Origin of the sequence: Kitasatospora sp. NPDC048194, assembly GCF_043202455.1 — a bacterium.
GTDB lineage: Bacteria > Actinomycetota > Actinomycetes > Streptomycetales > Streptomycetaceae > Kitasatospora.
Genome location: NZ_JBIDAK010000005.1, coordinates 1 through 56328 on the forward strand (window position 1 = coordinate 1; position 56328 = coordinate 56328).

Annotated in this window: 51 protein-coding genes and 1 pseudogene (1 of these 52 only partly in view); 19 read left to right on the forward strand and 33 right to left on the reverse strand. The window is 74.0% G+C overall.

Going from position 1 to position 56328, the window contains the following annotated elements:
- The 3 genes and pseudogenes from ACGF07_RS08580 to ACGF07_RS08590 all read left to right on the forward strand — a co-directional run.
- Positions 1-181: pseudogene (locus tag ACGF07_RS08580) on the forward strand (hypothetical protein); the annotation flags it as partial.
- A gap of 278 nt (positions 182-459) precedes the next feature.
- The gene (locus ACGF07_RS08585; RefSeq protein WP_392896676.1) at positions 460-2223 is read left to right on the forward strand and encodes a carbohydrate-binding module family 20 domain-containing protein; all 1764 of its coding nucleotides are present in this window, start codon (positions 460-462) and stop codon (positions 2221-2223) included.
- Positions 2224-2335: 112 nt separating this feature from the next.
- Complete coding sequence (locus ACGF07_RS08590) at positions 2336-2557, forward strand: hypothetical protein (RefSeq protein ID WP_392896678.1); 222 nt, start codon at positions 2336-2338, stop codon at positions 2555-2557.
- Between the two features lie 11 nt (positions 2558-2568).
- Here ACGF07_RS08590 and ACGF07_RS08595 read toward each other — a convergent pair whose 3' ends face one another.
- Complete coding sequence (locus tag ACGF07_RS08595; RefSeq protein WP_392896679.1) at positions 2569-3363, reverse strand: SDR family oxidoreductase; 795 nt, start codon at positions 3361-3363, stop codon at positions 2569-2571.
- Positions 3364-3835: 472 nt separating this feature from the next.
- On the opposite strand from ACGF07_RS08595, the gene ACGF07_RS08600 reads away from it, so the two are divergent.
- Both ACGF07_RS08600 and ACGF07_RS08605 read left to right on the forward strand, forming a co-directional pair.
- Positions 3836-4891, forward strand: coding sequence for an alpha/beta hydrolase-fold protein (locus ACGF07_RS08600; protein ID WP_350745990.1), 1056 nt, complete (start codon positions 3836-3838; stop codon positions 4889-4891).
- Positions 4892-5063: 172 nt separating this feature from the next.
- Positions 5064-5921, forward strand: a complete 858-nt coding sequence (locus ACGF07_RS08605) for a hemerythrin domain-containing protein (protein ID WP_350745988.1) — start codon at positions 5064-5066, stop codon at positions 5919-5921.
- A gap of 210 nt (positions 5922-6131) precedes the next feature.
- On the opposite strand, the gene ACGF07_RS08610 is transcribed toward ACGF07_RS08605, so the two are convergent.
- The 3 genes from ACGF07_RS08610 to ACGF07_RS08620 all read right to left on the reverse strand — a co-directional run bounded on the left by ACGF07_RS08610 (position 6132) and on the right by ACGF07_RS08620 (position 8047).
- Positions 6132-6725: a DUF6891 domain-containing protein gene (locus tag ACGF07_RS08610; protein WP_392896682.1), complete on the reverse strand. Its 594-nt coding sequence runs from the start codon at positions 6723-6725 to the stop codon at positions 6132-6134.
- Positions 6726-6781: 56 nt separating this feature from the next.
- On the reverse strand, positions 6782-7327 hold the full coding sequence (locus ACGF07_RS08615) for an FHA domain-containing protein (protein ID WP_392896684.1): 546 nt from the start codon (positions 7325-7327) through the stop codon (positions 6782-6784).
- Between the two features lie 171 nt (positions 7328-7498).
- The gene (locus ACGF07_RS08620) at positions 7499-8047 is read right to left on the reverse strand and encodes a DUF1697 domain-containing protein (RefSeq protein ID WP_350745983.1); all 549 of its coding nucleotides are present in this window, start codon (positions 8045-8047) and stop codon (positions 7499-7501) included.
- A 170-nt stretch (positions 8048-8217) separates the two neighbouring features.
- Here ACGF07_RS08620 and ACGF07_RS08625 point away from each other — a divergent pair, with 170 nt between their 5' ends.
- Positions 8218-8688, forward strand: a complete 471-nt coding sequence (locus ACGF07_RS08625; RefSeq protein ID WP_392896686.1) for a pyridoxamine 5'-phosphate oxidase family protein — start codon at positions 8218-8220, stop codon at positions 8686-8688.
- A 26-nt stretch (positions 8689-8714) separates the two neighbouring features.
- Here the strand turns inward: ACGF07_RS08625 and ACGF07_RS08630 are convergent, their stop codons facing one another.
- A complete protein-coding gene (locus tag ACGF07_RS08630) occupies positions 8715-9071 on the reverse strand; it encodes an arsenate reductase family protein (RefSeq protein WP_392896688.1) in 357 nt (118 codons plus the stop codon).
- Between the two features lie 211 nt (positions 9072-9282).
- Between ACGF07_RS08630 and ACGF07_RS08635 the strand changes: the two genes are divergently transcribed.
- On the forward strand, positions 9283-10500 hold the full coding sequence (locus tag ACGF07_RS08635) for a cytochrome P450 (protein WP_392896690.1): 1218 nt from the start codon (positions 9283-9285) through the stop codon (positions 10498-10500).
- A gap of 278 nt (positions 10501-10778) precedes the next feature.
- The gene (locus ACGF07_RS08640; RefSeq protein ID WP_392896692.1) at positions 10779-11870 is read left to right on the forward strand and encodes a PP2C family protein-serine/threonine phosphatase; all 1092 of its coding nucleotides are present in this window, start codon (positions 10779-10781) and stop codon (positions 11868-11870) included.
- A gap of 52 nt (positions 11871-11922) precedes the next feature.
- On the opposite strand, the gene ACGF07_RS08645 is transcribed toward ACGF07_RS08640, so the two are convergent.
- The 8 genes from ACGF07_RS08645 to ACGF07_RS08680 form a co-directional block, all read right to left on the reverse strand.
- Positions 11923-12546 (reverse strand): exonuclease, encoded by a 624-nt coding sequence (locus tag ACGF07_RS08645; protein ID WP_392896694.1) that lies wholly within the window; start codon positions 12544-12546, stop codon positions 11923-11925.
- Between the two features lie 126 nt (positions 12547-12672).
- Positions 12673-14172, reverse strand: coding sequence for an MFS transporter (locus tag ACGF07_RS08650; RefSeq protein WP_392896696.1), 1500 nt, complete (start codon positions 14170-14172; stop codon positions 12673-12675).
- Positions 14169-15962, reverse strand: coding sequence for an IucA/IucC family protein (locus ACGF07_RS08655; RefSeq protein ID WP_392896698.1), 1794 nt, complete (start codon positions 15960-15962; stop codon positions 14169-14171). The genes ACGF07_RS08650 and ACGF07_RS08655 overlap by 4 nt, the downstream gene beginning before the upstream one ends.
- Positions 15959-16537 carry a GNAT family N-acetyltransferase gene (locus tag ACGF07_RS08660; protein ID WP_392896700.1) on the reverse strand — a complete coding sequence of 193 codons (579 nt, stop codon included), beginning with the start codon at positions 16535-16537 and terminating at the stop codon, positions 15959-15961. Before ACGF07_RS08660 ends, ACGF07_RS08655 begins: the two co-directional genes overlap by 4 nt.
- Positions 16534-17826 (reverse strand): lysine N(6)-hydroxylase/L-ornithine N(5)-oxygenase family protein, encoded by a 1293-nt coding sequence (locus ACGF07_RS08665; protein WP_392896702.1) that lies wholly within the window; start codon positions 17824-17826, stop codon positions 16534-16536. Before ACGF07_RS08665 ends, ACGF07_RS08660 begins: the two co-directional genes overlap by 4 nt.
- A 53-nt stretch (positions 17827-17879) precedes the next feature.
- A complete protein-coding gene (locus tag ACGF07_RS08670) occupies positions 17880-19397 on the reverse strand; it encodes a pyridoxal phosphate-dependent decarboxylase family protein (protein WP_392896704.1) in 1518 nt (505 codons plus the stop codon).
- 170 nt (positions 19398-19567) lie between these two features.
- Positions 19568-20470, reverse strand: a complete 903-nt coding sequence (locus tag ACGF07_RS08675) for a siderophore-interacting protein (RefSeq protein WP_392896706.1) — start codon at positions 20468-20470, stop codon at positions 19568-19570.
- Between the two features lie 5 nt (positions 20471-20475).
- Positions 20476-21531: an ABC transporter substrate-binding protein gene (locus ACGF07_RS08680; RefSeq protein ID WP_392896708.1), complete on the reverse strand. Its 1056-nt coding sequence runs from the start codon at positions 21529-21531 to the stop codon at positions 20476-20478.
- Positions 21532-21747: 216 nt separating this feature from the next.
- Between ACGF07_RS08680 and ACGF07_RS08685 the strand changes: the two genes are divergently transcribed.
- The 5 genes from ACGF07_RS08685 to ACGF07_RS08705 all read left to right on the forward strand — a co-directional run bounded on the left by ACGF07_RS08685 (position 21748) and on the right by ACGF07_RS08705 (position 27463).
- Entirely contained in the window at positions 21748-22803 is a 1056-nt protein-coding gene (locus ACGF07_RS08685) for a FecCD family ABC transporter permease (RefSeq protein ID WP_392897054.1), read from the forward strand.
- Positions 22800-23831 (forward strand): FecCD family ABC transporter permease, encoded by a 1032-nt coding sequence (locus ACGF07_RS08690; RefSeq protein ID WP_392896709.1) that lies wholly within the window; start codon positions 22800-22802, stop codon positions 23829-23831. Before ACGF07_RS08685 ends, ACGF07_RS08690 begins: the two co-directional genes overlap by 4 nt.
- 62 nt (positions 23832-23893) lie before the next feature.
- Entirely contained in the window at positions 23894-24718 is an 825-nt protein-coding gene (locus ACGF07_RS08695) for an ABC transporter ATP-binding protein (protein ID WP_392896711.1), read from the forward strand.
- Positions 24715-26769 carry a penicillin acylase family protein gene (locus tag ACGF07_RS08700; RefSeq protein ID WP_392896713.1) on the forward strand — a complete coding sequence of 685 codons (2055 nt, stop codon included), beginning with the start codon at positions 24715-24717 and terminating at the stop codon, positions 26767-26769. Before ACGF07_RS08695 ends, ACGF07_RS08700 begins: the two co-directional genes overlap by 4 nt.
- The gene (locus ACGF07_RS08705; protein ID WP_392896715.1) at positions 26759-27463 is read left to right on the forward strand and encodes a GNAT family N-acetyltransferase; all 705 of its coding nucleotides are present in this window, start codon (positions 26759-26761) and stop codon (positions 27461-27463) included. The genes ACGF07_RS08700 and ACGF07_RS08705 overlap by 11 nt, the downstream gene beginning before the upstream one ends.
- Positions 27464-27696: 233 nt before the next feature.
- Here ACGF07_RS08705 and ACGF07_RS08710 read toward each other — a convergent pair whose 3' ends face one another.
- Together ACGF07_RS08710 and glnA are read right to left on the reverse strand one after the other, a co-directional pair.
- Positions 27697-27987 (reverse strand): hypothetical protein, encoded by a 291-nt coding sequence (locus ACGF07_RS08710; protein WP_392896717.1) that lies wholly within the window; start codon positions 27985-27987, stop codon positions 27697-27699.
- Between the two features lie 275 nt (positions 27988-28262).
- Entirely contained in the window at positions 28263-29675 is a 1413-nt protein-coding gene (gene glnA / locus ACGF07_RS08715) for a type I glutamate--ammonia ligase (protein ID WP_350738931.1), read from the reverse strand.
- A 286-nt stretch (positions 29676-29961) separates the two neighbouring features.
- On the opposite strand from glnA, the gene ACGF07_RS08720 reads away from it, so the two are divergent.
- Positions 29962-30429, forward strand: coding sequence for an RDD family protein (locus ACGF07_RS08720; protein WP_350738934.1), 468 nt, complete (start codon positions 29962-29964; stop codon positions 30427-30429).
- Between the two features lie 183 nt (positions 30430-30612).
- On the opposite strand, the gene ACGF07_RS08725 is transcribed toward ACGF07_RS08720, so the two are convergent.
- The 7 genes from ACGF07_RS08725 to ACGF07_RS08755 form a co-directional block, all read right to left on the reverse strand.
- The gene (locus ACGF07_RS08725) at positions 30613-31311 is read right to left on the reverse strand and encodes a DUF4191 domain-containing protein (RefSeq protein ID WP_392897055.1); all 699 of its coding nucleotides are present in this window, start codon (positions 31309-31311) and stop codon (positions 30613-30615) included.
- 100 nt (positions 31312-31411) lie between these two features.
- The gene (locus ACGF07_RS08730; protein ID WP_392896719.1) at positions 31412-31609 is read right to left on the reverse strand and encodes a hypothetical protein; all 198 of its coding nucleotides are present in this window, start codon (positions 31607-31609) and stop codon (positions 31412-31414) included.
- Positions 31610-31888: 279 nt separating this feature from the next.
- On the reverse strand, positions 31889-32842 hold the full coding sequence (gene lipA, locus ACGF07_RS08735) for a lipoyl synthase (RefSeq protein WP_392896721.1): 954 nt from the start codon (positions 32840-32842) through the stop codon (positions 31889-31891).
- Positions 32843-32983: 141 nt separating this feature from the next.
- Positions 32984-33781 (reverse strand): lipoyl(octanoyl) transferase LipB, encoded by a 798-nt coding sequence (gene lipB, locus ACGF07_RS08740; protein ID WP_392896722.1) that lies wholly within the window; start codon positions 33779-33781, stop codon positions 32984-32986.
- A gap of 72 nt (positions 33782-33853) precedes the next feature.
- Positions 33854-35953, reverse strand: coding sequence for a helix-turn-helix domain-containing protein (locus ACGF07_RS08745; protein WP_392896724.1), 2100 nt, complete (start codon positions 35951-35953; stop codon positions 33854-33856).
- 52 nt (positions 35954-36005) lie between these two features.
- Positions 36006-37373: an MFS transporter gene (locus ACGF07_RS08750; RefSeq protein WP_392896726.1), complete on the reverse strand. Its 1368-nt coding sequence runs from the start codon at positions 37371-37373 to the stop codon at positions 36006-36008.
- A 125-nt stretch (positions 37374-37498) separates the two neighbouring features.
- Positions 37499-38260, reverse strand: a complete 762-nt coding sequence (locus ACGF07_RS08755; RefSeq protein ID WP_392896728.1) for a 3-hydroxybutyrate dehydrogenase — start codon at positions 38258-38260, stop codon at positions 37499-37501.
- A 309-nt stretch (positions 38261-38569) separates the two neighbouring features.
- Between ACGF07_RS08755 and ACGF07_RS08760 the strand changes: the two genes are divergently transcribed.
- Positions 38570-40453 carry a regulator gene (locus tag ACGF07_RS08760; RefSeq protein ID WP_392896732.1) on the forward strand — a complete coding sequence of 628 codons (1884 nt, stop codon included), beginning with the start codon at positions 38570-38572 and terminating at the stop codon, positions 40451-40453.
- Positions 40454-40940: 487 nt separating this feature from the next.
- Here ACGF07_RS08760 and ACGF07_RS08765 read toward each other — a convergent pair whose 3' ends face one another.
- On the reverse strand, positions 40941-42272 hold the full coding sequence (locus tag ACGF07_RS08765) for an NAD(P)/FAD-dependent oxidoreductase (protein WP_350738956.1): 1332 nt from the start codon (positions 42270-42272) through the stop codon (positions 40941-40943).
- A 549-nt stretch (positions 42273-42821) separates the two neighbouring features.
- Positions 42822-43727 carry a TIGR01777 family oxidoreductase gene (locus ACGF07_RS08770; RefSeq protein ID WP_350738958.1) on the reverse strand — a complete coding sequence of 302 codons (906 nt, stop codon included), beginning with the start codon at positions 43725-43727 and terminating at the stop codon, positions 42822-42824.
- Positions 43728-43791: 64 nt separating this feature from the next.
- Here ACGF07_RS08770 and ACGF07_RS08775 point away from each other — a divergent pair, with 64 nt between their 5' ends.
- Both ACGF07_RS08775 and ACGF07_RS08780 read left to right on the forward strand, forming a co-directional pair.
- Entirely contained in the window at positions 43792-44298 is a 507-nt protein-coding gene (locus tag ACGF07_RS08775; protein ID WP_392896735.1) for a GNAT family N-acetyltransferase, read from the forward strand.
- A 97-nt stretch (positions 44299-44395) separates the two neighbouring features.
- The gene (locus ACGF07_RS08780) at positions 44396-45490 is read left to right on the forward strand and encodes a DUF2510 domain-containing protein (RefSeq protein WP_392896736.1); all 1095 of its coding nucleotides are present in this window, start codon (positions 44396-44398) and stop codon (positions 45488-45490) included.
- Between the two features lie 40 nt (positions 45491-45530).
- On the opposite strand, the gene ACGF07_RS08785 is transcribed toward ACGF07_RS08780, so the two are convergent.
- The 7 genes from ACGF07_RS08785 to cobU all read right to left on the reverse strand — a co-directional run bounded on the left by ACGF07_RS08785 (position 45531) and on the right by cobU (position 54181).
- A complete protein-coding gene (locus ACGF07_RS08785) occupies positions 45531-46046 on the reverse strand; it encodes a DUF4240 domain-containing protein (protein WP_350738994.1) in 516 nt (171 codons plus the stop codon).
- Positions 46047-46172: 126 nt separating this feature from the next.
- Entirely contained in the window at positions 46173-47945 is a 1773-nt protein-coding gene (gene sucB / locus ACGF07_RS08790; RefSeq protein WP_392896738.1) for a 2-oxoglutarate dehydrogenase, E2 component, dihydrolipoamide succinyltransferase, read from the reverse strand.
- A 67-nt stretch (positions 47946-48012) separates the two neighbouring features.
- On the reverse strand, positions 48013-49401 hold the full coding sequence (gene lpdA / locus ACGF07_RS08795) for a dihydrolipoyl dehydrogenase (RefSeq protein WP_392896740.1): 1389 nt from the start codon (positions 49399-49401) through the stop codon (positions 48013-48015).
- 404 nt (positions 49402-49805) lie between these two features.
- Positions 49806-51311: a leucyl aminopeptidase gene (locus ACGF07_RS08800; RefSeq protein ID WP_392896742.1), complete on the reverse strand. Its 1506-nt coding sequence runs from the start codon at positions 51309-51311 to the stop codon at positions 49806-49808.
- 257 nt (positions 51312-51568) lie between these two features.
- Positions 51569-52360 (reverse strand): adenosylcobinamide-GDP ribazoletransferase, encoded by a 792-nt coding sequence (locus ACGF07_RS08805; RefSeq protein ID WP_392896744.1) that lies wholly within the window; start codon positions 52358-52360, stop codon positions 51569-51571.
- A 104-nt stretch (positions 52361-52464) separates the two neighbouring features.
- Complete coding sequence (locus ACGF07_RS08810; RefSeq protein WP_392896746.1) at positions 52465-53580, reverse strand: nicotinate-nucleotide--dimethylbenzimidazole phosphoribosyltransferase; 1116 nt, start codon at positions 53578-53580, stop codon at positions 52465-52467.
- A 28-nt stretch (positions 53581-53608) separates the two neighbouring features.
- Positions 53609-54181 carry a bifunctional adenosylcobinamide kinase/adenosylcobinamide-phosphate guanylyltransferase gene (gene cobU, locus ACGF07_RS08815; RefSeq protein WP_392896747.1) on the reverse strand — a complete coding sequence of 191 codons (573 nt, stop codon included), beginning with the start codon at positions 54179-54181 and terminating at the stop codon, positions 53609-53611.
- A 94-nt stretch (positions 54182-54275) separates the two neighbouring features.
- Here cobU and ACGF07_RS08820 point away from each other — a divergent pair, with 94 nt between their 5' ends.
- The gene (locus ACGF07_RS08820) at positions 54276-54476 is read left to right on the forward strand and encodes a hypothetical protein (protein ID WP_350738980.1); all 201 of its coding nucleotides are present in this window, start codon (positions 54276-54278) and stop codon (positions 54474-54476) included.
- Between the two features lie 30 nt (positions 54477-54506).
- Here the strand turns inward: ACGF07_RS08820 and ACGF07_RS08825 are convergent, their stop codons facing one another.
- Together ACGF07_RS08825 and ACGF07_RS08830 are read right to left on the reverse strand one after the other, a co-directional pair.
- Positions 54507-55217 (reverse strand): methyltransferase domain-containing protein, encoded by a 711-nt coding sequence (locus ACGF07_RS08825; RefSeq protein WP_350738997.1) that lies wholly within the window; start codon positions 55215-55217, stop codon positions 54507-54509.
- A gap of 188 nt (positions 55218-55405) precedes the next feature.
- Positions 55406-56005, reverse strand: a complete 600-nt coding sequence (locus ACGF07_RS08830; RefSeq protein ID WP_392896749.1) for a DUF3043 domain-containing protein — start codon at positions 56003-56005, stop codon at positions 55406-55408.
- 299 nt (positions 56006-56304) lie between these two features.
- Between ACGF07_RS08830 and ACGF07_RS08835 the strand changes: the two genes are divergently transcribed.
- Positions 56305-56328 carry the start of a PspA/IM30 family protein gene (locus ACGF07_RS08835; protein ID WP_392896751.1) on the forward strand. The gene runs 789 nt beyond the window's last position, so 24 of the gene's 813 nt are visible here — the first part of the coding sequence; the start codon lies at positions 56305-56307; the stop codon falls past the right edge of the window.

The following is a 56328-nucleotide window of genomic DNA, read 5'->3' on the forward strand; positions in this document are numbered from 1 at the left end:
GGTCAACGGCACCACGCTGAAGACCTACTCCAACGTGGACGCCGCGGCCGGCTACCAGCAGCGCACCTTCGACCTGTCGGCCTACGCGGGCCAGACGGTCACCCTGAAGTTCAACGGCGTCGAGGACTCCTCGCTCCAGACGAGCTTCGTGATCGACGACACCTCCATCCAGACCGGCTGACACCGGACCGGCTCCTGAGGGGTCGGTGAACCAGGACAGGTGAGGGGCCCGGCGGCCATGGCTGCCGGGCCCTTGTCGTGCGCCCGCGGCCCGGTGGGGCGGGCGGTGCGGAAACGTTCCGTCCGGGCCCTTGACGGGCCCTCCGGGCCGCCCTAGGTTCAGCGCTGCAAGTTTCCGGCAAGTTACAGAAACTTCCTGCAGATGTCACCCCGGCCGATCCCCACCGGCCGCGGGCCCCCACCCGGCTGCCCCACCCCAGCCGACCCCCAGGAGACGACGTGGTCACCACCGCCCCCACCCCTCCCCGGCCCTCGGCCGGGCGGACCGGCCGGCCCGCCCGCGCGGCCGGTGCGCTCGCCGCCTCGGCGGCGCTCGCGCTCTCGCTCGCCACCGCACTCGGCGCCCCCGCCGCCCAGGCCGCCCCGCCCGCGAACAACGGCAAGGACGTCACCGCCACCCTCTTCGAGTGGCGCTTCGACTCGGTCGCCCAGGCCTGCACCTCCACCCTCGGCCCGAAGGGCTACGGCTTCGTCGAGGTCTCGCCGCCCCAGGAGCACATCCAGGGCCCGCAGTGGTGGACCTCCTACCAGCCGGTCGGCTACCGGATCGCCGGGCGGCTCGGCGACCGCACCTCCTTCAAGAACATGGTCGACATCTGCCACGCGGCCGGGGTCAAGGTGGTCGCCGACGCGGTGGTCAACCACATGTCGGCCGGCTCCGGAACGGGCACCGGAGGCACCGTCTACAGCAAGTACGACTACCCCGGCACCTACCAGGACCAGGACTTCCACGGCTGCCGCCAGCCGATCACGAACTACCAGGACCGCACCAACGTGCAGACCTGCGAGTTGGTGAACCTGGCCGACCTGGACACCGGCAGCGCCCACGTCCAGACCACCATCGCGCACTACCTGGACGACCTGGCCTCGCTCGGCGTCGACGGCTACCGGATCGACGCGGCCAAGCACATCGCCGCCGGCGACCTCGCCGCGATCAAGGCCAAGATGGCCAACCCCAACGCCTACTGGGTGCAGGAGGTCATCTACGGCGCCGGGGAGCCGATCCAGCCCTCCGAGTACACCGGCACCGGCGACGTCGACGAGTTCCGGGTCGGCACCGACCTCAAGCGCGTCTTCACCAGCGACAAGCTGGCCGCCCTCAGCAACTGGGGCGCCTCCTGGGGCTACCTGCCGAGCAGCCAGGCGCGCAGCTTCGTCGACAACTGGGACACCGAGCGCAACGGCTCCACCCTCAACTACACCTACGGCAACACCTACACGCTCGCCAACGTCTTCCTGCTGGCCTCCACCTACGGTGCGCCGAACGTCTACTCCGGCTACGGCTTCACCAACAAGGACGACGGCCCGCCGAACGGCGGCACCGTGAACGCCTGCTACCAGGACGGCTGGAACTGCACCCACGCCTGGCGGCAGATCGCCAACATGGTCGGCTTCCGCAACGCCGTCGCGGGCACCGGGGTGACCGACTGGTGGTCCAACGGCAACAACGCGATCGCCTTCGGCCGCGGCGACCGGGGCTACGTCGCGATCAACCACGAGAGCGGCGCGATCACCCAGACCTTCCAGACCGGGCTGCCGGCCGGCACGTACTGCGACGTCCAGCACGGCGACCCCCAGCCGGGCGGCGGCTGCACCGGCCCGACCTACCAGGTCGGTGCCAACGGGCAGTTCACCGCGACGGTCGGCGCGGGCGACGCGGTCGCGCTGTACGTCCAGCCCGGGACGAGCGTCTCCGGCGCCTCGTTCAACGTCAACGCGACCACCGCGTACGGGCAGAACGTCTACGTGGTCGGCGACGTCCCCGCCCTCGGCGGCTGGGACCCGGCCAAGGCGCTGCCGCTCTCCTCGGCCGGTTACCCGGTCTGGTCGCTCGCGCTCTCGCTGCCCGGCGGCACCGCGTTCCAGTACAAGTACGTCCGCAAGGACGCGAGCGGCGCGGTGACCTGGGAATCCGGAGCCAACCGGACGGCGACGGCGCCCTCCTCGGGGACCGTCACGCTGAACGACACCTGGCGCCCGTAGGCCCGGGACCGCACGGGACCCCCGTCAGCCCCAGGCTGACGGGGGTCCCTCGTGGGAGTGGCGGCGCCGCTTCAAACCCCCCGTGCGGGGGGCGCGCTGCCACCATCGCGGGATGAGAGCCACCCCCCTCGTCCTGGACCTCGAACTGTGCGGCGGCCGCTGGGACGGCCACCGCAAGCGCGTCCACGCCGACGCCCCGCCACCCGCGCTGCGGATGGTGCTCCGCGCCGAACTGCCCGCCGCCGAGGACGGCGAGTACTGGCCGACCACCAGCGTCTACCGGCTGGACGAGGAGGGCGGGGCGCTGCGCTACCGCTACTCGCACGACGAGTAGCGGCCCTGCCCTCAGCCCCGCCCGATGTAGGGCATCGCCGTTGCCATGACGGTGGCGAACTGCACGTTGGCCTCCAGCGGCAGCGCGGCCATGTGCCGCACGGTGCGCGCCACGTCGGCGACGTCCATGGTCGGCTCCGCCGCGATCCGCCCGTCCGCCTGCCGCACGCCCGCGCTCATCGCGGCCGTCATGTCGGTCGCCGCGTTGCCGATGTCGATCTGCCCGCAGGCGATCCGGTAAGGCCGGCCGTCCAGCGAGAGCGACTTGGTCAGCCCGGTCACGGCGTGCTTGGTCGCGGTGTAGGCGATCGAGTACGGGCGCGGGACGTGCGCGGAGATCGAGCCGTTGTTGATGATCCGGCCGCCCTGCGGGTCCTGGGCGCGCATCTGCCGGAACGCGGCCCGGGCGCAGAGGAAGGCCCCGGTCAGGTTGAGGTCGACCACCGCCCGCCAGTCCTCGACCGCCAACTCGTCCACCGGCACGGCCGGGCCGAAGGTGCCGGCGTTGTTGAAGAGCAGGTCGACCCGGCCGTGGCGCCCGGCCGCCGCCGCGAACAGCGCGTCCACCGCCGCCGGGTCGGTGACGTCCGTCGGCACCGCGTCGGCCGGGGCGGCGCACAGCGCGGCGGTCTCCCGCAGCGGCTCGGCCCGGCGCCCGGCCAGCACGACCCGCCAGCCGGCCGCGGCCAGCTCGACCGCGACGGCCCGGCCGACTCCGCTGCCGGCCCCGGTGACGACGGCGACGCCGGCGGTGCCGGTGGCTCCCGGGGCGCCGGCACCAGGCGGGACTGCGGTCTCTCGGGTCATGGCGTACTCCTCGATGGACGGGGGCGGGTGCGGTCACCCTCCGGACGTGCCGAGGAGATCGTTGCGGATCCGCGGGCCGCCGTCACTGGTCGAAGCGCCCAAAACGCGGGCGGGCCGACCGTCCGGCGGATGTGGCCCCCGCCGACCGGGCCCCGGGGGAGGGAGCCTTCCGACCGGCCCGGCGGGGGACCCCCCGACCCGGCCCCCGCCGACCGGCCCCCGCCGAGTGACGGGAGCGGTGAAGGCCTTTACCTGATCACGAACAAACATTGGATTTCCGGTGGCGACCTCGCAACCGGGCCACCCCGGCCCACGTCATAAGATCGCAGGAAGGTGCGCCTCCGGCAGGGTCGGTGCGCCCACCGCCCCGGGGACCGCACCAGCGACGCGCCCCCGGGCCTGTCCGGCCCCACCGGGGGGCCGCCGCCCGGTCAGACGGACCGGGCGTGACATCGGTCGGAGAGTCCTCACCGTGCTTAGGCAGTCGTCCCGTTCCCGTGCCGTCCTGACCGGCGCCGCCGTCCTCGCCCTGGCCGCCTCGCTCGCGGCCTGCGGGAGTTCCGGCGGCGGGAAGGGGAACGTCTCCGCGGACGGCAGCCCGGCCTCGACCGGCTCCGCAGGCGGCCCGACCACCGCCGGCACCGCCTCCGCCGCGCCCTCCGCCGAGCAGCCCACGCCCGGCAACGGGAAGGTGCTGATGCCGACCGGCCCGGCCGCGACCTTGAACAAGGCCCGGGACACCGCGGCCGGCCCGATCATGACCACCAAGGTGACCGGCGCCAAGTCCGGTGTCACCGGCCAGGTCTGGGTCTGGCTGCCGCCCGAGTACAACGACCCCAAGTACGCCAGGACCGGCTTCCCGGTGCTCACCCTCTTCGCCGGCGGCCAGAGCAACGGCTACAACACCTGGACCGACAACCAGCTGCCGATCCAGGAGGAGGACGCGCGGCTGGTCAAGGACGGCAAGGCCCACCCGTTCATCATGATCATGCCGGTGCAGAACTTCAACAGCGACGAGAAGAACGCGCTGGACTGCTCCGACATCCCCGGCCAGCCCAAGATGGGCACCTGGATGGCCGAGGACATCCCGGACTGGGTGCGCGCCAACTTCCGCACCCTGAAGGGCCGCGACGGCTGGGGCGTGATGGGCGCCTCCACCGGCGGCTTCTGCAGCGCCAAGCTCGCCCTGCAGCACCCCGATGTCTACAAGGCGGCGGTGCCGATCGACGGCTACTTCATCCCCGACTCCGGCCTGTGGAAGGGCCACGACGCCGAGAAGCAGGCGAACAACCCCAGCGTGCTGGTCACCCAGGGCAAGGCCGACGTGAAGATGTACGTCACGGCGGGCGGCGCCAACGGCTACGAGAAGGACGTCGTCAAGAGCTGGGTCGCCAAGGCCGTGCCGCCGGTGTCCCTCGAGTACTACGAGCAGCCGGGCGGCAAGCACCTCACCTCGGACTTCAAGAAGATGATCCCGGACACCCTGCAGTGGCTCACCAAGAACCTCGCGGGCCCCGCCTCGGACTGATCGGAGCCGCCGTGGGCGGGCGGGGGCTCCCGCCCGTGCGCAGGCCCTTCGCAGGCCCGTGACCTGCGCGTCAATCGGACATTGATTCGCTTCTGATCGACTGTGAGCACCTTGGCTGGGGCGGCCTCCGCGGGCCGCCCCAGCCGTCCTGCCACGTCGTGAAGAGAGTGCCATGCCGATCCGTCTGCTCCCCCCGCCCGCCTCCTCCGTGCCCGCGCAGGCGGGACCCGCCGCCGACTCCCGGGGGACGGACGCGTACGGGCGGACCGCGGACGAGGACCCGGCCACCGTCCGGTTCGCCGGACTCCGGCTGGTGCACGCCGCACTGCGCCGCGACCTCGCCCGACTGCCCAACGCCCTGCGGCTGCTCCAGCCAGACGAGGACCACAAGGGCGAGGCGCTGCTGCGGCACTGGACCTTCATGACCGCGATGCTCACCTGTCACCACGAGCAGCAGGACACCCGGATCTGGCCGATCGTGCGGCGCTTCGCGCCCGAGCTGCGGCTGCTGCTCAACTGGCTGGAGGCCGACCACCACAACCTCGACCACTCCTTCACCCGGGTCACCACGCTGGTCCGGATCGCCAGCCGGGACACCGGCAGCGCCTGGCCGGTCGCGTACGCGATGGAGGACCTGGCGGCCCGGCTGGAGACCCATCTGCGGATCGAGGAGCGGCAGTTGCTGCCCCGGATGGAGCGGGTCGTCACCGGCAACTCCCGACTCGGCGGCCTGGCCGAGCTGCTCGACGTGCTGCGCTCGGCGGAGGGCCCGGGCGCGGCGGACGCGCTGGCCTGGCTGCTGGACGGCGTGGAGCCGGCGGTGGTCGAGCGGCTGCTGGCCGAGTGCGACGACGACGTGGCCCGCAACTGGCCGCACTGGCAGGCGACCTACCAGCGCTGCACGGCGCCGCTCTGGGGAGCCTCGGGGGACCTGGACGGCGAGGCGGTCGACCGCGGGGCGGCGCCCCGCAGGAACCTGAGCATCTTCGGAGAGGGCCTCGGCGGCGGGCCGGCGGGAATCCGCGACTGACCCGGGGGCCTTTTCGCGGGCCGTCCGTCTACGCGCGTGGCGCGGGCCGAGGGCATCCCTGAGCCCGCACAGCGCGTCCACCGGATCCTTCCCCGGCGCCCCACGGGTACCGTCCTCCCCGCGCCGCACCGTCCGCGCCTCCTCGGCGGGCGCACGCGGTGCCGTCCCCGGCGCCCCTCCCCGCGCCCCTTCCCGCGCCCACGGCGGCGCCTACTCGGGCAGGCGGTTGAGCCACTCCAGCGGAGCGACCAGGATCGCGGTGTGCGGCGAGCCGTCCCACTCCACCGCAAGCCCGACCGCCTCCAGGGCAGCCACCACGGCCCGACCGACCTCCACCGTCCGCCGCTCCGACACCTCGGCCGGCTCCTCCCCGGCGCGGAAGCCGCCGTACCGCAGCATCAACCCCCGCCCGGCCGCCGCCGCCTCGGTGTCCTGCTGATGGAAGAACACGAAACCGTACGAGTCCTCGTCGGCCTCCCCGCCGATCTCCGCGTAGCCGCAACCAGCGCAGCACGTGAAGTCCATGGCCGTGACGACGCCCTGCTCCTCCAGGGCGTCGAAGGCCTCCACCAGCCGGTCCACGTCCGTGATCCGCGGCCACCCGGCCTGCTCGGCCAGCCGCTCGGCCCACAGCGGAGCGACGATCCGCTCCGCCTCCTCCTGGGTCAGCCCCTGGTCGTCGAGGACCTCGACCAGGGACTCGGCTATCTCGTCCGGCTCCTGGAAGCCGCACCGGATCAACTCGCGAGCCCGCTCCCGGGCTTCGAGCAGCACATCGGGGCTGAGCGCCGTCTCCTCGGTCATACCCGGATCCTCGCACCCGCCACTGACAATCCGGTCCCGGCCCCCGCCGGTGCGCCTCAGTCCGCAGCGAGCCGGAACTCCAGGTTGCCGAACCGCACCTGGTCGCCCGGCCGGACCGGCACCCCGCCCGCGATCCGCCGACCGTTCACATGGGTGCCGTTGGTCGAACCCAGGTCGTACAGCACCCAGCCGCCGTTCTCGTGCCGCAGCTCCGCGTGGTGGCGGGAGACCGACGGGTCGTGCAGCCGCAGCCCCGAGCCGGGGAGCCGCCCGATCGTCAACCGTCCGGCCCCGGCCAGCGGGAGGGTCAGCCCGGGTAGCCGCTCGGTGCGCCAGGCGCGGTTCAGGCGGTCGCCGAAGGCGGACACCCGGCCGACCGCCCGCAGCACGAAGCGTTCCACCGGGCCGTCGGTGGGCAGGCCGGCGACCGCCGCGTCCAACTCGCTCCGGCTGGTCGCCCGGAGGACGACCTCCATCCGGCCGAGGAAGGTGTCGTGCGACAGCCGGCCGCTGCCCGCGCCCTCCCGCAGCACCCCGAGCGCCGCTTCCCGCTCGGCGTCGGAGGGCCGGGCCAGGCCGGCCGGGAGTTCAGGCAGCGTCATGGCGCGATTGTCGGACCGGCCGGTTCCGACTGTCCAGATCGCACCGGCCCCCGGCGCGCGGTTCGTACGTCGTCACTGCACTCCAGACGCCCGGAGCGGGGGCGCGGTTCCCGCGCGCCCGCCGCCCGCGGGGCCCGACGGGCCGTCAGTCCTCCAGGGAAGGAAGGCCGGTCAGGCCTTGCGGGCGGCCGCCAGGATCTTCTCCGTGGTGTGCAGGAAGCGGGAGGTGGCCGAGCCCCGGTAGGCCTTGCCGAACATGTCCTTGGTGACCCACTTGCCGTTCTGGAGGTGGATCACGACGTACGCGGCCCCGGGGTCGGCGCCGATCACCTCGACGTCGCCCTTCGGCGAGCGGCGGGGGAGGGGGAAGTCGGCCGGCAGCGGTTCGGTGAGGAAGGCGATCACGAGGCGGACGTCCGGCGTCACCTCGACACCGCGGAACGGCTCGGCCGCCAGCAGGGCGGCCACCTCGTCGACCGTCCGCAGCAGCACCGGCACCGGGTAGCCGAGCGCCTGCTCCAGGTGCTGCTCGATGCGCCGGGTCAGCGCGGCGCGGTCCGGTTCGTCGGTGTCGAAGAAGACGTTGCCGCTCTGGATGTAGGAACGGACGTTCCCCAGCCCCAACTCGGCGAAGAGCGCCCGAAGCCGCTCCATCCGCACCGTCCGGCCGCCGACGTTGACGGCCCGCAGGAACGCGATGTACGTGGTCGTGGTGGTCACCCCGCCAGTGTGGCACCGGCCGCCGACACCGGGCGCCCCCCACCGGCCGCCGGCCACCGGGCGTCCCCACTCGGCGCCGTCCACCGTCCGCCGCCCCGCCGACCGGTGCCGTGTCCCCGCCCCCGGCGTCATCGGTGTCGGTTGTCGGTGCCGGCTGCCAGACTGGCGCCATGGCTACCTGGCAGGATTTCGAGGACGAAGCACCGGAACTCGCGGCCCTGGTCCGGGCCCGGTTCGAGGCGAACAAGCACCACGTCCTGGCGACGCTGCGCAAGGACGGTTCACCCCGGGTGAGCGGGACGGAGGTCGACTTCGTCGGCGCCGACGCCTGGCTCGGGTCGATGCACCACGCGGTCAAGGCCCGTGACCTGCAGCGCGACGCCCGGTTCGCGCTGCACTCGCACCCGGGTGACGAGACCATGGCGGGCGGGGACTCCAAGCTCTCCGGCCGGGCGGTGGAGGTCACCGACGAGGACGAGATCGCCGCCTTCTCGGCCGAGCTGCCCGAGCCGCCGCCGACCCCGTTCCACCTGTTCCGGCTGGACCTCCACCAGGTGGTGCACACCCGGGTGGAGGGCGACCACCTGCTGGTCGACAACTGGCACCCCGGTCGGCCGGTGGAGACCACCCGGCTCCACTGAACGGACCGGACGGCTGCTCCCGGTGCCTACGGCAGGACGGACCCGAGCGCCTCGGGGGTGCGGGCCACGACGGCGTGCCCGTCGTCCGCGGTGATGATCGGACGCTGGATCAGCACCGGGTGCTCGGCCATCGCCGCGATCCAGCGCCCCCGCTCGGCGGCCTCCCGGGGCCACTCCTTCATCCCCAGGTCCTTGGCGATCTGCTCGTCGGTGCGGGTGATGTCCCACGGCTCGAGGCCGAGGCGCTCCAGGACCTCCTCCAGCTCGGCCACCGTCGGCGGGTCCTCCAGGTAGCGCCGCACGGTGTACTCCATTCCGGCGGCGTCCAGCTCGCTCAGCGCCGTCCGGCACTTGCTGCAGCGCGGGTTGATCCAGATCTCCATGCCCGCCAGCCTAGCGAGCCTTCCCGTGCCCGCCGGCCCGTCGGACCCCGCACGCCCGGACCGCCTGCCGAACTCGCCCGCTCGCCGGCCGAGCCCTCCCGTGCCCGCCGGCCGAGCGAGCGCGGGCAGCCCGGCCATCCGTACGGGAACTCCGCCACGCCCGCCGGTGGTTCACCGACCAGGAACCATCGTCATCGGAGGGGAGCACCGGATGGACGGCGCGGCGATCATCGAGCAGCTGATGACCCCGGAGGTCAGGACGGACCCGTACCCGCTGTACGCGAGGGCGCACGAGCTGGGCCCGGTCGTCCCGGCGGGGGACGGGATGTACGTGGTGAGCGGCTACGCGGCGGTCAACAAGGTGCTGCGCACCCCCGCCTTCGGCGTCGCCACCGCCGACATGATGGCCGGGCTGGCCCCGGAGTTCGCCTCGCACTCCTCGCTGGCCCTGTTCGGCCGCTCGATCCTCCAGCGCAACGCGCCCGACCAGCCCCGGGTCCGCTCGCTGATCGCCTCCGTCTTCACCGCCCGCCGGGTCGCCGCGCTGCGACCGGCCGTCGAGGCAGCGGTGGACCGGCTGCTGGACGGCATGGCCGAGCAGGGCGCGGACGGCTCGCCGGTCGACTTCATGGACGCCTTCGCCTTCCGGCTGCCGGTCGGGGTGATCTGCGAGCTGCTCGGCGTCCCCGACCGGGACCGCTACCGCTTCCGCGACCTCGCCTCCGACCTGACCGTCGCGCTGGAGATCATCCAGGACCTAGACGAGCTGGACGCCGCGGACCGGGCCGCCGACGAGCTGTCCGGGTACTTCACCGAGCTGGCCGCCGAGCGGCTGGCCCGCCCGCAGGACGACCTGGTCAGTGACCTGGCCCGGATCGCCGCCGAGGACGGCGGGCGGCTCTCCGCCGAGGAGCTGCTGGCCAACCTGGTGCTGCTGCTGGTGGCCGGCTTCGAGACCACCACCAACCTGCTGGGCAACGGCCTCGCCCTGCTGTTCCGCCATCCCGAGGTGGCGGCCGCGCTGCGCAGCGGCGCGGTCACCCCGGCCGGCTTCACCGACGAGGTGCTGCGCTTCGACTCCCCGGTCCAGGCCACCGGCCGGGTCGCGCTGGAGCCGGGACTGGCCGTCGAGGGCGTGCCCCTCCCGCCGGGCAGCGGGCTGACGCTGCTGATCGGCGCGGCCAACCACGATCCGTCCCGCTACGCCCGGCCCGAGGTGTTCGACCCGACCCGCACCGACAGCCAGCCGCTCAGCTTCGGCGGCGGCCAGCACTTCTGTCTGGGCTCCCAGCTGGCCCGGCTGGAGGGCGAGATCGCGGTGCCCGCGCTGCTCGACCGCTTCCCCCGGCTCGCCCGGGGCGGGGCTGCGACCCGTCGGGACCGCCTGGTGCTGCGCGGTTTCGAGACCCTGCCGGTGACCCTGCGCTGAGCCCCGTCGGGCGCGGTCGGCCTCGGCCGACCCCGGCTGACCGCCCGCGTACGGGCGGTCTCCCGGATCGCGTCCGAGTGGGGGAGCATGGAGGGACGAACCGGGTCATTCCGGTCCCGTCGTCCCGGTCCGGTCCGTCCGGTTCGGTCCGGCCGGGTTCAGTCGTTCCGCTCCCGGCCTCCCGCCGGCCGATCCGGGCCGGCCGATCCGGACCGGTCGTTCCGGACCCCTCATCCCGGCCCGGACCGGCCCGACCGGCCAGCCAGGAGGCCCCCGCCGTGCCAGCAGCACCCCGCCCGCCGCAGCCCGTGGCCGTGAAGCCCCGGGTGCCGCGCTGGGTGCCCTGGCTGCCGGTCCTGCTGCTCGTCCTGGACCTGATCGCCGAGGCCGTCGTCCCGGACGCGGTCGCCGCCGGCTTCCTGCTGACCGCCCTGCCGGTGGTGGCCGCCTTCAGCTACGGGCCGGTGCTGACCGGGGCCGCCACCGCCGGCTCGCTCGGGTTGCAGATCCTGCTGGCCCTGCGCGCCGGCCACATCGACGAGCAGCACCACGTCTGGGTCTACATCGCCACCCTGCTCTCCGGAGTGATGGGCACCGCCCTGTCCTGGCAGCGCACCCGGCAGTCGCACAGCCTGCTCCAGGCTCGTACGGTCGCCGAGACCCTCCAGCGCACCGTGCTCCGGCCGGTGCCCGAGCGGGTCGGCGGCCTGCGGGTGGCCGGGCTCTACCGCCCGGCCCAGGCCGAGATGCTGGTCGGCGGGGACCTGTACGAGGTGTGCGACACCCGCTTCGGCGTCCGGGTGCTGCTCGGCGACGTCCGCGGCAAGGGCCTCGGCGCGGTCCGTACGGTGGCCGACGTGCTCGGGGCGTTCCGGGCGGCCGCGCACGACACCCCGGGCCTGGTCGAGCTCGCCGACCAGCTGGACCGCGCCGTCCTGCGGGACGCGGCGGACGGCGGCGACGACGAGCTCTTCGCCACCGCCGTCCTGCTCCAGTACCGGCCGGGCGCCGACTGCGTGGAGATCGTCAACCGCGGTCACACCACCCCGCTGCTGCTCTCCAGGGGCACCATCGCGCCGGTCGCCTGCGCCGAGGAACTGCCGCTCGGCCTCGGCCAGCTCGGTCCCGAGGACGAACCGGCCAAGCCGACCACCGTCGCCCTGGCCCGGGGCCACACCGTCCTGCTCTACACCGACGGCGTCAGCGAGGCCCGTGATGCCACCGGCGTCTTCTACCCGCTGGCCCCGCGCCTGGCCGCCCTGGGCAGCACCGCGCCCGACCGGGTGGTCTCGTTCCTGGCCCAGGACGTCCACCAGTACGCCGGCCTGCTCGCCGACGACCTCGCCGTGCTGGCCCTCACCCCCGAGTAGGGCCCCACCCCCGCATGGGCCCTTCACCCCGCGCAGGGCCCCGCGTGGGCCCTCACCCCCGCATGGGCCCGGCCCACTCCCACAGGTTCGCGAACAGCACCGCCTGCTCCCGGGCGTCGTCCAGGGCGTGGTGGGTGTGGGGGAGGTCCGGCAGCAGCTCCGCCGGCATCGACCGCTTCCCGATGCCGGCGAACGGCACACCGGCCCGCGCCGCGTACAGCGTCTTCAGGTCCAGGCACCCCGAGTGCCCGAACGGGCTGGCCCCGGTGAACCGCATCAGGTACCAGTACAGGAACTGCCAGTCGTACACGGCCGGGTAGGCCACCATCACCGGCCGGTACCGCAACCCTTCGGGGCCGGTCCGCAGCTGCTCCAACCACTGCCGGAACTCCCGCAGCGCGACCTGGGGGTCGGCGCCGCCCGCCTCCAGCGCGGCCCGTTCCAGCCCCGACACCGCCAGCGCCCGCGGGTCGTACTCCTCGGAGATCGGCCGCAGCTCCCGGTAGAACGCTGCCGCCGCGCCCGGCTCCGCCCGCCGGAACCCCGCCCCGTCGTGCCATCCGGCCACCACCGCCCCGAAGCTCACCATCGAGAACGGCCCCGGAATCGGCCCGTCCGCCTCCACGTCCACCGACACGTACACCGTCGGCGTCACCCGCCCACTCCGCTGCCTCATCCCCCCATCCAAGCCTCCCCGGCAACCGGATTTCCCGGGCGCCCGCGCCGTGCCGACGCGGTACCGGCAGCCAGGAGGGCGACGGCCGTGCCCGGTGGGGGCGCAGGGGACACCGCCGTCGAGCCGTCAGTGCCGCCGCTCGGCGCGGCCGAGCAGCCAGGCGGTGGCCAGGCCACCGACCAGGACGGCCGCCGCGCCGGTGAGTTGGGCGGTCCGGGCGGCGTCACCGAAGGCCGTGACGGCCGCGGTGGCCTCCGCCGGGGAGTGGGCGGCGGCCAGCGCCTCGGTCAGGGAGCCGGCTCCGGTCAGGGCGGGCGGCAGCCCGGCACCGAAGCGGGCGCTCAGCACCGCGCCGAGCGCGGCGACTCCGAGGCTCGCCCCGACCTCCGCCATCGCGCCGTCGATCCCGGCGCCCGCCCCGGCCCGCTGCGGCGGCAGCGAGGAGAGCACGGCCTCCACGATGGCCGGGTTCGCCAGCGCACAGCCCGCGCCCATCAGCAGCAGTCCGGCGAGCAGTCGGCCGTAGCCGCCGGTCGGTGCGAGGGCCGCGAGCGCGAACCCGCCCGCGAGCATGCTCATCCCGAGCGCGATGCCCGCCGGCCGGCCCAGCCGGGCCAGCAGGCGGGCCGCCACCCCGGTCAGGTTGAGCACGACCACCGCCAGCGCGAAGGGCGCCATCCGCAGCCCGGTCTCCAGCGCCGACCAGCCCCGGACGGACTGCAGTTGCTGGGAGAGCAGGAAGAGCCCGCCCGCGCTGCCGAAGGTGATCAGCAGCACCCCGGTGACGGCACCGGCGAACCGGCGGTCGCGGAAGAAGGCCGGATCCAGCATCGGGGCCGGGGCACGGTGCTCCCAGCGGACGAAGGCCGCCAGGACCGCCAGGCCGCAGGCGGCGGGCGCCAGCACCCCGGCCGAGGCCCAGCCGTGGTCCGGCCCGGCCGTCACGGCGTACACCAGGGCGGTGACTCCGGCGGTGGAGAGCAGCGCCCCGGCCAGGTCGGGGCGGCCTCCGCCGGGTTCCCTGGACTCGGGCACCAGCAGGCGGGCGCCGACCAGTGCGACCAGCACCACCGGCAGGTTGACCAGGAAGAGCGCGCCCCAGTGGAAGTGCGCCAGCAGCGTGCCGCCGACCAGCGGCCCGATCGCGAAGCCGAGCGCGTTGACCACGGCCCAGGCGCCGATCGCCCTGGCCCGCTCCGACGCGTCGAAGACCTGCACCACCACGGCGAGCGTGGTGGTGAGCAGGAAGGCGCCGCCCACTCCCATCACGGCCCGGGCGGCGGTCAACTGCGCGGTGGAGCACGCCAGTCCGGCGGCCAGCGAGCCGCCGCCGAAGACCAGCAGCCCGATGATCAGCAGCCGCCTGCGCCCGTAGCGGTCGGCGGCGGCGCCGGCGGGCAGCAGCAGTCCGGCCTGGACGAGCGAGTAGGCGTTGACGATCCACTGGATGTCGGCGGTGTCGGCGTCCAGGGCCCGTCCCAGGGTGGGCACCGCGACGTTGAGCACCGTGTTGTCGAGGACGACCGTGAGCTGGGCCAGGCAGGCCACGGCCAGGACCAGCCAGCGGGCGGGGAGCGGCGCCCCGCCGCTCCCCGCCCGCCGTGCCCCGACGGCCTGCACCGTCACCGGCGGACCGGCGCGTACGGCGCGATCGGGTTGACCAGGTCGCCGACCAGCTGGAGGGCGGCCGACGGGTCGGCCAGGTCCACCATCTGCTGGTTGTCGCGCAGTTGGAGGCGGTTGAGGCAGGAGAGCGGGAACGCCTCGGTGAAGGGGTCGAAGCGCTCGAACTTCTCGGCCAGCTCGGGCACCCGGGCCCGGTAGTCGGCCACCACCTCGGCGACGGTGCGCCAGAAGGCGTCCTCGGGCAGCGTCCCGGCCTCGTCCAGGGTGGCCGCGAGGTAGCGGAAGAAGCAGTCGAAGACGTCGGTGAAGATCGACAGCAGCTTCATGTGGTCGGGGACGTCGGCCCGGATCCGCCGGACGGGCTCGGGCAGTTCCGCCTCCGGGTTCATCACCACGATCTCCTCGGCGATGTCCTTGAAGATCGCCCGCTGCACGGTGCCGGCCTCGTCCAGCACGAGGATGACGTTCTCGCCGTGCGGCATGAAGGCCAGGTCGTGGGCGTAGAAGCTGTGCAGCAGCGGGGTGAGGTAGGCGTCCAGGTAGCGGCGCAGCCACGCCTCGGGAGCGAGCCCGGACCGCTCGACCAGCGCGGCGGCCAGCGAGCCGCCCCAGCGGTCGGTGTGCAGCAGCGAGGCCATGGTGGCGAGGCGCTCGCCCGGGGCGAGCGAGGGCACCGGGCTCTCCCGCCAGAGCGCGGCCAGCATCTTGCGGTACGGGGAGTACCGGTCGGTGGCGGCCTCGAACTGCCGGTGCCGGTAGCCGATCGCCGCGTGCTCGCGGATGATCGTCAGGCCGGTGCCGCGCAGCACCTCGTCCTGCTCGACCAGTCCGGCCAGCCAGTCGTTGATCGCCGGGGTGGCCTCCATGTAGGCGGCGGACAGGCCGCGCATGAAGCCCATGTTGAGCACCGAGATGGCGGTCTTGACGTAGTGCCGGCCCGGGTTGCTCGTGTTGAAGAAGGTGCGGATCGACTGCTGGGCGAGGTACTCGTCGTCGCCCTCGCCGAGCAGCACCAGGCGGCGGGCGGCGAGTTCCCCGGCGAAGGTGACGGAGATCCGGTTCTCCCACTGCCAGGGGTGCACGGGCAGCAGGTGGTAGTCGGCCGGGTCGAGCCCGAGGCCGGTGAGCACCGCCGCGAAGCGGTCCCGCTCGGCCTGGCTCAGCTCCTGGGCGAGGTGGCGCTCGTAGTCGGTGTCGGCGCCGCAGGTGAAGACCGAGTGGGCGCGCTGCGCCGCCAGCCAGACCAGGCGCAGCGGGTGCGCCGCCTCGGGGGCGTAGCGGTGGTACTCCTCGCCGTCGAAGCCGATCCGGCCGTTGTTGGCGACGAAGCCCGGGTGGCCCTCCGTCATCCCGGTCTCGATCGCCTGGAAGTCGGCCCCGGCCAGCTCGGCGGCGGTCGGCTCGTCGCGGTCCAGCTTGTAGGCGGTCCCGGCCAGGGTGGAGGTGATCTCCTCGAGGTAAACCGGCAGGACCTGGTCGGAAAGGCCGAGGGCCGAGCGCAGCTCGATGAAGAAGTCCACCGCGTCGAGGGGCAGTTCGTCCTCCCCGCGGTGGCGGGTGACCAAGTCGGCGGGGATCTGCCAGTGGTCGAGCCGGAGCAGCCGGGCGGTGAAGCGGTACTCGACGGTGCCGTCGTCGGAGCGCACCCGGTAGCGGCCGTCGGCCGTCGGCTCGGGGGTCAGCAGCCGCTCGTGGGCGAACTCCGCGAGCGCCTTGCGGACCAGTCGGCGGTTGGCCTCGGCCCAGGTGTCCGGCCGCAGGTGGGCGACGTGTCGGTCGGTGGTGGTCATGGGCGGGCTCCGGTGGTGGCGGCGAGGAACCGTTCGCGGGTGCAGATGCTGAGCAGTGCCTCCTTCTCGGGCTTGGTGATCGGGCCGTGGGGGACGAAGCCGACGGCGGCGTTGAGCGCGTGGACGGCCGTGTTGCGCACGTCCGGCTCGACGACGACGCGGCGGGCGGCCGGGTCGGCCAGCACGAAGCCGACCACGGTGGTGATCACGGCCAGCGTGAAGCCGTGCACCGGCTGCTCGGTGGCGGGGCAGAGGAAGTGCATGCCGACGTCGCCGGGGAGCGCGTCGTACAGGCCGACCAGCTCGACCCGGGTCGGGTCGTAGCGCTCCAGCAGGAACGCCGGGCGGCCCTGCCAGAGGCCGATGAAGGCGTCGTGGTCGGGGTGTTCGACGATCTTGCGGTACTCGGCGGTCACCTCGTCCGGGGACAGCCCCTGCATCATCCAGTAGGCGGCCTTGGGGTGGGTGACCCAGGCGTGCAGCAGGGCCGCGTCCTCGTCGAGGTCCAGCGGGCGGACGGCGAACTCCCCGAGCCGCTCGTCGGTGCGGGTGTACCGGAGGTCGGTGGCGGTCATGCGACCAGCCCCTCGGGGGCGCCGAACTCCTGGAAGGCGATGGACTTCTCGATCGGGTAGACCTCGCGGCCGGTCAGCTCGCGGACGATCCACGAGTTGCGGTACGGGCCCATGCCGAGGTCGGGCGAGGTGATGCTGTGGGTGTGGGTGCCGCCGTTCTGGAGGAAGATCCCCCGGCCGGTGGTGTCGATGCTGTAGTTGCGGGCGACGTCGAAGCGCCCGTGCGCGTCGTGCCGGATGCGGTCGAGCACCGGGGTGAGGAAGGCGGGGGCGGTGTACCTGTACCCGGTGGCCAGGACCAGGCCCTCGGTCTCCAGGGTGAAGCCGCGCTGCTGCTCGGCGTGGTGCAGGCCGAGGGTGTAGCGGCCGGTGGCCTCGTCCCAGCCGGCCGTCTCCAGGGCGGTGTGGGTGAACAGCCGGGTGGGCACGGGGCCCGAGACGCTCTTCTGGTACAGCAGGTCGTAGATGCTGTTGATCAGGTCGGCGTCGATGCCCTTGAACAGCCCCTTCTGCTCCGCCTCCAGGCGGTAGCGGGTCTCCTCCGGCAGGGCGTGGAAGTAGTCCACGTACTCGGGGGAGGTCATTTCCAGGGTGAGCTTGGTGTACTCCAGCGGGAAGAACCGGGGCGAGCGGGTCACCCAGTTCAGCTTGTAGCCGTGCACCTCGGTCTCGGCCAGCAGGTCGTAGTAGATCTCGGCCGCACTCTGGCCGCTGCCGACCACGGTGATGCTCCGCTTGCGCTGGAGCGCGGCCTTGGCTTCCAGGTAACCGGAGTTGTGCACCAGGTCGCCGCCCAGGTCCCGGCAGGCCTCGGGCAGGTGCGGCGGGGTGCCGGTGCCGAGCACCAGGTGCCGGGCGCGGTAGCTGGCGGTGCCCTCGGCGGTGGTGGCGGTGACGGTGTAGAGGCCCTCGGCCTCGTCGTACTCGACCAGGGTGACGTGGTGGCCGAAGCGCACCGAGTCCAGCTTCCCGGCGGCCCAGCGGCAGTACGCGTTGTACTCGGCGCGCACCGGGTAGAACTGCTCGCGGATGTAGAAGGGGTAGAGGCGCCCGTTCTCCTTCAGGTAGTTGAGGAAGGAGAACGGTGAGGTGGGGTCGGCCAGTGTCACCAGGTCGGCCATGAAGGGGGTCTGCAGGGTGGCGAAGTCCAGCAGCATCCCGGGGTGCCAGTCGAACTGGCCCTTCTCCTCCAGGAACAGGCCGTCGAGGTCCTCGATCGGCGCGGTCAGACAGGCGAGGCCCAGGTTGTAGGGGCCGAGTCCGATCGCTATGAAGTCATGGGTGGACACGGGCGTCTCCGGTGGCAGGCGGTGGTACGGGAGGGGCGGGGGCGGCGGCGGTTTCAGGCGGCGGCAGGTTCGGCCAGGAGGCCTGCGGCGTGCCCGGCGAGCAGTTCGAGGACGTGCGCGATGTCGTCGAGCGAGGTCTCGGGGTTGAGCAGGGTGAACTTGAGGTAGTGGCGGCCGTCGACCTTGGTGCCCGCGACCACGGCCTCGCCGGAGGCGGCCAGGGCCTCCCGGGCGTGCAGGTTGGCGCGGTCCAGGTGCTCGCCGTCCGGTTCGCCGGCCGGGCGGTAGCGGAAGACGACGGTGGACAGCTGCGACCTGGTGACGACCTCGAAGCGCGGGTCGGTGCTCAGCAGGTCGAAGGCGGCGGCGGCCCGGTCGACCACCTCGTCGAAGAGGCTGCCGACGGCGTCCGCGCCCATGATGCGCAGGGTCAGCCAGAGCTTGAGGGCGTCGAAGCGGCGGGTGGTCTGGATCGACTTGTCGACCTGGTTGGGGATGCGCTGCTCGACCATCCGGGCCGGGTTGAGGTAGTCGGCGTGGTAGGTGGCGTGCCGCAGCACCGCACTGTCGCTGACCACCAGGGCGCTCGAACTGACGGGCTGGAAGAATGACTTGTGGTAGTCGACGGTGACGGAGTCGGCCCGTTCGATGCCGTCGAGCAGGTGCCGTCGGGTCGGGGAGACCAGGAGCCCGCAGCCGTAGGCGGCGTCCACGTGCAGCCAGACCCCGGCCTGCTCGCACAGGTCGGCGATCGCCGGCAGCGGGTCGATGGTGCCGAAGTCGGTGGTCCCGGCGGTGGCCACCACGGCCAGCACCGGCAGGCCCTCGGTGCGGCAGCGCTCCAGCTCGCGGGCGAGGACGGCGGTGTCCATCCGGCGGTCGGCGCCGGTGGGCACGGTGATGACGGCGTCCGGGCTCAGCCCGAGCAGCTTGGCGGACTTCTGGACGCTGAAGTGCCCGGCCTCGGAGGCGAGGACGCGCAGCCGGGGCAGCAGGGCGGTGCGCTCCTCGACGGTGCGGGCGGCGGTGAGCGCCTCCTCGCGGGCCAGCAGCAGGGCCTGGAGGTTGGACTGGCTGCCGCCGCTGGTGAAGACGCCGTCGGCGTCCACTCCGAAGCCGATCCGGCCGGCCGTCCAGTCGATCAGGCGGCGCTCGATCAGGGTGCCGCCGGCGCTCTGGTCCCAGGTGTCCAGCGAGGAGTTGACGGCGGTGAGGACGGCCTCGCCGAGCAGGGCGGGGATCACCACGGGGCAGTTCAGGTGGGCGAGGTAGCGCGGGTGGTGGAAGTACACCGCGTCGCGCAGGTAGACGTCCTCCAGCTCGTCCAGTGCGGCCGCCGGGTCCTCCAGCGGGCGGTCGAGGTCGATGTCCACGATCTCCGGGGCCAGCTGCTGCGGGGTGATCCCGCTGAACGGCCGGTCGGTGCGGGCCATCCGGTCGCTGACCCGCTCCACCCCGGCGGCCAGTGAGTCCCGGTACGAGGCGAGGGTGCGGTCGTTGAAGAGGTGCTGTCGCGCGCGCACCGCGCTGCCGGCCGGCCGGGTCTGGATGGCAGGTCCTTGGAAGCTCATCGATTCAGTCCTCAACTGTCATGCGGGCGCGGCAGATGGCAGGAAAACGGTGAAGAACGGGCAGGAATGGTCAGTTCCGCTCGACTTAGGTAAGCCTATCCTAAGTTTTGGGCAGTGCGAAGGCCCGCCCCCGGCTGCGGGGACGGGCCTTGCGGCGGTGTGGCGGTCGGTCAGGCCGTGGCGGCGGCAAGGGCCTCCGCGCGGAGCTGCTCCTCGGAGGTGCCCCGGCGCCAGTACCCGGAGAACTCCACCCGGGCGCGGTCGACCCCGACCTCCCGGACGAGGTGCCGGCGCAGCGCCCGGACGGTGCCGGCTTCGCCCGCCAGCCACGCGTACGGCGTGCCGCCGGGCAGGTCGGCCGTGCGCAGCGCCTCGGCCAGCGGGCTGCCGCCGTCCCCTGACCGGCGCACCAGCCAGGTGATCCGGAAGTCCGGGTGGCTGGGCAGGGCCTGGATGTCCTGCGGGTGCGGCACCTCGATCCAGGCGCGGACCACGGTGTCGGCCGGCAGGTGGTCCAGGATGCCGCCGAGGGCGGGCAGTGCCGTCTCGTCGGCGGCCAGCAGCACCCAGTCGGTGTCGGCGGGCGGACGGAAGCCGACGCTGCGGTTGTCCGCGAAGGCCGGTCCGAGCAGCACCACCCGGTCGCCCGGCGCGGCCCCGGCGGCCCAGCGCGAGGCCGGTCCGGCGGTGCCGGGCGGGTCGTCCGGGCCGGTGCCGTGCAGGGCGAAGTCCACGTCCACCTCGTCCGGGTTCCGGCGCTGGGCGCGGATCGTGTAGGAGCGCAGCACGGCCCGTTCGTCCTCGGGCAGCGCCTGCCAGGCCCGGTACCAGCCTTCCCCGGTGCGGTCCGGCAGCAGCGGGGCCTCCTGCCCGGGGTGGGGGAGGAAGAGCGAGAAGCTCTGGTCCCGCCCGCCCGAGGCGAGCCCGGCCAGCGGGGGCCCGCCGAAGGTGATCCTGGTCAGCGTCGGGCCGAGCCGCCGGGTGCGCACCACCTGTGCGTCGAAGAAGCGGAACTGGCCGGAGACCAGGCCCGGGTCGTCGGGGGCCGCCCCGACCTCGCCCTCTCGGGTCATCGTGATCAGCTGACCTTCCTGGCGGACTGGAGGGCCTTGGCCAGGCGCTCCAGGAGCGGGGCCGCGCCGGCGTAGGAGAAGCGGGGGACCGAGCTCCACGGCGTGATCTGACCCGCCTTCACGGCGGGCAGTTGGCCCCAGGCGGGCTTGCCGCCGAGGTCCTGGGGCTGCAGGGCGGTGCTGCGGTCGTCGAGCAGGAGCAGGTCGGCCGCGTACTTGCCGGCGTTCTCCCAGCTGAGGCCCTCGTAGTAGCCGCCGGTGTCCAGCTTGTCCGGGACGATGATGTCCACACCGAGCTGGGCGAAGTACATCAGGTCGGTGCTGATCTTGGGGTTGGAGGCGTAGAACAGGTCGGCACTGCCGGAGCAGGCCAGCACCTTGATCCCGCCGGCGGCCTTGGCGGCCTGGCGCACGCTCTCGGCGGCGGCCTCGAACCGGGCCTTGGCGTCGGTGACCTTCTTGGCGCCCAGGTCGGCGCCGAGGGACTCCGCGAGCTTGGCGTAGTGCTCGATCGGCTGGGTCATCGGCACCCGGGCCACGGTGATCGCGGCGACGTTCGGGTTGACCTTGAGGATCTTGTCCTTGCTCTCGTCCGGCACGTACCAGTAGGCGCCCGGGTCGTACATGTGGGTGACCAGCAGATCGGGCTGGAGCGCCGCGTACTTCTCGATGTTGAACTCGCCCCAGGCGTTGCCCAGGACCTCGACCTTGTCCACGGCCAGGTCGCCGGCCTGCGGGTCGGCCTTGCCGTCGGCGGTCCTGGTCTCGCCGAAGACGCCGACGATCCGCGCGTCCACCCCGAAGTCCACCAGGGCGGCGGCGGCGCCGGTGAAGGCGACGACGTGCTTGGGGGTGTTCGGGAGGGAGAGGGTCCTGGGCTGGTCGTCGGTGAACGTCCAGGGGCCGTTCTTCCCGGCGGCCCCGGCCGAGCCGGAGGAGGCCGGGGCGTCCTTGGAGCCGCCGCTCCCGCAGGCGGCCAACACGGCGCCGAGCGCGGTTGCGCCACCGGCGGCGAGCATGCCGCGGCGGGTGAACTGACGAGCTGTTCTGGAGTGCGTCACGGTGTCTCTCTCGCGGGTGTTCGGGGGGAGTCGACGGGCACGGCCGAGCCGGGCCGTACCGAGGCCGGGGGCCATGCGGAAGATAGGTTAACCTAACCTTAGTTGCCGTCCAGGGCGCGGGGGTCCTCGTCACGACCGCGGCCGCCCCGCCCGCCCGCCGCCGAGCCCGGAGTCGCCGACGTGTCCGACACCAAGTCATCGCCCCCGCCCGGGCGGGTGGTCGACGCCCCGGGTGCCCCGGCCGGGCCCGGTCCCACGGCGCCGGCGGCGTCCGGCACCCGGCGCCGGACCGGCCTGCGGACCGGCGGCCTGCTGGCGGCCGTCCTGCTGCTGACCGCCGTCGCCGCCCTGAGCCTGGCGGTCGGCGCCAAGGAGCTGACCCCCGCCCAGGCCTGGCACGGCCTGCTCGACCCCGGCAGCCCCGAGCACACCGTCGTGCACGGGATGCGCCTGCCGCGCACCCTCCTCGGCCTGCTGGTCGGCGCGGGCCTGGGCCTGGCCGGAGCCGTGATGCAGGCCCTCACCCGCAACCCGCTGGCCGACCCCGGACTGCTCGGCATCAACGCGGGCGCCTCCGCCGCCGTGGTGACGGCCAGTTCGCTGCTGGGCGTGGCCACCTTCGCGGGGTACGTCTGGTTCGCGCTCGCCGGGGCGGCCGCCGTCTCGGTGGCCGTCTACGTCGTCGGCGGAGGCCGGGCCGCCACCCCCGGACGGCTGGCGCTGGCCGGCGCGGCGCTCAACGCCACGCTGTACTCCTACGTCAGCGCCGTGATGCTGCTCGACACCACCTCGATGGACCGGATGCGGTTCTGGACCGTCGGCTCGCTGGCCGACGCCCGCCCGGAGACCGTCCTCAAGGTGCTGCCCTTCGTCGCGGCCGGCCTGCTGCTCGCCCTGCTGACGGCCCGACCGCTCAACGCGCTGGCCCTCGGCGACGAGGCCGCCAAGGCGCTCGGCGCCCGGCCCGCCGCCGTGCGCGCCGCCGCCATCCTCACGGTCACACTGCTCTGCGGCGCCGCCACGGCGGCCTGCGGGCCGATCGTCTTCGTCGGCCTGATGGTGCCGCACCTGGTCCGCGCCCTCACCGGCCCCGACCTGCGCTGGCTCTTCCCGTACAGCGTCGTGCTCGCGCCGGCCCTCTTCCTCGGCGCCGACGTGCTCGGCCGGGTGCTCGGCCGCCCCGGCGAGGTGCAGGTCGGTGTGGTCACCGCCGTCCTCGGCGGGCCGTTCTTCCTCTACTTCGCCCGCCGCGGAAAGGTGGCCCGGGTATGACCACGATCCGCATCCCCCGGCTGGGGTGGTCGCTGCGCTTCCGCTACCGCGCCCTCGCGGCCGGGATCGGCTGCACGCTGCTCGCGGCGCTGGTCGGCGTGCTGGCGCTGGGCAGCGGCGACTACCCGCTCAGCCCGGGCGAGGTGCTCCGCGCGCTCACCGGCGGCGGCACCCCGGCCCAGGACTTCATCGTCAACGAGCTGCGGCTGCCCCGGGTGGTCACCGCCCTGCTGGTCGGCGCCGCGCTGGCGCTGGCCGGGGCGCTGTTCCAGTCCCTGGTGCGCAACCCGCTCGGCAGCCCGGACGTCCTCGGCTTCACCCAGGGCGCCGCCTGCGGCGCCCTGACCGTGGTGGTGGCCGGCGGCGGCAGCCTCGCGCTGGCCGGGGGAGCGGTGGCCGGCGGCGTGCTCACCGGGGCGGCCGTCTGCGGGCTGGCCTGGCGGGACGGACTCCACGGCGGCCGCCTGGTCCTGGTCGGCATCGGCACCGCCGCCATCCTCACCGGCGTCAACGGCTACCTGCTCACCCAGGCCAAGCTGATGGACGCCGCCCGCGCCGTGCTCTGGCTGACGGGCAGTCTGGACGGCCGGGGCTGGTCCGACGCGATGCCGCTGCTGATCGCGCTCGCGGTGCTCGGCCCGCTCGCCGTGTTCGGCTGCGGCCGCGCCCTGCACCTGCTCGAACTCGGCGACGACACCGCCGCCGGCCTCGGCGTCCGGGTCGAGCCGCTGCGGCTCGCCCTGCTGGCCTCGGCGGTCGTGCTCGCCTCGCTGGCCGCCGGGGCCGCTGGGCCGGTCTCCTTCGTCGCCCTGACGGCCCCTCAGCTCGCCAAGCGGATCACCCGCGCCCCCGGCCCCAACCTCGTCGTCGCCATGCTCACCGGCGCCGCCCTGCTGGCCACCGCCGACTGGGCGGCCCAGCGCCTCTTCACCGGCCACCAGCTGCCGGTCGGCGTGGTGACCGGCGTGCTCGGCGGCGGCTACCTGGTCCGGCTGCTGGCGAGCGAGCGCCGCGCGGGGCGGATATGACCCGCCGCCACCCGGCAGTGCGTACGACGACCCAGCGACACCGAACGGACGGAGAGACCGCGATGACGCCGCAGGCGGCACGACTGGAGGGCCGGGGGCTCACCCTCGCCTACGAGAAGCGGACCATCGCGGAGAACCTCTCGGTCGCCGTCCCGGACCGCTCCTTCACCGTGATCATCGGCCCCAACGCCTGCGGCAAGTCCACCCTGCTGCGGGCGCTGGCCCGCACCCTGCGCCCCACCTCCGGTCAGGTGCTGCTGGACGGCGCCGACATCGCCCGCCTGCCCGCCAAGCACGTCGCCCGCACCCTCGGCCTGCTGCCGCAGACCTCCGTCGCCCCCGACGGCATCACCGTCGGCGAGCTGGTCTCGCGCGGCCGGTACCCGCACCAGGGCCTCCTGCGCCAGTGGTCCGAGCAGGACGAGCGGGTGGTCCAGGAGTCGATGGCGGCCACCGGCGTCGGCGAACTCGCCGAACGGATGGTGGACGAGCTCTCCGGCGGCCAGCGCCAGCGGGTCTGGATCGCGATGGCACTCGCCCAGGAGACCCCGCTGCTCCTGCTCGACGAACCCACCACCTACCTCGACATCGCCCACCAGGTCGAACTCCTCGACCTGTGCGCCCGGTTGCACGAGGACCAGGGCCGCACCCTGGTCGCCGTGCTGCACGACCTCAACCAGGCCGCCCGCTACGCCACCCACCTGATCGCCATGCGGGACGGCGCCGTGCTCGCCGCCGGGCCGCCGCAGGAGGTGGTCACCGCCGAACTGGTCGAGCAGGTCTTCCGCCTGCCCTGCCGGATCGTCGAGGACCCGGAGAGCGGCACCCCGCTGGTCGTCCCGCTGGCCCGCCGCCGCACCCCGGCCCGGGCGGTGGGCGCCAAGTGACCGCCCGGGTCCACCGCGACGCCCACGGCATCCCGCACCTGCGGGCCGCCGACCCGCTCGCCCTGGTGCGCGCCCAGGGCCGCAACGCCGCCACCGACCGCGCCTGGCAGCTCGAGGTCGAGCGCCACCGCGCCCAGGGCAGCTCGGCCGCCTTCCTCGGCCCGGACCACCTCGACTGGGACGTCTTCGCCCGGCGGGCCCGGCTCGCCGACACCGCCCGCCGCTGCTTCGCCGCCCTGGACGAGCCGACCGCCGCCTGGGTGCGCGCGTACGTCGCCGGGGTCAACGAGGGGCTGCGGGAGAGCGCCCGCCGGGCCCCGGAGTTCGCCGCCGCCGGGCTCGCCCCCGGCCGGTGGGAGGAGTGGACGCCCCTGGCGCTCTGGCTCTCCCACCACATCCTGTTCGCCGGCTTCCCCGGCAAGCTCTGGCGGGACAGGGTCGCCCGGGTGCTCGGCGAGGACGCGGTGCACCTGTTCGCGACCGACGGCCTGCCCGCCTCCGGCAGCAACGGCTGGCTGGTGGCCCCCGAGCGCACCGCGGCGGGCGCCGCCCTGATCGCGGGCGACCCGCACCGCTTCATCGAGACCCCCGGCGTCTACCAGCAGATCAGGCTCGCCTGCCCCGAGTACGACGTGGTCGGCCTGGCCGTGCCCGGCGTGCCCGGCATCGCGCACTTCGGCCACACCGGTGAGGTCGCCTGGGCCATCACCAACTCCATGGCCGACTACCAGGACCTCTACCACGAGCGGCTGCGCCGCACCCCGGCCGGCGTCGAGGCGCGCGGCCCGGACGGCTGGCACCCGGCCGAGGCGCACACCGAGACCGTCGAGGTCGCCGGGGCCGAGCCCGTCGCCGTCGAGGTGGTGGAGACCGAACGCGGCCCGGTGATCGCCGGGGGCCCGGACGGCGACGGCCGGGCGGTCAGCCTCCGGTACCCGCCCCGGGTCACCGCGCGGCTGGGCTTCGAGGTGCTGCCCGCGCTGCTGCGCGCCCGTACGGTGGGCGACCTCGACCGGGCCCTGTACGGCTGGGCCGAGCCGGTCAACGTCGTCCTCGCGGCCGACACCGCCGGCGGCCTGCTGCACCGGGTGGCCGGGGCCGTCCCGGCGCGCGACCCCCGCAACCTGATCCGGCCGGTACCCGCCTGGGAGCCCGGCCACGAGTGGCACGGCTGGCAGCCGCTGCCCCGGGCCGAGGTGCGCGGCGCCGCCGTCATGGCCAACGAACGCGGCCTGGCCGGGCCGCTGGGCATCGAGTTCTGCGCCCCGTACCGGGCGGAGCGGATCGCCGAGCTGCTCGCCGACGGCACCGACTGGACCACCGAGCGGATGGCGGCCGTCCACACCGACACCCACCTGGCCTCCGCCGCGCCCCTGCTCGACCTGCTCGCGACGCTGCCCGACCTCGGCCCCGAGGCGGCCGCGCTGCGCGCCGAACTCCTGGCCTGGGACCGGAGGATGGACGCCGACTCGGTCACCGCCGCCCGCTACGCCGAGCTGCGCTCGGCCGTGGTGCGCCGTTACGCGGCCACCCCGGAGCTGGCCGGGCTCGCCGCGCCGGACGGCCTGCCGCCGGTCTTCGCCCCCTGGCTGTCGGCCACCGCCAGGATCGGCTTCGCCCTGCCACACGTGCTCGGCACCGGGCTGCTGCCGGGCATCGACCCGGCCGCCCTGGTGCGCGCCGCCGTCGAGGAACTGGCCGCCGCCGGGCCGACCGGCGAGACCTGGGGCGAGCGGCACCGGCTCCACGCCTGGTCCGCCCTGCCCGCCGAGGAGGCGCGGCCGGGCCCGGCGCTCGCCGGCGACCACGACTGCGTGCTCGCCACCTCCTGCGTCCCCGGGATCACCGACCTCAGCGCCCGGGCCTCGGCCGCCCGCCTGGTCTGGGACCTCGCCGACCGCGAGCGCAGCGCCTGGATCGTGCCGCACGGCGCCCACGGCGACCCGGGCCACCCCCACCACCGGGACCAGCACCCGCTCTGGCTGAGCGGCGCGCTGACCCCGGTCGTCACCGACTGGACCAGACTCACCGAGGAGAACAGTGGCCACTGACCGGACAGACCGGACCGCGGCCGACCGCCCCGCCGTCGACCACCGCTCGCCGGACGGCGCCCGGTTCGAGCGAACCGTCCCCGGCTTCGGCACGGTGACCGTCCGCCCGCTGGACGCGGCGGCCGATGCCGAGGTGGTGCACGCCTGGGTCGACGACGAGCGTGCCCGCTTCTGGGGCATGGTCGGCAGGACCCGCGAGCAGGTCCGGGAGACCTACGAGTTCGTCGACTCCCTCGAGACCCACCACGCCTACCTGGTCCGGCACGACGGTGCGCCCGCCGCGCTCTTCCAGACCTACCTGCCCGAGCACGACCCGCTCGGCGAGCACTACCCCGTCCAGGACGGCGACCTCGGCGTACACCTGCTCGTCGCCCCCGCCGACGCCCCCCGGCGCGGCTACACCCACCACCTGATCGCGGTCCTCATCGCCTTCCTCTTCGCCGACCCCTACGTGCGCCGGATCGTCGCCGAGCCGGACGTCCGCAACGACAAGTCGGTCGCCCGCCTGCTGCGCAGCGGCTTCGAGCCGGGCCCCCAGCTCGATCTCGCCGAGAAGCGCGCCCAACTGGTCCTGCTCACCCGCGACCGCGCCGAGGCCCTCGCCGCCGCAGATCCCCGGGTCGTCGCGGGCGACGACGGCGACCTCGTGGCCGCCCCCGACGGCCTCGCCGCGGGCAGGCTCGTCCAGAACTGACCCCACGACGCGCGGCCCGGCCGGCGCCACACCAACCGGCCGGGCCGTGCGCCGCCCCCGGAGAAGCGGCAGCACCTCGGGAATCAGCAGCCGCAGCAGGGACCGGCCGGGTGCCCGAGCCGGAGGCCGGTGAACCCGCCCGATCCCCTGGAGGGTGCCGTCGACCGGGGCGGGTGGCTCCTGTCGTTCCTTCGGCCTGCCCGGGACCGGACCGGCTCCTCGCCGACCGCCCGTCAGAACTGCTTGAACCAGTCCCCGATCAGGCGCAGGGCCTTCCGCCGGACCTTGGCGGTGTCGCGCCACTCCTTCTCCGCCTCGACGCTGGCACGCGTGCAGGCGAACTTCCTGTCGGTGGTGGTGCGGACGATTTCGATCCGGTGGGTGTTACCGATCAGGGAGTTCAGGTGGTACGGCCCGACACCGAGGTAGGCCGCTGCCTCTTCCTGCGTCATCCACGGGCCGTCGGGCGGCAGCGCGTCGTACCGGAAGGGTATCTGCGGGAGGCGGTCCGTCCAGGTCTTCACCAGGGCATTATCGTCGGCCGCCAACCGAAGGTTCGCCCCAGCACTACCCGCTGCAACGCGCCGCCGGCCGCAGCCCGCTCCCGCCCAACTCCGCCTGCCGCCGGGGCTCCGACGACTGCCGCCGCTGACGCGCGGCCCTCGCCGTCCGGCTCCGCACATGATCGACCTGGCAAGTCCTGCCCAGGCCGCGGCGAACGCGTTTCCGCAGGTCAGCGAGGCGCTGACCTGCGGAAACGATGAGGGATCGACCTGCGTCCCCGCAGGTCGGAGCCGCTCTACAGGTCGTAGTACAGCTCGAACTCGTGCGGGTGCGGCCGGAGGGCGATCGGGGCGATCTCGTTGTTGCGCTTGAAGTCGATCCAGGTCTCGATCAGGTCCGGGGTGAAGACGTTGCCGGCGAGGAGGTACTCGTGGTCGGCCTCGAGGGCCTCCAGGACGGCGGGGAGGGAGGAGGGCACCTGCGGGACGTTGGCGTGCTCCTCGGGGGCGAGCTCGTAGAGGTCCTTGTCGACCGGCTCCAGCGGCTCGATCTTGTTGCGGATGCCGTCCAGGCCGGCCATCAGCATGGCCGAGAAGGCCAGGTAGGGGTTGGAGGACGGGTCCGGCGCGCGGAACTCGATGCGCTTGGCCTTGGCGTTGGAGCCGGTGATCGGGATGCGGATCGCGGCCGAGCGGTTGCGCTGCGAGTACACCAGGTTGACCGGCGCCTCGAAGCCCGGCACCAGGCGGTGGTAGGAGTTCACCGACGGGTTGGTGAAGGCCAGCAGCGAGGGGGCGTGCCGGAGGAGGCCGCCGATGTAGTAGCGGGCGGTGTCGGACAGGCCCGCGTAGCCCTGCTCGTCGTAGAAGAGCGGCGAGCCGTCGCTCCACAGCGACTGGTGGACGTGCATCCCCGAGCCGTTGTCGCCGAAGATCGGCTTGGGCATGAAGGTGGCCGTCTTGCCGTTGCGCCAGGCGACGTTCTTGATGATGTACTTGAACAGCATCAGGTCGTCGGCCGCGTGCAGCAGGGTGTTGAACTTGTAGTTGATCTCCGCCTGGCCGGCCGTGCCGACCTCGTGGTGCTGGCGCTCGACCTCGAGGCCGGCCTTGGCCAGCTCCAGGGACATCTCGGCGCGCAGGTCGGCGAAGTGGTCCACCGGCGGGACGGGGAAGTAGCCGCCCTTGTACTTGACCTTGTAGCCGCGCACGTCGCCCTCGGCGGCGCCGCTGTTCCAGGCGCCGGCCTCCGAGTCGATGTGGTAGAAGGACGCGTTCGCGCTGGTCTCGAAGCGGACCGAGTCGAAGACGTAGAACTCCGCCTCGGGCCCGAAGAAGGCGGTGTCGGCGATGCCGGAGGAGGCGAGGTAGGCCTCGGCCTTCTTGGCGACGTTGCGGGGGTCGCGGCTGTAGGCCTCGCCGGTGACCGGGTCCTGGATGAAGAAGTTGATGTTGAGGTGCTTCTCGGCCCGGAAGGGGTCGAGGCGGGCCGTGGCGAGGTCCGGCACGAGGGCCATGTCGGACTCGTGGATGGCCTGGAAGCCGCGGATCGACGAACCGTCGAACATCAGGGTCTCGGACGGGTCGAAGGTCGCCGCAGGTACGGAGAAGTGCTGCAGTACGCCCGGCAGGTCGCAGAACCGGACGTCGACGAACTTCACGTCGTTGTCCTGGATGAACTGCTTCACTTCGGCGGCGCTGTTGAACATCCATCCTCCTCGGCGTAGCGAATGGGGCTCACCCTAGGAATGGGTCGTTTCCGGCCGGTGACCCGCTCGTTTCCTCGATGTTAACCGCGTCCGCCGAGTGGGCGGCAAAGGTGTACGGGCCGGGGCAAATCGCCCCGCCGACCTGGGGGCTCGTCGGACAGTGGTCTGGACCACTTGGTAAGCCCGGTGATCGCGATTCACCCGGTAGGGGACGGGCCCGGCACCACGCCCCGCCCGGAGGGGTGCCGGTGGGGGTGTCCGGGGTGAGCCCGGTTAGTGTGGATTCGTGGACACCAGAGAAGCGTTGGGATCGTGGATCGACGGCCCGAAGGCGGCCGCCGAGAAGATGGGCGCCGACTTCGGCTACCGCGGCGAGCGCCTCGGGCTGCCGCAGGAGGGCCCCGGCTCGATCGCCGGCCCGGGCCGGCGGATCGGCTCCCTGTTCGTGGACGGCTGGCTGGTCTCGCTGATCTCCTACGGCCTGATCGCCAAGGGGGACCAGGCCGAGGCCAACCTGTGGACCCTCCCGCTCTACTTCGTGGTCGCCGCCGTCCTGCTCGCCACGACCGGCACGACCGTCGGCAAGCGGCTGTTCGGCCTGCGGGTGGTCCGCCTGGACGGCCGCCGGGCGACCATCCCGCAGATCCTGCTGCGCACCGTCCTGCTCTGCCTGGTGGTGCCGGCGCTGGTCTGGGACCGGGACACCCGCGGTCTGCACGACAAGGCGGTCGGCACGGTCGAGGTCCGGATCTGACCTGACGCCGCCGCGCGCCGCCCTCGATCGCTGCGCGCCGGACCCGTCACCGCGCACCGGACCCCCGGCACAGCGCACCGCCCCCGTCGACGGCACCGCCCCCCCGGCCACCCCCGAGGGCTGAACGCCGAACGGCCCCGCTGAGGACATCAGAGGGGCCGTTCTCGTGCGGTCGGGGGACGGTCAGCGGACCTGGCCGCCCTTGGGCATCCGCGCACCCTTGGGCATCGGGCCCTTGGGGATCGGCGCCTTGGAGAGCAGGTCGCCCAGCGCGCGCAGGCGGTCGTTGGTCTCGGTGACCTGGGCGGGGGTGATGGCGCGGGGCAGGCGCATCAGGTGGATCTGCAGCTTCTTCAGCGGGACCTCGTCCGCGCCGTTGCCCACCACGATGTCGTGCACCGGCACGTCGCCGACGACCCGGGCCATCTTCTTCTTCTCGGAGGCCAGCAGCTGGCGCACCCGGTTCGGGTTGCCCTCGCCGATCAGCGCGATGCCGGCCCGGCCCACGGCGCGGTAGACCGCGTCCTGGTTCCGGGTGACCGCGACCGGGGTGGAGCTGGAGCTCCAGCCGCGCCGGATGTTGTTCAGCACCGCCGCCACCGCACCCGGCTGCCCCTCCATCTGCCCGAACGCGGCGCGCTCGGCCCGGCGCCCGAAGACGATCGCCATGGCCAGGACGGCCACGATGAAGCCCAGGATGCCCAGGTAGATGGGGTGGTCGATCGCGAAGCCGATGGCGAGGAACACGCCGAAGGTCAGCAGGCCGACGCCGGCGATGATCAGGCCGATCTTGGTGTCGACCTTCTTGGTCATGGTGTACGCCAGGCGGATCTGCTTCAGTCGCCCGGGGTTCTCGGATGTTTCCCTCGCCATAACGCTCATGGTACGTGGCACGGGTACGGGATATCCAAGCCCGGGTACCCGTTCGCCCGAACCGTGACCCGTGTGCCCGTACGCCGTCGCGCACAGCGACGCCGCAGGCTCACTGCCGTACGGAGCGTGCCCCCGCGGTGCCCGTCGGCGCGGCCGCCGGGGCGTCGTGCCGGCGGTCCGCCGCGTACCGGCGGTTCTCGCACACCGCCGCCCAGGCGTTCAGCCGGGCGTGCCGTTGGCCGGGTGCCAGCAGGACGCTCTCGGCGAACCGCAGCGCCACCCCCACCGACCGGATCCGCATCCGCATGCCGAACAGCTCCTCACGTGGGCTGAGAAGAATCGAACGCCTGCCAGGCGTCCATCGTCCCCACCCCGTGTTACCAGCCCGTGACCGGGCAGTCAAAGCGTGGTGAAAGCCGGAAGGGCGGAGCCGCGGCTCCGCCCTTCGAATGGCCCAGTGGCCGGAAATCGACCCACCGCCGACCGCTGAACCGGCCGGCGACCGGCCGGCGACAAACCGGCCGGCGACAAACCGGCCGGTGACGAACCGGTCGACGACCGACCGACCGGCAACCGGTCGGTGACGTCAGACCGCGGCCTGCTCGCGCCGCTCCAGCGCCTGCCGGTACAGCCGGCCGGCCCGGTACGACGAACGCACCAGCGGGCCGGACATGACACCGGCGAAGCCCAGCTCCTCGGCCTCCTCCTGGAGCTCGACGAACTCCTGGGGCTTCACCCAGCGCTCCACCGGGTGGTGGCGCAGCGAGGGGCGCAGGTACTGGGTGATGGTGATCAGCTCGCAGCCGGCCCCGACCAGGTCGGCCAGCGCCTGGCTGACCTCCTCGCGGGTCTCGCCCATGCCCAGGATCAGGTTGGACTTGGTCACCAGCCCGGCCGCGCGGGCCTGGGTGATGACGTCCAGCGAGCGCTCGTACCGGAACGCGGGGCGGATCCGCTTGAAGATGCGCGGCACCGTCTCGACGTTGTGCGCGAGCACCTCGGGACGCGAGGAGAACACCTCGGCGAGCTGTTCGGGCACCGCGTTGAAGTCAGGGATGAGCAGCTCGACACCGGTGCGGCCGCCCGCCCGGTCGGCGGTCATCGCGTGCACCTGGCGCACGGTCTCGGCGTACAGCCAGGCGCCGCCGTCCTCCAGGTCGTCGCGGGCGACGCCGGTGATGGTGGCGTAGTTGAGGTCCATCGTGACGATGGACTCGGCGACCCGGCGCGGCTCGTCGCGGTCGAACTCGGCGGGCTTGCCGGTGTCGATCTGGCAGAAGTCGCAGCGGCGGGTGCACTGGTCACCGCCGATGAGGAAGGTCGCCTCGCGGTCCTCCCAGCACTCGAAGATGTTGGGGCAGCCGGCCTCCTGGCAGACCGTGTGCAGCCCCTCCTTCTTCACCAGCGAGTGGAGGGCGTTGTACTCCGGGCCCATCTTCGCGCGGGTCTTGATCCACTCGGGCTTCCGCTCGATGGGGGTCTCGCTGTTGCGGACCTCCAGGCGGAGGAGCTTCCTGCCGTCGGGCGCGACAGCGGACACGTGCGACTCCTAGAACTAGACGGGGTACCCCCAGGGTACGCCTGTGGTTGTACGGGCTGCGCTGGGCCTGGCGCCCCGCAATCGCAGGGCAACGCACCTACCGGCCGGTAGATTCCCAGCAGCGGGAGGTTTCGGGGCCTTTCAGCGGCTGAGCGCCGGCTCCGGCAGCTCGGCGAGGACGTCCTTGAGGTGCCGCTCGACCGCCGGCAGCGCCTCGGCGACCTCGAAGCCGCGCCCCAGCTCGCCGGCCAGCGAGGCGACGCCCGCGTCCCGGATGCCGCAGGGCACGATCTTGTCGAAGTAGGTCATGTCGGGGTCGCAGTTGAGGGCGAAGCCGTGCATGGTCACCCCGCGGGCGACCCGTACCCCGATCGCGGCGAGCTTGCGGTCGTCGCCGCGCTGGCCGGCGTTGGACGGCGCGTACTCCGGCCCGGCCAGCCGCGGGTCGATGCCCAGCGGCAGGCCCATCCGCAGGGTCAGCTTGCCGATGTCCACCACCGCGGCCGGGTCGACCACGGCGTCCGGGATGGTCCGGCCGAGCACCCAGACGCCGCTGCGGCCCTCGACCCGGCTGGTCTCGACGCCGAAGTCGGCGGCGGCGCGGATCAGCGCCTCCTCCAGCCGGCGGACGTAGGCGATGACGTCGATCGGGTCGGGCAGCTTGACGATCGGGTAGCCGACCAGCTGGCCGGGGCCGTGCCAGGTGATCTCCCCGCCCCGGTTGACCTCGACCACCGGGGTGCCGTCCAGCGGCAGGTCGGCCGGGTTGGTGCGCTTGCCCATGGTGTAGACGGGCGGGTGCTCCAGCAGCAGCACGGTGTCGGGGATCTCGTCCGCGACCCGCAGGGCGTGCAGGCGCTGCTGCTCCTCCCACGCCTCCTGATAGGGGACGACGCGCTCGCCTATGCCCATCCGCACGAACCGCACGTTCTCACTCATGCGCCCACCGCACTCCTTGCCAGGCGTTCGAGACCAACCTCGCCACTGTACGCCCACGCCCCGACGGGCCGTTCAGGCGCCCGAGAGCAGCTGCAGCCGCAGCGCCAGCTGCAGCTCCAGCGAGCGCTCGGGCTGGTTCCAGTCCGGTCCGAGCAGTGCCTCGACCCGGTCCAGCCGCTGCACCACCGTGTTCACGTGGACGTGCAGCGCATCCTTGGCCCGGGTGAGGCTGCCGCCGCAGTCGAAGTAGGCGCGCAGGGTGCGGACCAGCTCGGTGCCGCGCCGGGCGTCGTAGGCGAGCAGCGGGCCGAGCGTCCTGCCGACGAAGCCGTCCACGTCGTGGCCGTCGCCGAGCAGCACGCCCAGGAAGCCGAGCGCGCGGGCCGAGGCGCCCTCGCCGGCGCGACCGAGCACCCGCAGGGCCCGCACGCAGCGCAGGCCCTCGGCGTAGGAGGCGGCCAGCGCCGGAGGGCCGGCGGCCGGGCGGCCGGCGCCGACGGTGACGGGGAAGCCGGCCAGCCGGGCCAGCCGCTCGGCGGCCTGCCGGGCGGTCCGGTCGGTTCCGTCGGGTCCGTCGGTCCCGGGGGTCCTGCTCGTCCTACCAGGCCCGTCGGTCCTACCAAGCCCGTCGGTCCTGCCGGTCCCGTCGGTGCTGCCGGTGCTACTGGTCCTGCCGGTCCTACCGGTCCCGTCGGGCCTGCCCGTCCTGTCGGTCCGGTCCGTCCCGTCGGGGGCGGCCGCACCGTCGGGGTCGTCGGCGGTGCCCGCTTCGAGCGGCACCAGCAGCACCACCGCCTCGCCGTGCTCGGCGCCGAGGCCCCGGGAGCCGAACAGGTACCGCCGGGCGGCGGCTGCCAGTCGCCCCCGCCCGGCACCGTCGCCGTCCGCCGGCTCCGCGACCAGCACCAGGTGCGGCCGGGCGAGGTCGACCCCGAGCCGGCGGCCGCGCGCGGTGAGTCCGGCCGGGTCGCGCTCGGGGGCGGTGAGCAGGTCGGTGAGCAGCTCGCCGCGGACCCGGTTCTCGGTCTCCGCCACCGAGCGGCGCAGCAGCAGGAGCAGCGCGGTGACGACGCCGGCCCGCTCGAACAGCCGCCGGTCGGCGTCGTCGAGGTCGGGTCGGCCGCGCAGGACCAGGGCGCCGAGCGCGTCCTGCCCGGCCAGCACCGCGCACACCCACAGCTCGCCGTGCCGTACGGAGCGGCCCTCGGCTCGGGAGGCGGCCACCGCCCGGGCCAGCTCGGCGGCGGGCGCCGGCTTCCCGGCCAGCGGTTCGCCGTCGGCGTCCAGGACGGCTATCTCGCCGCCCAGCAGCTGGGCGACGGCGGCGGCGACGTCCGGCACCTCGGCGCCGCGCAGGACGAGGTCGGTGAGCCGGTCGTGCGCCTGCTCGGCGCGCTGGACGGCGGCGGAGTGGGCCCGGACCAGCTCGTTGGCGGTGTTCAGCTCGGCCAGCGCGGCCCGGGTGTCGGCCAGTGACTTGGCGGTGTCCAGGGCGATCGCGGCGTGCGCGGCCAGGGTGCAGAGCAGCGCCACCTCGTCGGGGGAGAAGGTGCGCGGCGAGCGGTCGGCGGCGAACAGCACCCCGATGACCCGCCCGCCGAGCAGCAGCGGCACGCCGATGATCGCCACCAGGCCCTCGTCCAGCACGCCCGCGTCGATCGTGCCGGTGTGGTGGAAGCGCTCGTCGGTGCGGTAGTCGGGGGTGGCGTAGGGGCGGGCGGTCTGCGCGACCAGCCCGCCCAGGCCGTCGCCGAGACTGAGCCGCAGGGTCTGGAACAGTACGGAGACCGAGCCGTCGGTGACCCTCATGTAGGTGTCGCCCGCTGCGTCGTCCGGGAGGGTCAGGTACGCGGTGTCGGTGCCGAGCAGCATCCGGGCCCGGCGGACGATCGCCCGGAGCACCGTGTCCAGGTCACGGGAGGCGGCCAGGTCCCCGGCGGTGTCGAACAGCGCGGTCAACTCGGCTTCGCGCCGCCGGTGTTGGCGCAGGGTCCGGTGCACCCGAAGGGCCTGCCAGGTGGCGCCGTCGATCTCGGCGAGGACGGCCGGCGGCGCCCCGCGGCGGCGGGCGTCGGCCAGCACCTCGGCGAAGTCCTCGGTGGCGGCGCCGGTGGCGAGCAGGTCGAGCAGCCGCCGCAGCGCGGGTGCGGCGCTCTCGTCGGGGTGGTTCATGGTGCGGGCCGCCAATCGGCGTCGGTTCCGACGGTGCGAGGAGTCGCCGATGCTATCGGCTCAACCCCCGGGCCACGGTCGGCTTTCCGGCCGGGGCGCCGTCCGCCGGCCGCTCCTCGACCAGGGCGAGGTCCCGCCCCCTGGTCTCCCGCCCGCAGAGCACCGCCAGCACGGTGATCGCGGCCGCGAGGGCCACGTACACCGAGACGGGCGTGGCGCTGCCGTAGTCCTTGAGCAGCGCGGTGGCGATCAGCGGGGCGGGTGCCCCGGCGGCCACCGAGGCGAACTGGGCGCCGATCGAGGCGCCCGAGTACCGCAACCGGGTCGCGAACAGCTCGGAGAAGAAGGCCGCCTGCGGCGCGTACATCGCGCTGTGGAAGACCAGTCCGACGGTCACCGCGAGCACCAGCGACCCGAACGACCGGGTGTCCACCATCCCGAAGAACACGAACGCCCATCCGCCGACCCCGGCCGCGCCGGCCAGGTACACGGGCTTGCGTCCGACCCGGTCCGACAACGCCCCGAACAGCGGGATCAGGGCGAACTGGACGGCCGAGGCGATCAGTACGGCGTTCAGCGCGCTCTGCTTGTCGAAGTGCGCATGGCCGACGGCGTACGCGAGCACGAAGGTCGTCATGACGTAGTACGAGATGTTCTCCGCCATCCGCGCGCCCATGGCCACCAGCACCTCCCGCCAGTGGTGCTTCAACACCCCTGCCAGTGGGGTGGGTTCGGCCTTCGGCCGGTTCGCCAGCGCCTGCCGGAACAGCGGCGACTCGTCCACCGCCAGCCGGATCCACATCCCGACGCCCACCAACAGCGCCGACAGCAGGAACGGCACCCGCCAGCCCCACGCCAGGAAGGCGCTGTCCGACTGCACCGCCGTCATCAACGACAGCACCCCGGCCGCCAGCAGGTTCCCCGCCGGTGCCCCGCCCTGCGGCCAGGACGCCCAGAAGCCCCGCCGCCGCTGGTCGCCGTGCTCCGACACCAGCAGCACCGCCCCGCCCCACTCCCCGCCGAGCGCGAACCCCTGGACCAGCCGCAGGGCCGTCAACATCACCGGCGCGGCCACCCCGACCGCCCCGTACGTCGGCAGCAGCCCGATCGCCGTGGTCGACCCGCCCATCAGCAGCAGGCTCACCACCAGCAGCCGCTTCCGCCCGACCCGGTCCCCGAAGTGCCCGAACACCAGGGCCCCGAGCGGCCGCGCCGCGAAGCCGATCGCATAGGTGAGGAACGACAGCAGCGTCCCCGTCAGCGGATCGCTGGTCGGGAAGAACACCTTCCCGAACACCAGCGCCGCCGCCGTTCCGTACAGGAAGTAGTCGTACCACTCGATCGTCGTGCCGATGAGGCTGGCGGCCACCACTCTCGGGAGGGAGCTGCTCGCCGCCGAACCACGTACAGGGGCTTTCATGGGTCACCACTTCCAGGTCGGGGGGACGGTGTCGCCACAGGGGAGGAACCGCGCGGCGCCGGGACGATGGGGCGGACCGCACCGCCCCGGGGGTGGTTGTGGCCGGCCACCCCGGGGCGGAGAGGTCAGTGCGCCGTCCAGCCGCCGTCGACGGGCAGGCTGGCGCCGGTGATGCAGGAGGCGGGCGGGGTGCAGAGGTAGAGGGCGAGGGCGGCGATCTCGGCGGGCTGGATGAGCCGCTTGACGGCCGTGCGGTCGAGCATCACGCGGTCGACGACCTCCTCCTCGGGGATGCCGTGGGCCAGGGCCTGGGCGGCGATCTGCTTCTCCACCAGGGGGGTTCGCACGTAGGCCGGGTTGAGGCAGTTGCTGGTGACGCCGTGGGCGGCGCCTTCGAGGGCGACGGTCTTGCTGAGGCCCTCCAGCCCGTGCTTGGCCGTGACGTAGGCGGACTTGAAGGCGCTGGCGCGCAGCCCGTGGACGGAGGAGATGTTGACGATCCGGCCCCACCGCTGTGCGTACATGTGGGGAAGGGTGCGGCGCAGGATGCGGAACGGAGCCTCGACCATCACGCGTTGGATGAGGGTGAAGCGTTCGACCGGGAACTCGTGGACGGGTGCGACGTGTTGCAGACCGGCGTTGTTGACCACGATGTCGGCGTCGTCCGGCAGGGCGTCCACGGCCTCGGGATCGGCGAGGTCCGCGACGATCGCGCGTCCGCCGATCCGCTCCGCCAGCTCCCGGGCGGGGCCGGCCGCGAGGTCGAGGACGTAGACCCGGGCGCCGGCCGCGGCGAAGGCCTCGGCGCAGGCCCGGCCGATGCCCGAGGCGGCGCCGGTCACCAGGGCGGTGCGGCCGTCGAGCGGGCGGGCAGTAGAGGTGTCCATGGCCGAGAACGGTAGGAATCCGGCGGTGCCGCTCCCATGTGGCGGGCCACCACAGCGGCCTCATCGACGATGGAGGAAACCGACATGACGACCGATCGACGGTTCGACCCCGGAAGGCCAAACCCGCCCTGACCTCGCTTCCCCACAATGGGCGCGGTTGCTTCACCCGTTCGGAGGATTGCTCGGTCAGATCCACCCATAGCGCCCGAATGCTCGCTACATTCACGCCGATTCCCGACAGGGGGCGCCGCCCCAGGCAGCCGAAGTGCTGGTAGAGCCCGGTGCGACGTCCGAGAGGTGTTGACTGACATGCCCCAACGGCCTGCAACCGACAGCCCGGCGTACGGACCGCTCGACCCGCTCGGCCAGCACCGAGGTCCGGTCGGCCGGGCCCTTCCGGACGCCCCCGAAGCCCTGGCACCCACCGCCCTGACCGGCGACACGCTGACCACCGAGACGCTGACCACCGACGCCCCGGCCGCGGACGACCTGCGGCTGCCCGTGCAGGCCACGCCGAACCGGCACGAAGCCGCCCCCGCCCCGGCCCCCGCCGCCGCGGGCGGCCACTCCGGCCACTCCGGCCCGGCGCCGCAGAACGGCCAACTCGCCGCGCTGATCGAGGAGGCCGGCTTCTCGCACGCCGGCCTGGCCCGCCGGGTCGACCAACTCGGCCTGGAGCACGGCCTCGACCTGCGCTACGACAAGACCTCGGTCACCCGCTGGCTGCGCGGTCAGCAGCCCCGCGGCGCCACCCCGGCACTGATCGCCGAGGTCTTCACGCGCCGCCTCGGCCGCCGCCTCACCGCCCAGGACCTCGGCCTGGACGCCTGCGCCCCGGTCTACGCGGGCCTGGAGTTCGCCGAGACCCCGCAGGAGGCGGTGGACATCGTGGCGAGCATGTGGCGCAAGGACAACGGCCCGCAGTCCGAGCTGCGCCGGATCGCCTTCACCCCGGCCGGTCTGGTCGTCCCCAGCCGGGACTGGCTGATCGGCCGCACCGACGAGCGCGTCGCCCGCGACGGTTCCACGCTGGCCCGCCCGGACGCCGCCACCGGGCCGCCGGGCAGTGCCCCCACCGCACCGGCGCAGGGCCCCGCGGGCACGCCCGGCGCCCCGAGCGCGAGCCCCGCGCGCGGCCAGGCCACCGGCGCCACCGGCTCCCGCAGCACCGCCGGAACCACCGGCACCGCCGCCCCGATCGGCCGGGTGCCCACCCAGAGCCGGCGCCCGCCGACCGCCGTCGAGCCGCCGTACACCGACCCGACCCGCGAGGCGCGCCCCGCCCTGCGCGTCGGCCGCGGCGACATCGCCGCCATCCGTGCCGTCGGCGACCTCTTCCGCGCGCTCGACCACGCCTACGGCGGCGGCCACGCCCGCCAGGCGCTGGTCCGCTACCTGGAGAGCGAGGCCGAGCCGATGCTGCGCGGCCGCTACGGCGAGCAGATCGGCCGGGCCCTGTTCGGCGCGGTCGCCGACCTGACCCGGCTGGCCGGCTGGACGTCCTTCGACATCGCCGCGCACGGCCTCGCCCAGCGCTACTTCGTTCAGGCGCTGCGCCTCTCCCAGGCCGCCGGGGACCGCGCCCTCGGCGGCTACGTCCTGGTGACGATGAGCCAGCAGGCCGTCCACCTGGGCCACGGCCGGGAGGCCGTCCAGCTCGCCCGGGTCGCCCAGCAGGGTGTGGGCACCGCCGTCCCGCCGGTGGTCCAGTCGCTGATGCACGCCGCCGAGGCGCGCGGGCACGGCCTGCTGGGCGACGTCCGCTCCTGCACCACGGCGCTGGTACGGGCCGAGCGCTCCCTCGCGGCGGCCCGCACGGGGGACGAACTGCCCTCCTGGGCGCGGTACTTCGACGAGGCGCAGCTCTCCGACGAGTTCGCCCACTGCTACCGCGACCTCCAGCAGTGGCGCACCTCCGCCCAGCACGCGGAGAAGTCGCTGCGGCTGCGCTCGCCCGCGTACGCGCGCAGCCGGATCTTCTGCCGGCTGGTGCTGGCCACCGCCCGGCTCGGCATGGGCGACCTCGACGAGGCCTGCACGATGGCCACCGACGCACTGCGCGCGGCGGGGGAGATGCGCTCGGCCCGCTCGCTGGAGTACGTCCGGGACTTCCACCGCCGCCTCACCCCGTACCGGGGCAGCCCGGTCGCCCGCGCCTTCGAGGAGACGGCCCGCCAGGCGGGGGTGATCTGACCGCTCGCCCGGCGGCACGGGCCACGGGACCGGGCCACCCGGTCGCCCGGCTGCCCACGCCCGCCGCCCGACCGGCGGGCCGCGAAGGCCCGACCGCTCTCCGCCACGGGCCCCGCGCTGCCGCCGCATCCGCTTGCCGCCGCACCCGCGGCCACCGGCTGCGTCACCGACCCGCGCGGCCGGGCACGTGGCCGACCCGCGCCGCGGACCCCCGCCGGGCACGACCGCGTGGCTGCTGCGCGCCGACGGGTGAGCACCCCGGGCCGCCGTCCGAGCCCGGCCGTCGCCTTCGGCGCGGCCCGGCCCCTCACGGCCGACCCCTCCGGACGGGCGGCTGCTGCTGCCCGCCGGACCGCCGGATCGCCAGCCCACCGGTCCACCGGTCCACTGGCCGACCGGACCGCCGGGAGAGCGCGTCTAACGACGTCGCCGACGCGCACCCCGTTCAGGACGTCCGGCCCGCGCGAGCCCCGAGCCGGGCCGGCCCTCAGGCCGCCGCCTCGGCCTCCGGTGCCCCGGCCGGCAGCCCGAGGTCGCGCAGCACCGCCTCCGCCGCCCGCCGCCCCGAGACCAGCGCCCCCTGGGCGGTGCTGGTGTCCCGGTGGTCCCCGGCGACGTACAGCCCGGCGAGCAGCCGCACCGGCCGACGCGGGTTGTGCGGCGGCGGCATCGCGGGCAGCGCGTCCGGGACGTGCCGCACGCTGAGGAACTGCCAGCCGGTCGTCGAGGCGCCGTACAGCTCGGCGAGCCGGGCCCGGACGGCCGGTTCCAGTCCGGCCGGGCCGCCCGCGTCGAAGGAGCGCCGCCCGAGCACGGTACTGGCGATCAGCGACTGCCCACCCGGGGCGAAGGAGGGGTGCAGCTCGCTCAGCACCAGCGAGTGGGAGACCAGCGGCGGGTGGCCGTGGGGCCGGTCGGCGTCGATCAGCAGGACGGCCTCGCCCAGCGGGGCGCGGTCCGCCGCGTGGAAGAACGTGGTCACGGGGTGGAAGTCCGGCAGCCGCAGCCCGGGCAGCAGTTCGGCGGCGGAGCGGGCGTCGGTGGCGACGACGACGGCCTGGGCCCCGATCCGCCCGTGGCCGACGGTCTCCACGCCGTCGGCGCTGACCGAGGTGACCCGCACGCCGGTCCGCACGGTGCCGGCGGGCAGCGCGGCGGCCAACTGGGCCGGAACGGCGGTGATCCCGTCGGCGGGCAGACAGAGCCGTCCGCGGGCGTAGGAACGCAGCACCAGGTCGGCGATGCGGCTGCTGGTGCCCAGCGTCGGATCGCCGAGCAGCGCGCTGAGCAGCGGCCGCAGGAAGCCGTCCACGGTGCGCGGGGCGAGGCCGTGGCCGGTCAGCGCACGGGCGGTGGTGGTCTCCGGGCGGGCCAGCAGCCGGGCGGCGGGGGTGGTGGCGATCCTGCCGAGCCAGCTGCCGAGCCGGGCCTTGTCCAGCGGGCTGCCGAGCGGCGCCCGGGTCGCGGCCTGGCGGGCGGTGGTGAGCTGCGGGTCCCCGGTCCGGTAGCGGCGGCCGGCACTGTGCACCAGCACGCCTGGTGTGAGCGGGCGCAGGTCCAGGCGGTCGAGGTCGAGCGCCCGGCGCAGTTCGGGGTACGCGGTGTTCAGCAGGTGGCTGCCGTCGTCGAGCCGGAATCCGTCCAGCTCGCGGGTGGCCATCCGGCCGCCGACCCGGTCGGTGGCCTCCAGGACCTGAACGTCGAGGCCGCGTCCGGTGAGTGCGCGGGCGGCGGCCAGACCCGCGAGTCCGGCGCCGACCACGACGACGTCCGGGTCGGACGGTCGACGCGCGCGGCGGGTGAAGTCGTACGTGGGCACTGGCGTGCTCCCTCCCTGGTCCCGGGGCTCCGGCCGACGCAGGCAGCGGGGTGCCGGGACACGGTCCGTGGAAGGTGATGCCCAGTCAGTGTGAGCGTCAGACAAGCGGTGCGGACCGGATGCGGGGGTCGAGCGGGGTTGTGCGGCACCGGCGGGGGGCGCGGTCACGGACAGTGCGCCGTGGCGGCCGGCTGACGGGGTTGGCGGGCGCGCACGGTCACCGGGGGCGTGCGACGCGCCCACCATGTGCTCCCGTGCGCCCCCTCCCGGAGCCCCGTCCGACCCCCGCCCGGCATATGCCCTCGGCCAGGGCGAACACCGGAGGGCGCCCACGCGTGACGCAGGAGTCGGCGGCAGGGAGGACCCAGAACCGGCCGTCAGAGTCCCCTGACTGACCGCCAGCGCCCCGCCCCGGACGCCGGAGCGGCCCGAGCCGACCGTCGGAGCGCCCCGCCCGGACGCCGGAGCGGCCCGAGCCGACCGTCGGAGCGCCCCGCCCCGGGCGCCGGAGCCCCCCGAGCCGGCCGCCAGGGCGCCCCGGCCCGGCCGTCAGAGCGCCGCCCGCACCGCCGAGTCCAGGTCCGGGTGCGTGAAGTGGAACCCGGCGTCCAGCAGCCGCCGCGGCACCACCCGGTGGCTGCCGACGACCTCGACCGCCAACTCCCCGAGCACCAGCTTGAGGACGGCCTCCGGCACCGGGAACGGGGTCGGCCGCCGCACCGCGCGCCCGATCGCCGCGGTCAGCTCGGCATTGGTCGCCGGCTCCGGCGCGGTGAGGTTGAAGGCGCCGGAGAGGTCCTCCCGGTCGATCAGGAACCGCAGCGCCGCCACCTCGTCGGCCAGCGAGATGTAGCTCCAGTACTGCCGCCCGCTGCCGAGCCGTCCGCCCAGGCCCAGCTTGAACAGCGGGAACAGCCGCCCGCCCGCTCCGCCGGCGGCGGACAGCACCATGCCGGTGCGCGGGTGCACGACCCGGATCCCGGCCCGCTCGGCCGGCCGCGCCGCCGCCTCCCACTCCAGGCACACCTCGGCCAGGAAGTCGTCCCCGGCGGGGGAGTCCTCGTCGATCACCCGGTCGCCGGTCTGCCCGTACCAGCCGACCGCGGAGGCGCTGACCAGCACCCGCGGCGGCTCCTTGAGCTCCGCCAGCGCGACGGCCAGGGTCTCGGTGCCGTACACCCGGCTCTCCCGGATCTCCCGCTTGTACGCCTCCGTCCACCGGCGGTCGCCGACCCCGGCGCCGGCCAGGTGGACCACCGCCTCGACCCCCGCGAGGCCGTCCCGCTCGACCTCGCCGAGCAGCGGGTTCCAGCCGATCGCCGTGGTGCCGTCGGGCTGGGGGCCCGTCCGGGAACGGCGCCGGACCAGCCGGACCACCTCATGGCCGTCCGCCAGCAGGGAGCGGACGAGTGCTGAACCGATCAATCCCGTGGAGCCCGTGACAGCGATGCGCATGGCCCCATCCTCGCAGCCCCCGCGGGCCCGTCACCCCCGCACACGCCTCACTACCATGACGCGCATGTCTCAAGCCCCACATGATGATCTGATCATCCGACAGGCAAGGCTCGAGGACGACCTCGAGCTCGCGGCCCTCGACCGCGACTCCTGGTCCACGCTCTCCGACGTCTCCCCGGAGCCCCGCGCGGAGGCGTCCCTCTTCGACGAGCGGCACACCCCCGACCAGTACCTGGTCGCGCTGCTGGACGGCCGGATCGTCGGGTACGTCCGCCAGGTGCCGCCGACGCCGCTGGCCGCCAACCGGCACGTCCGGCAGATCCAGGGCCTCGCCGTCGCCGGCCCGGCGCGGGGGCGGGGCATCGGCCGGCGCCTGGTCGAGGCGGCCTGCGCGGCGGCCCGGGCCGGGGGCGCCCGCAAGATGAGCCTGCGGGTGCTCGGCTGGAACACCCCGGCCCGTCGGCTGTACGAGAGCTGCGGCTTCGTCGTCGAGGGCTCGCTGGCCGAGGAGTTCCTGATCGACGGCCGGTACGTGGACGACGTCTGGATGGCCCGCCGGCTGGCCGACTGAGCGCCCTGCCCTGCCGCCGCGTCAGCGGGGCCGGTGGTGCGGAGTCGTGACGTACCCGCCCTGTCTGGAGCCGCATGCCGCCGGGTACCGTACGCCCGTGAGCAACTCGACGCCTCCCGGGTGGTACCCGGTCCCCGGTGCGGACGGCAGCCCCGGTCACGAACGTTGGTGGGACGGCAGCGCCTGGACCAGTGAGGTCCGGCCGATCCAGGGCGGCGCCGGACAGCTCGCCGACGCCCCCACCGAGACGTGGCAGCCCCCGGCCCGGCAGCCCGGCTACGGATACCCGGCGCAGGGCGGCTCACCGGCTCCCGGCCCCGGTTACGGCTACCCGGGCCAGGGCGGCGGCCAGCACCCGGGCTACGGTGCCGCGGACCCCGGCTACGGCTACCCCGGTCACGCCGGCTACCCCGGCCAGGAGGCCTACCAGGGCGGGGGCTACGGCTACCCGGGCCCCGGGTACCCGCCGTCGAGCCCGGCCGGGAACAGGACCGGTGTGATCATCGGCATCGCGGTCGGCGTGCTGGCCGTGGGCGGGCTCATCGCCGGGATCGTGCTGAACCAGGGCGGCGACCCGAAGGCCGGTCCGACGCCCGGCCCCACCGTCTCGGTCAGCCAGAGCGACAGCCCCGCGCCGACCCCCTCCCCGACCAGCAGCACGCCCACCGTCGCGCCGCCCAAGCCCGTCCCGGTGGTGAAGAGCACCGTCCCGGACCCCCAGCACGCGATCACCGTCCCGGTGTTCGACGGCTGGGACGTCACGCCCAACCCCGTGCACTCCACGGTCTTCCTCGGCAGCGGCCGCTACACCTGCCCGGACGGCAACGCCTGCATCCGCGGCCAGTTCTCGATCGAGAAGGACACCGTCCAGGGTTCCTCGCCCAAGGCGGCCGCCGACGCCGCCATGGCGGCCTACGCCGGCGGGATCTTCAGCGGGATCACCTCGCACACCGACTCCGGCTCCGACTACGTCACCGTCGCCGGTGTGCTCGGCTACGCCACCCGCTGGCACGTCCGCACCTCGGACGGCACCCAGGGCTACGTCGTGCTGGCGGCCGTCCCGGCCAAGGGCGGCGGCTACGTGGTCTTCGAGGGCGGCGTGGACGACGACCCGGCCGCACCGGACGCCTCGGTGCTGGACCAGATCCTCAAGGGCATCAAGCAGGACAGCAGCTCCGGCAGCAGCACCTGATCCGCCGCGCCGGAGCCGCCGCCGAGCCGGGCGGGCGCCCTCAGTCCCCGTACCGCTCCCAGAGCTTGGGGAAGCGTTTCGCCATGACGTCCGGGTCGTCGAAGTCCAGCGGCGCCCCGGACGGCCGCCCGGCCTGCGGCTCGCCCACCTCGGGCAGCGGCAGTCCGGTCAGCTGCTCGTACGCCTCGTCGGCCGCGTAGCCGAGGTCCTCGGCCTCGCCGTCCTCCTCCTCGTCGAACTCGGGCAGCAGGTCCGCCAGATCGTCCGGTTCGGCCAGCCCGCCCTCGAACACCTCCCGGCCCTGGCCGATCAACCAGCAGCGGAAGTAGTCGAAGGTGTCCTCGGAGGCGCCGTCCAGCAGGAGGTACGCCGCGCCCCAGAGGTCGTAGCGGTAGGCGCGCTGGAACCGGGCCTCGAACAGCCGGGCGAAGTCGATCACGTCGTCCGGGGTGAGCCGGACCAGGTGTTCCACCAGCCGGTCCGCCTGCTCGTCGGGATCGCCCTCGGCGGCCTCCCGGGTCTCGTCGATGATCTGCCAGAAGTCGGTCTCGTCAATCACGGCTCCAGCATCCCCGTTCGGCGGCCTTCGTGCATGCCACGACCCGTTTCGAGCGGCCGGGAACGGCGGAACCCCGCGCCGTCCGGGGACGACGCGGGGTTCCGTACGACCGGGAAGCAATCCCTACAGGCCGAGCTCGACCTCGAACTCGCCGGCCTCCAGGATCTCCTTGACCGCGACCAGGTAGCGGGCGGCGTCGGCGCCGTCCACCAGGCGGTGGTCGTAGGAGAGCGACAGGTAGGTCATGTCGCGGATGCCGATGGCGGTGCCGCCGTCGGCCTCGATGACCACCGGGCGCTTGACGGTGGCGCCGATGCCCAGGATGGCGGCCTGGTTCGGCGGCACGATCACGGTGTCGAACAGCGCACCGCGCGAGCCGGTGTTGCTGATGGTGAAGGTGGCGCCGGACAGCTCGTCCGGGGTGATCTTGCTGTCGCGGACCTTGGCGGCCAGCTCGGCGGTCTTCTTCGAGATGCCGGCGATGTTGAGGTCGCCCGCACCCTTGATGACCGGGGTCATCAGGCCCTTCTCGGAGTCCACCGCGATACCGATGTTCTCGGTGTCGAAGTAGGTGATGGTGCCCTCGGCGTCGTTGATCCGGGCGTTGATGACCGCGTGGACCTTCAGCGCCTGGGCGGCGGCCTTGACGAAGAACGGCATCGGGGAGAGCTTGACGCCCTCGCGGGCGAGGAAGCCGTCCTTGGCCTTGGCGCGCAGCGACATGATCTTGGTGACGTCCACCTCGACCACGCTGGTCAGCTGGGCCTGCTCGTGCAGGGCCTTCATCATGTTGTCGCCGATGACCTTGCGCATGCGGGTCATCTTGACCGTCTGGCCACGCAGCGCGGACGGCGCGGCGGCGGCCTTCGGCGCGGCGGCCGGGGCGGCAGCGGTGGCGGGGGCCGCGGCCGGGGCGGCCTTGGCGGCTTCCGCGGCGGCGATGACGTCCTGCTTGCGGATGCGGCCGCCGACACCGGTGCCGGTGACGGAGGACAGCTCGACACCGTGCTCGGCGGCGAGCTTGCGCACCAGCGGGGTGACGTAGGCGTCACCGTTGTCGGCAGCCGGGGCAGCCGGGGCCGGAGCGGCGGCGGCCGGAGCCGGAGCAGCGGCCGGAGCCGCAGCCGGGGCAGCCGGGGCCGGGGCCGGGGCGGCCGGGGCCGGAGCCGGAGCCGGGGCCGGGGCGGCCGCAGCCGGCGCGGGGGCCGGAGCAGCGGCCGGAGCCGGAGCAGCAGCCGGCGCCGGAGCGGCAGCCGCAGCACCCGGGGCACCGATCAGCGCGAGCTGGGCGCCGACCTCGGCGGTCTCGTCCTCGCCGACCAGGATCTTGACGACGACACCGGCGACGGGCGACGGGATCTCGGTGTCGACCTTGTCGGTCGACACCTCCAGCAGCGGCTCGTCGACCTCGACGGTCTCACCCTCGGCCTTCAGCCAGCGGGTGACGGTCCCCTCGGTGACGGACTCGCCCAGCGCGGGCAGCAGCACCGGGGTGGCGTCGCCCGCCGGAGCGGCCGGAGCGTCCTGGGCAGCCGGCGCGGCGGCCGGAGCCGGGGCGGCAGCCGGGGCCTCGGCGGCCGGAGCCGGAGCGGCCGGGGCGGCGGCCGGAGCCGGCGCGGCCTCGGCGGCGGGGGCCGGGGCGGCAGCGGCGGCCTCGGAGCCGTCCTGGATGATCGCCAGCTCGGCGCCCACCTCGACCGTCTCGTCCTCGGCGACCTTGATCGAGGCCAGGATGCCGGAGGCGGGAGCCGGGATCTCGGTGTCGACCTTGTCGGTCGACACCTCCAGCAGCGGCTCGTCGACCTCGACACGCTCACCCTCGGCCTTCAGCCAGCGGGTGACGGTGCCCTCGGAAACGCTCTCGCCCAGCGCGGGCAGTGTTACTGAGACCGCCATGGTTTCAGCGACTCCTATCAAGTCTTGCGTACGGGAAGTACTGGAAACAGGGGGGTGGTGGGCGCGATCAGTCGTGCGCGTGCAGCGGCTTGCCGGCCAGCGCCAGGTGCGCCTCGCCCAGGGCCTCGGACTGGGTCGGGTGCGCGTGGATCAGCTGCGCGACCTCGGCCGGCAGGGCCTCCCAGTTGTAGATCAGCTGGGCTTCGCCGACCTGCTCGCCCATGCGGGCGCCGACCATGTGGACGCCGACCACGGCGCCGTCCTTGACCTGGACGAGCTTGATCTCGCCGGCGGTCTTCAGGATCTTGCTCTTGCCGTTGCCGGCCAGGTTGTACTTGAGGGTGACGACCTTCTCCTTGCCGTACAGCTCGACGGCCTTGGCCTCGGAGATGCCGACGGAGGCCACCTCGGGGTTGGAGTAGGTCACCCGCGGAACGCCGTCGTAGTCGATCGGCACCGGCTTGAGGCCGGCCAGGCGCTCGGCGACGAGGATGCCCTCGGCGAAGCCGACGTGGGCGAGCTGGAGGGTCGGGACGAGGTCGCCGACGGCCGAGATGGTGGGCACGTTGGTGCGCATGTACTCGTCGACCAGGACGTAGCCGCGGTCCATCGCGACGCCGTTCTCCTCGTAGCCGAGGCCGGCCGAGACCGGGCCGCGGCCGATGGCGACGAGCAGCAGGTCGGCGTCGATCTGCTTGCCGTTCTCGGTGGAGACGCGGACACCGTTCTCGGTGTACTCGACGCCGGAGAAGCGGGCCTTCAGCTCGAACTTGATGCCGCGCTTGCGGAACGCGCGCTCCAGCAGCTTGGAGGAGTTCTCGTCCTCGAGCGGGACGAGGTGCGGCAGCGCCTCGACGATGGTGACGTCGACGCCGAAGGACTTCCAGACCGAGGCGAACTCGACGCCGATGACGCCGCCGCCCAGGATGACGGCCGACTTCGGGATGCGGTCGAGCTTGAGGGCGTGGTCGGAGGAGATCACGCGGTTGCCGTCGATCTCCAGGCCCGGGATCGAACGCGGCACGGAACCGGTGGCCAGCACGATGTGGCGGCCTTCGATGCGCTGGCCGTTGACGTCGACCGAGGTCTGCGAGGAGAGCTTGCCCTCGCCCTGGACGAAGGTGACCTTGCGGGACGCCACCAGGCCCTGGAGGCCCTTGTACAGGCCGGCGATGACGTCGTCCTTGTACTTGTGGACGCCGTTGATGTCGATGCCCTGGAAGGTGGCCAGCACGCCGAACTCGGCGGCCTCCTTCGTCTCGTCCGCGATCTCGGCGGCGTGCAGCAGCGCCTTGGTCGGGATGCAGCCGCGGTGCAGGCAGGTGCCGCCCAGCTCACCCTTCTCGACCAGGGCGACGCTCAGACCCAGCTGAGCGGCGCGGAGCGCCGCGGCGTAACCGCCGCTTCCGCCTCCGAGAATGACTACGTCGAAAACGGTGCTGGCGTCGTTCGCCACGTCACGTCCTCCATGCAATGGGGTGGGTCGCCGGGCCGGTCGCGGTCCGGTGGGTCGGAAGCCTTTGTGGGGCGCCCAGTCGTGCCGGAAATACATCTTCGCACTTGTTCGCGGTGGCTGATGTCCGGGCCCACCCCAGGGGTGTCCCACGAAGCGGTCACCGGGGCGGGAAGACCCCCGACGGAAGGGCATCATCGCAGCTCAAGGCGGTATTGACAGCCGCCGGACGGGCGTCTTCCGGGGCGCTTCCCGCGGCCGCTTCCGCAGTGCGGAACAAAGTTTCGCCCGTGGCGAACAGAGGTGCGCCCGGGCGTCCGGCCCTACTTCCGGGTAACCGCGCCAGGAACGCCGACGGGGCCCGGCGCACAGGCGCCGGGCCCCGTCGAGTCGGGGAGACCGTCGGATCAGGCCTTGCCGTCGGCCGCCGTCTGCTCGGCGAACCGGAGCAGGGTGCGCACCGCGCTCGCGGTGCCGCCCTTCGGGGTGTAGCCGAACGGCGCGCCCTCGTGGAACGCCGGACCGGCGATGTCCAGGTGCGCCCAGTCGATGCCCTCGGCCACGAACTCCTTCAGGAACAGCCCGGCCACCAGGCCGCCGCCCATCCGCTCGCCCATGTTGGCCAGGTCGGCGATGGTCGACTCGGTGAAGCCCTTGCGCAGTTCCGCCGGCAGCGGCATCGGCCAGGACTGCTCGCCGACCTCGCCCGCGAGGGCGTGCAGCTTGTTGCGCAGCTCGTCGTTGTCGGACATCACGCCGAAGGTGCGGGTGCCCAGCGCCAGCACCATGGCGCCGGTGAGGGTCGCCACGTCGATGATGACGTCCGGGTTCTCCTCGCCGGCCCGCACGATCGCGTCGGCCAGCACCAGCCGGCCCTCGGCGTCGGTGTTCAGCACCTCGACGGTCTTGCCGCCGTAGATGCGCAGCACGTCGCCCGGGCGGACGGCGGAGCCGGAGGGCATGTTCTCGGCCAGCGCCAGCCAGCCGGTGATGTTGACGGCCAGGCCCAGGCGCTTGGCGGCCACCACGGTGGCGAACACGGCGGCGGCGCCGGCCATGTCGCACTTCATCGTCTCGTTGTGGCCGGCCGGCTTCAGCGAGATGCCGCCCGAGTCGTAGGTGATGCCCTTGCCGACGAAGGCCAGCGTGGCCTTCGCCTTGGGGTGGGTGTAGGCCACCCTCACCAGCCGCGGCGGGTTCTCCGAGCCGCCGCCGACGCCCAGCAGGCCGCCGAAGCCGCCCTTGGTCAGCGCCTTCTCGTCCAGCACCTCGACCTTGAGGCCGTGCTCCTTGCCGGCCGCCTGGGCGATCGCGGCGAAGCTCTTCGGGGTCAGGTCGTTCGGCGCGGTGTTGACCAGGTCGCGGGCGCGGTTCATCTCCTCGCCGATCGCGGCGGCGCGCTCCACGGCGGCCTTGGCGTCCTTGCTGCCCTTGCGGGCGGTCAGCACGACCAGCTCGCCGACCGGCGCCTTGCCGTTGCCGTCGGCCTTGTACGTGCCGAAGGAGTACGAGCCGAGCAGGCCGCCCAGCGCCACCGCCTCGACCTCGGCCGCGGACTCGCCCGGCAGGGCCAGGGCGGCCTTCTTGACGCCGGCCAGCGCACGGGCGGCGACACCGGCGGCGCGGCGCAGCGCCTCCAGCCGGTAACCGTCCTCGGCGGCCTCGCCGAGACCGACCGCGAGCACGAGCGGGGCCTTCAGGCCGGCGGGGGAGGGCACCTTGACGGCCTCGCCCTCGGCGCCGGACGCGCCCAGGGTGCCGAGGACCTCGGCCAGCTTGCCCTCGAACGCCTCGTTCACGATCTCGGCGCCCGGAGCGAGCACGACGCCCTTCGGGCCCTTCGCGACACCGACCACCAGCGCGTCCGCGCGCAGCGAGGCGGCGGAGGAGGTGCTCACAGACAATGCAGTCACGTCATGCGTCCTGTTCTTTCGCGTTCCACGGCCGGTCGCGGCGTGACTGCCGAACCGGCGCAGCCCGTCCTGGCAGGCCGTCCGCCGGCGGGCAGGCGGGTCCGGGCCCCCTGGTGTGCGCATCCGCCGTCCGCGGCCGCGCACACCAGAGGCCCCGGCTCCTCGTTGCGCGCCGGGCGGGCAGGTCCTGCCACGGTGCAGGGCTGCGGTGCTTCACGCATGGTAGTCCGCATGCTGGGATCACGCGCCGCCCGGTGTCAGCCGAGCAACGCCAGGGCGAACAGCGTGCCGCCGGCGGCCGTCTCCGCCATCGCGCCGAGGACGTCGCCGGTGATTCCGCCGAACCGTCGGACGCACCGCCCGAGCAGCAGCCGGGCGCAGCCGACGCCGACCACAACCGCCAGTGGCAGGCGCAGGGCTGACCACCCGTCGGACAGCCCTGACGCGGCGACGGCCAGGGCTCCGAGGGCCGTCCCGGCGGCGGCCCCGGCCGGTGACACGGTGCTCGCGACCACCGCCCCGAGCCCGCCGGGGCGGGCGGCCGGCACCGACCGCAGGCAGCCCCAGCCGAGCGCGCACCGGGCGGCCACCGCCGCGGCGAGCACCGCGAGCGCGCCGCGCGCCACCGAGTGCCCGAACTGTCCGGCCAGCGCGGCGACCTGGGCCAGCAGGACCAGCACCAGGGTCAGCACCCCGAACGGTCCGATGTCGGACTGCTTCATGATGCGCAGCGCCTCCTCGGCCGGTTTGCCGCTGCCCAGCCCGTCCGCGACGTCCGCCAGCCCGTCCAGGTGCAGCCCCCTGGTCAGCGCGGCGAGCACCGCGACCGCGGTCACCGCCCCGAGCGGTCCACCCGCCCGCCAGGCCACCAGCGCGCCGGCCCCGGCCGCGGCGGCGCCCAGCACGAGGCCCACCAGCGGAGCCGCCGTCATCGCCCGCGCGGCCGCCGCGCGGTCCCACCGCTCCACCCGCACCCGCAGCACCGACAGCGTCCCGAACGCGAACCGCAGCCCCTCGCCCCAGCCGGCTCCGTCGCCGCCGCCCGCCATCGCACCCGCTCCTCACCGCACCGCACCGAACCGAACCGCACCGCACCGCACGAACGAAAGTCCCCGCGCCCCGGGCGGGACGCGGGGACGACACCGTCGACGTCCTACAGCCTCCGGAGCAGGTCCGCCGCCGAAGGCAGCCTCGGCTGCTCCTTCGGCGCCGCCGGCGCGGACGGCTGCGGCACCTCGTCCGCCAGCGCGTCGCCCGCCGCCTGGAGCAGCGGCAGCGCCAGCACCGCGCCGACGCCCTCGCCCATGGTGATCCCCTGGTCCTGCAACGGCGTCAGGGTCAGCCGGTCGTAGGCCTTCGCCTGGGCCGGCTCGCCGCTGGACTGCCCGGCCCGCCACCACTCCGGCGCCCGGAAGGCGATCCGCTGGGCGACCAGCGCGCAGGCCGCCGAGACCACCCCGTCCAGCACCACCGGCAGCCGACGGACCGCGGCCTGCAACAGGAAACCGGTGATCGCCGCGAAGTCGGCCCCGCCGGTCGCCCCGAGCAGGGCGATCTGGTCGCCCAGCACCGGCCGGGCCCGGCGCAGCGAGTCCCGGATGGTGGCGCACTTGACCATCCACACCCGGTCGTCGACACCTGAGCCGCGCCCGCAGACCGCGGCGGCGTCCGTCCCGCAGAGGGCGCCCACCAGCACGGCGGCCACCGTGGTGGAACCGACCCCGAGGTCGCCGAGCAGCACCAGGTCGGTGCCGGAGTCGGCCTCCTCGTCGGCCACGGCCATGCCAGCCCGGAAGGCCCGTACGGTCTCCTCGGCGGTGAGCGCGTTCTCGACGTCGATCCGGCCGGAGCCGCGTCGGATCCGGTGGCTCACCACCTCGTCCGGGAAGTCCGCCGGGTCGGTGTCCACGCCGACGTCGACCACCCGCACCCCGGCGCCGTAGCGCGCGGCCAGCCGGGCCACCGGCGCGGTGCCGTCGAGCACCGCCCGCACCCGGGCCGCGGTGCCGCCCCGGGCGGGCAGCCGGGAGACCCCGAGCGCCGCCACACCGTGGTCGGCCGCGAACAGCAGCACCTTGGGCGCGACCACCGGGCGCACCGGGGAACGCCCCTGCACGGAGGACAGCCAGCTGCCCAGCTCCTCCAACCTGCCGAGCCCGCCGCGCGGCCGGCCGGCCTCCTGCCACCGCTCCTCGGCGGCCCGCCGGGCGCTGTCGTCGGGGCGCTCGACGAGCGAGGAGAACGTATCGAGATCCACGGTCGTGTCCATCGTCGGGAAGGCTACACGCCGCGGGTGTTCAGGCTGCGGCTGGCTTGACGGTGACGACCTGCCCCGCCACCACCAGCAGCACCCGCTCCGAGGCGTCCGCCACGGCCATGTTGAGCCGGCCCAGGGTGTCGCGGAAACGCCGGCCCGCGGCGGTGGCCGGGACGACACCCATGCCGACCTCGTTGCTCACCGCGACGGCGGTGCGCGCGGTGGCCGCCCAGGCCGCCGCCAGCGCCTCGCAGCGGCGCCGCACCGCGGCCTCCCCGCCCTGCGCCCACGCCCGGTCGTCCCAGGCGTCGCACTCGTCCATCACCGAGGTCAGCCACAGCGCCAGACAGTCGATCAGCACCGGTGCCGGGTCGGTGGCGTCGGTGAGCACGGCCTCCAGGTCGCAGGTCTCGGCGGTGCGCCAGCTCGCCGGGCGCCGCTCCCGGTGCAGCTCGATCCGCTGGGCCCACTCGGCGTCACCGTCGCGGGTGCCTCCGGTCGCCACGTACAGGACGTCCGGCCGGTCGGCGAGCAGCTGCTCGGCGCGGGTGGACTTGCCGGAGCGCGCGCCGCCGAGCAGCAGCGTGCGGGGGAGGGGTGAGTGGGTCGCCATGCCGCCCATCCTGCCCGACCAGGCATAGGGAAGATCCCGGCGGGCAAGCTATGGTGCGCACCACACGAGGAGCGGGTGGCGGGAGGAGCCGGGCATGGTCTGGACGTGGCGGTACGAGAAGGCGGACGGCAGTGTGGTGACGCCGAGCGGCGGCCAGGAGGAGTTCGCCGGCCAGGGGGACGCCGAGACGTGGATCGGCGAGACCTGGAAGCAGCTCGTCGACGAGGGCGTGGACACCGCCGTCCTGCTGGAGGACGGGAGCAAGGTCTACGCGATGAGCCTGCACGAGGCCTGAGCCGCGCGGGGCGGGGGGCCGCTCCGGCGGCTACTTCGCCCCGATCAGGTGCAGCAGCGCCGCGACCTGCCGGTACGGGTCGGTGCGGGCGGCCCGGTCCTCGGCTTCGAGCAGCTGGGCCAGCTGCCGCCCGTCCACCGGCGGGGCCGCGTCGTCGGGCGCGTTGTCGGTGAAGACCCGCACGCCGTACCAGTGCCTGAGCGGCACCGACACCTCGGAGAGGGTGACGGACAGGTCGGCGAGCCGGTCGGCGCGGGCGGCCAGCCCGAGCCGGTTGTAGTAGCGGTCGCTCTCGAAGGCGTGCAGGGCGGCCCGCCAGTCCCCGGCGGCCGCCGGCCGCAGCGCCAGCGCGTCGCGGTTGCGGACCAGCAGCGAGAGCAGACCGCCGGGCGCCAGCAGCCGGGCCAGCGAGGCGATCATCGGGTCCGGGTCGGGCAGGTACATCAGGACGCCGTGGCAGAGCACCACGTCGAAGCTGCGCGGGCCGAACCAGCGCCCGCACTGGTGCCCGTCACCGCTGAGCAGCTGGAGCCGGCCGCGGACCTCGGGCGGTTCCTCGGCGAGGGCCCCCTGGGCGACGCCGAGCGCGACCGGGTCGGAGTCGATCCCGGTGACGTAGTGGCCGGCCCTGGCCAGCCGCAGGGCCTGGGTGCCCTGGCCGCAGCCGATGTCGAGGACGCGCTGCGCGGTACGGCCGGCCAACTGCTCGGCGAGCTGCCGGGAGACGAGCTCCTGGCGCACGAAGTTGCGCAGTCCGCCGAGCCGCTCCAGCCAGGCGCCGGTCCCGCCGGCGAAGGAGCCGCTGCGCGAGGGCAGTCGCCGCTCCTGCCCGAGCCGGTCGTGGCCGCCGTCCCCCTGCCCGGGCAGCGCGTACAGGCCGGGCCCCTCCCAGGAGGGCGGGGCCCAGCCGGAGTCCACCGGTTCGGCGGTCAGGGCTTCTCCCCGCGCCGCACCTGCGGCTTGGGCAGGCGCAGTCGGCGCATCTGCAGGGTGCGCATGATGCCGTAGGCGACGGCGCCGCGGGTGTTCTCCCCGGGGAAGCGCTCGCCCAGCTGCTTGCGCAGGCCGAAGCCGAGGCGGACGAAGTCCAGCACCACCACGACGAAGAAGAGCAGGAACAGCAGGGTGGAGAGCAGCTGGATCGCCTGCACCTTGACGATGCTCAGGACCAGGATGACCACGGCGGCGGGCAGGAAGAACTCGGCCAGCGACCAGCGGGAGTCCACGTAGTCACGGGCGAACTTGCGCACCGGGCCCTTGTCGCGGGCCGGCAGGTGGCGCTCGTCGCCCTCCATGAGGGCCTGGCGCTGCTTCTCGCGCTCGACCCGCATCCGGTCGCGCGCCTGGCGGGCGGCCTCCTTGCGGTCCTTGGGCACCGTCACCCGGGTACGCCGGTTGGCCTCGGCCTCACTGCGCTTGGGGGTGGGGCGGCCCTTCTTGGCCTGCGGGTGGCGGGCCTGGGTCGTCTCGTCCTGCTTCTCCAGCACGGTGGCGGAGGCGGCGGCATCATCTGAACGGCGTCGGAACACACCCCCAGCGTACGGGGTGAGCGGGCACGACCACGGCTCCCCTCGGACCCAAACGCGTATCGATCCTCCGGTCCGGTTCCGACCCGGGTGTCCAGGGCCCTTCCCGTAGGGGATCAATCGGATGGAGTATGGGGAGGATGAGAGGCGGATCCACCCGGGGGATGAGGAACTGCCACTGGTCGCTGTAGCAGTCTTGTTGCAGGCAGGTGCACTGCGGCGACGGGCTCGCTGCACATACACTCGTCGTGTCTGGTAACGAGATCAAAACCGCAGGCCGGAGAAGGGGGCACCCGAGGCCCATGAGCGACGGAATCATGAAGCGT

What these genes read in the sequence shown, in the direction of transcription:
- ACGF07_RS08770 (WP_350738958.1), bottom strand. Translation starts at nt 43,727, where the DNA reads ATGCGCATCGCTGTCACGGGCTCCACGGGATTGATCGGTTCAGCACTC.
- ACGF07_RS08760 (WP_392896732.1), top strand. Translation starts at nt 38,570, where the DNA reads ATGCCCCAACGGCCTGCAACCGACAGCCCGGCGTACGGACCGCTCGAC.
- ACGF07_RS08725 (WP_392897055.1), bottom strand. Translation starts at nt 31,311, where the DNA reads ATGAGCGTTATGGCGAGGGAAACATCCGAGAACCCCGGGCGACTGAAG.
- ACGF07_RS08635 (WP_392896690.1), top strand. Translation starts at nt 9,283, where the DNA reads ATGGACGGCGCGGCGATCATCGAGCAGCTGATGACCCCGGAGGTCAGG.
- ACGF07_RS08820 (WP_350738980.1), top strand. Translation starts at nt 54,276, where the DNA reads ATGGTCTGGACGTGGCGGTACGAGAAGGCGGACGGCAGTGTGGTGACG.
- ACGF07_RS08670 (WP_392896704.1), bottom strand. Translation starts at nt 19,397, where the DNA reads ATGAGCTTCCAAGGACCTGCCATCCAGACCCGGCCGGCCGGCAGCGCG.
- ACGF07_RS08750 (WP_392896726.1), bottom strand. Translation starts at nt 37,373, where the DNA reads ATGAAAGCCCCTGTACGTGGTTCGGCGGCGAGCAGCTCCCTCCCGAGA.
- ACGF07_RS08625 (WP_392896686.1), top strand. Translation starts at nt 8,218, where the DNA reads ATGGCTACCTGGCAGGATTTCGAGGACGAAGCACCGGAACTCGCGGCC.
- ACGF07_RS08690 (WP_392896709.1), top strand. Translation starts at nt 22,800, where the DNA reads ATGACCACGATCCGCATCCCCCGGCTGGGGTGGTCGCTGCGCTTCCGC.
- ACGF07_RS08755 (WP_392896728.1), bottom strand. Translation starts at nt 38,260, where the DNA reads ATGGACACCTCTACTGCCCGCCCGCTCGACGGCCGCACCGCCCTGGTG.
- ACGF07_RS08695 (WP_392896711.1), top strand. Translation starts at nt 23,894, where the DNA reads ATGACGCCGCAGGCGGCACGACTGGAGGGCCGGGGGCTCACCCTCGCC.
- sucB (WP_392896738.1), bottom strand. Translation starts at nt 47,945, where the DNA reads ATGGCGGTCTCAGTAACACTGCCCGCGCTGGGCGAGAGCGTTTCCGAG.
- glnA (WP_350738931.1), bottom strand. Translation starts at nt 29,675, where the DNA reads ATGTTCAACAGCGCCGCCGAAGTGAAGCAGTTCATCCAGGACAACGAC.
- ACGF07_RS08645 (WP_392896694.1), bottom strand. Translation starts at nt 12,546, where the DNA reads ATGAGGCAGCGGAGTGGGCGGGTGACGCCGACGGTGTACGTGTCGGTG.
- ACGF07_RS08595 (WP_392896679.1), bottom strand. Translation starts at nt 3,363, where the DNA reads ATGACCCGAGAGACCGCAGTCCCGCCTGGTGCCGGCGCCCCGGGAGCC.
- lipB (WP_392896722.1), bottom strand. Translation starts at nt 33,781, where the DNA reads ATGAGTGAGAACGTGCGGTTCGTGCGGATGGGCATAGGCGAGCGCGTC.
- ACGF07_RS08615 (WP_392896684.1), bottom strand. Translation starts at nt 7,327, where the DNA reads ATGACGCTGCCTGAACTCCCGGCCGGCCTGGCCCGGCCCTCCGACGCC.
- ACGF07_RS08730 (WP_392896719.1), bottom strand. Translation starts at nt 31,609, where the DNA reads ATGCGGATGCGGATCCGGTCGGTGGGGGTGGCGCTGCGGTTCGCCGAG.
- ACGF07_RS08805 (WP_392896744.1), bottom strand. Translation starts at nt 52,360, where the DNA reads ATGGCGGGCGGCGGCGACGGAGCCGGCTGGGGCGAGGGGCTGCGGTTC.
- ACGF07_RS08655 (WP_392896698.1), bottom strand. Translation starts at nt 15,962, where the DNA reads ATGACCACCACCGACCGACACGTCGCCCACCTGCGGCCGGACACCTGG.
- ACGF07_RS08660 (WP_392896700.1), bottom strand. Translation starts at nt 16,537, where the DNA reads ATGACCGCCACCGACCTCCGGTACACCCGCACCGACGAGCGGCTCGGG.
- ACGF07_RS08775 (WP_392896735.1), top strand. Translation starts at nt 43,792, where the DNA reads ATGTCTCAAGCCCCACATGATGATCTGATCATCCGACAGGCAAGGCTC.
- ACGF07_RS08745 (WP_392896724.1), bottom strand. Translation starts at nt 35,953, where the DNA reads ATGAACCACCCCGACGAGAGCGCCGCACCCGCGCTGCGGCGGCTGCTC.
- ACGF07_RS08675 (WP_392896706.1), bottom strand. Translation starts at nt 20,470, where the DNA reads ATGACCCGAGAGGGCGAGGTCGGGGCGGCCCCCGACGACCCGGGCCTG.
- cobU (WP_392896747.1), bottom strand. Translation starts at nt 54,181, where the DNA reads ATGGCGACCCACTCACCCCTCCCCCGCACGCTGCTGCTCGGCGGCGCG.
- ACGF07_RS08605 (WP_350745988.1), top strand. Translation starts at nt 5,064, where the DNA reads ATGCCGATCCGTCTGCTCCCCCCGCCCGCCTCCTCCGTGCCCGCGCAG.
- ACGF07_RS08590 (WP_392896678.1), top strand. Translation starts at nt 2,336, where the DNA reads ATGAGAGCCACCCCCCTCGTCCTGGACCTCGAACTGTGCGGCGGCCGC.
- ACGF07_RS08610 (WP_392896682.1), bottom strand. Translation starts at nt 6,725, where the DNA reads ATGACCGAGGAGACGGCGCTCAGCCCCGATGTGCTGCTCGAAGCCCGG.
- ACGF07_RS08630 (WP_392896688.1), bottom strand. Translation starts at nt 9,071, where the DNA reads ATGGAGATCTGGATCAACCCGCGCTGCAGCAAGTGCCGGACGGCGCTG.
- ACGF07_RS08810 (WP_392896746.1), bottom strand. Translation starts at nt 53,580, where the DNA reads ATGGACACGACCGTGGATCTCGATACGTTCTCCTCGCTCGTCGAGCGC.